Origin of the sequence: Snuella lapsa, assembly GCF_039539345.1 — a bacterium.
Lineage (GTDB): Bacteria > Bacteroidota > Bacteroidia > Flavobacteriales > Flavobacteriaceae > Snuella > Snuella lapsa.
This window is the reverse complement of sequence record NZ_BAABCY010000017.1, coordinates 1-52323: the sequence shown is the minus strand read 5'-3', so window position 1 is coordinate 52323 and position 52323 is coordinate 1. Positions and strand designations below refer to the sequence as shown.

The 52323-nt window shown below is 35.6% G+C and carries 43 protein-coding genes and 1 tRNA gene; 37 read left to right on the top strand and 7 right to left on the bottom strand.

Features of this window, described 5'->3' with window-relative positions; all coding sequences use genetic code 11:
• Window positions 1–28: 28 nt before the first annotated feature.
• Together ABD792_RS03380 and ABD792_RS03375 are read right to left on the bottom strand one after the other, a co-directional pair.
• Window positions 29–292 carry a hypothetical protein gene (locus tag ABD792_RS03380; RefSeq protein WP_345004379.1) on the bottom strand — a complete coding sequence of 88 codons (264 nt, stop codon included), beginning with the start codon at window positions 290–292 and terminating at the stop codon, window positions 29–31.
• Window positions 293–661: 369 nt separating this feature from the next.
• Window positions 662–2251 (bottom strand): cysteine peptidase family C39 domain-containing protein, encoded by a 1590-nt coding sequence (locus ABD792_RS03375; protein ID WP_345004377.1) that lies wholly within the window; start codon window positions 2249–2251, stop codon window positions 662–664.
• Between the two features lie 542 nt (window positions 2252–2793).
• On the opposite strand from ABD792_RS03375, the gene ABD792_RS03370 reads away from it, so the two are divergent.
• The 3 genes from ABD792_RS03370 (at window position 2794) to ABD792_RS03360 (ending at window position 5872) form a co-directional block, all read left to right on the top strand.
• Entirely contained in the window at window positions 2794–4005 is a 1212-nt protein-coding gene (locus tag ABD792_RS03370) for a site-specific integrase (RefSeq protein ID WP_345004376.1), read from the top strand.
• Between the two features lie 210 nt (window positions 4006–4215).
• The gene (locus ABD792_RS03365) at window positions 4216–4935 is read left to right on the top strand and encodes a hypothetical protein (RefSeq protein WP_345004375.1); all 720 of its coding nucleotides are present in this window, start codon (window positions 4216–4218) and stop codon (window positions 4933–4935) included.
• Window positions 4907–5872: a hypothetical protein gene (locus ABD792_RS03360; RefSeq protein WP_345004374.1), complete on the top strand. Its 966-nt coding sequence runs from the start codon at window positions 4907–4909 to the stop codon at window positions 5870–5872. Before ABD792_RS03365 ends, ABD792_RS03360 begins: the two co-directional genes overlap by 29 nt.
• A 290-nt stretch (window positions 5873–6162) precedes the next feature.
• On the opposite strand, the gene ABD792_RS03355 is transcribed toward ABD792_RS03360, so the two are convergent.
• Window positions 6163–7260, bottom strand: coding sequence for a hypothetical protein (locus tag ABD792_RS03355; protein WP_345004373.1), 1098 nt, complete (start codon window positions 7258–7260; stop codon window positions 6163–6165).
• A 2-nt stretch (window positions 7261–7262) separates the two neighbouring features.
• Window positions 7263–8048 (bottom strand): RNA polymerase sigma factor, encoded by a 786-nt coding sequence (locus tag ABD792_RS03350; RefSeq protein WP_345004372.1) that lies wholly within the window; start codon window positions 8046–8048, stop codon window positions 7263–7265.
• 370 nt (window positions 8049–8418) lie between these two features.
• Here ABD792_RS03350 and ABD792_RS03345 point away from each other — a divergent pair, with 370 nt between their 5' ends.
• The 22 genes from ABD792_RS03345 (at window position 8419) to ABD792_RS03240 (ending at window position 35101) form a co-directional block, all read left to right on the top strand.
• Window positions 8419–8667 carry a transcriptional regulator gene (locus ABD792_RS03345; protein WP_199116975.1) on the top strand — a complete coding sequence of 83 codons (249 nt, stop codon included), beginning with the start codon at window positions 8419–8421 and terminating at the stop codon, window positions 8665–8667.
• A 384-nt stretch (window positions 8668–9051) separates the two neighbouring features.
• A complete protein-coding gene (locus ABD792_RS03340; RefSeq protein ID WP_345004371.1) occupies window positions 9052–9456 on the top strand; it encodes a hypothetical protein in 405 nt (134 codons plus the stop codon).
• A 432-nt stretch (window positions 9457–9888) separates the two neighbouring features.
• Window positions 9889–10482 carry a BfmA/BtgA family mobilization protein gene (locus ABD792_RS03335; RefSeq protein ID WP_345004370.1) on the top strand — a complete coding sequence of 198 codons (594 nt, stop codon included), beginning with the start codon at window positions 9889–9891 and terminating at the stop codon, window positions 10480–10482.
• 528 nt (window positions 10483–11010) lie between these two features.
• The gene (locus ABD792_RS03330) at window positions 11011–12780 is read left to right on the top strand and encodes an O-antigen ligase family protein (protein ID WP_345004369.1); all 1770 of its coding nucleotides are present in this window, start codon (window positions 11011–11013) and stop codon (window positions 12778–12780) included.
• 47 nt (window positions 12781–12827) lie between these two features.
• Window positions 12828–13901 (top strand): efflux RND transporter periplasmic adaptor subunit, encoded by a 1074-nt coding sequence (locus tag ABD792_RS03325; protein WP_345004368.1) that lies wholly within the window; start codon window positions 12828–12830, stop codon window positions 13899–13901.
• Between the two features lie 32 nt (window positions 13902–13933).
• The gene (locus ABD792_RS03320) at window positions 13934–17017 is read left to right on the top strand and encodes an efflux RND transporter permease subunit (RefSeq protein WP_345004367.1); all 3084 of its coding nucleotides are present in this window, start codon (window positions 13934–13936) and stop codon (window positions 17015–17017) included.
• Window positions 17004–18602 (top strand): TolC family protein, encoded by a 1599-nt coding sequence (locus ABD792_RS03315; RefSeq protein WP_345004365.1) that lies wholly within the window; start codon window positions 17004–17006, stop codon window positions 18600–18602. Before ABD792_RS03320 ends, ABD792_RS03315 begins: the two co-directional genes overlap by 14 nt.
• Window positions 18603–19265: 663 nt before the next feature.
• A complete protein-coding gene (locus ABD792_RS03310) occupies window positions 19266–19532 on the top strand; it encodes a hypothetical protein (protein WP_345004364.1) in 267 nt (88 codons plus the stop codon).
• A 15-nt stretch (window positions 19533–19547) separates the two neighbouring features.
• Complete coding sequence (locus tag ABD792_RS03305; protein ID WP_345004363.1) at window positions 19548–19811, top strand: hypothetical protein; 264 nt, start codon at window positions 19548–19550, stop codon at window positions 19809–19811.
• A gap of 94 nt (window positions 19812–19905) precedes the next feature.
• Window positions 19906–20979, top strand: a complete 1074-nt coding sequence (locus tag ABD792_RS03300; protein WP_345004362.1) for a BF3164 family lipoprotein — start codon at window positions 19906–19908, stop codon at window positions 20977–20979.
• Window position 20980: 1 nt separating this feature from the next.
• Entirely contained in the window at window positions 20981–21526 is a 546-nt protein-coding gene (locus ABD792_RS03295; protein ID WP_345004361.1) for a hypothetical protein, read from the top strand.
• A 374-nt stretch (window positions 21527–21900) separates the two neighbouring features.
• Window positions 21901–23067, top strand: a complete 1167-nt coding sequence (gene lepB / locus ABD792_RS03290; protein ID WP_345004359.1) for a signal peptidase I — start codon at window positions 21901–21903, stop codon at window positions 23065–23067.
• Between the two features lie 150 nt (window positions 23068–23217).
• Window positions 23218–26352, top strand: coding sequence for an efflux RND transporter permease subunit (locus ABD792_RS03285; protein WP_345004358.1), 3135 nt, complete (start codon window positions 23218–23220; stop codon window positions 26350–26352).
• Between the two features lie 18 nt (window positions 26353–26370).
• Window positions 26371–28317 carry a hypothetical protein gene (locus ABD792_RS03280; protein WP_345004357.1) on the top strand — a complete coding sequence of 649 codons (1947 nt, stop codon included), beginning with the start codon at window positions 26371–26373 and terminating at the stop codon, window positions 28315–28317.
• A gap of 461 nt (window positions 28318–28778) precedes the next feature.
• A tRNA-Arg gene (locus ABD792_RS03275) sits at window positions 28779–28852 on the top strand.
• 231 nt (window positions 28853–29083) lie between these two features.
• Window positions 29084–30310, top strand: coding sequence for a site-specific integrase (locus ABD792_RS03270; protein WP_345004355.1), 1227 nt, complete (start codon window positions 29084–29086; stop codon window positions 30308–30310).
• A gap of 369 nt (window positions 30311–30679) precedes the next feature.
• Window positions 30680–30967 carry a helix-turn-helix domain-containing protein gene (locus ABD792_RS03265; protein ID WP_345004353.1) on the top strand — a complete coding sequence of 96 codons (288 nt, stop codon included), beginning with the start codon at window positions 30680–30682 and terminating at the stop codon, window positions 30965–30967.
• Window positions 30968–30991: 24 nt separating this feature from the next.
• Window positions 30992–32197: a primase-helicase family protein gene (locus ABD792_RS03260; RefSeq protein ID WP_345004351.1), complete on the top strand. Its 1206-nt coding sequence runs from the start codon at window positions 30992–30994 to the stop codon at window positions 32195–32197.
• Window positions 32198–32521: 324 nt separating this feature from the next.
• Window positions 32522–33403: a toprim domain-containing protein gene (locus ABD792_RS03255; protein WP_345004349.1), complete on the top strand. Its 882-nt coding sequence runs from the start codon at window positions 32522–32524 to the stop codon at window positions 33401–33403.
• Window positions 33387–33911: a mobilization protein MbpA gene (gene mbpA, locus ABD792_RS03250; RefSeq protein WP_345004347.1), complete on the top strand. Its 525-nt coding sequence runs from the start codon at window positions 33387–33389 to the stop codon at window positions 33909–33911. Before ABD792_RS03255 ends, mbpA begins: the two co-directional genes overlap by 17 nt.
• Window positions 33908–34774: a relaxase/mobilization nuclease domain-containing protein gene (locus ABD792_RS03245; protein WP_345004346.1), complete on the top strand. Its 867-nt coding sequence runs from the start codon at window positions 33908–33910 to the stop codon at window positions 34772–34774. The genes mbpA and ABD792_RS03245 overlap by 4 nt, the downstream gene beginning before the upstream one ends.
• Window positions 34775–34786: 12 nt before the next feature.
• Window positions 34787–35101 carry a DUF6730 family protein gene (locus tag ABD792_RS03240; RefSeq protein WP_345004344.1) on the top strand — a complete coding sequence of 105 codons (315 nt, stop codon included), beginning with the start codon at window positions 34787–34789 and terminating at the stop codon, window positions 35099–35101.
• 20 nt (window positions 35102–35121) lie between these two features.
• Here ABD792_RS03240 and ABD792_RS03235 read toward each other — a convergent pair whose 3' ends face one another.
• The 3 genes from ABD792_RS03235 to ABD792_RS03225 are packed head-to-tail and all read right to left on the bottom strand — an operon-like array spanning window position 35122 to window position 37010.
• Entirely contained in the window at window positions 35122–35445 is a 324-nt protein-coding gene (locus tag ABD792_RS03235; protein WP_345004343.1) for a hypothetical protein, read from the bottom strand.
• A 16-nt stretch (window positions 35446–35461) separates the two neighbouring features.
• Complete coding sequence (locus ABD792_RS03230; protein ID WP_345004342.1) at window positions 35462–35815, bottom strand: hypothetical protein; 354 nt, start codon at window positions 35813–35815, stop codon at window positions 35462–35464.
• Window positions 35781–37010 (bottom strand): HEPN domain-containing protein, encoded by a 1230-nt coding sequence (locus ABD792_RS03225; protein ID WP_345004341.1) that lies wholly within the window; start codon window positions 37008–37010, stop codon window positions 35781–35783. Before ABD792_RS03225 ends, ABD792_RS03230 begins: the two co-directional genes overlap by 35 nt.
• 145 nt (window positions 37011–37155) lie before the next feature.
• Between ABD792_RS03225 and ABD792_RS03220 the strand changes: the two genes are divergently transcribed.
• From ABD792_RS03220 to ABD792_RS03165, 12 genes are all read left to right on the top strand, one after another.
• Window positions 37156–37377, top strand: coding sequence for a helix-turn-helix domain-containing protein (locus ABD792_RS03220; RefSeq protein ID WP_345004340.1), 222 nt, complete (start codon window positions 37156–37158; stop codon window positions 37375–37377).
• Between the two features lie 190 nt (window positions 37378–37567).
• Window positions 37568–39100, top strand: a complete 1533-nt coding sequence (locus ABD792_RS03215) for a class I SAM-dependent DNA methyltransferase (protein ID WP_345004339.1) — start codon at window positions 37568–37570, stop codon at window positions 39098–39100.
• On the top strand, window positions 39097–39540 hold the full coding sequence (locus ABD792_RS03210) for a restriction endonuclease subunit S (protein WP_345004337.1): 444 nt from the start codon (window positions 39097–39099) through the stop codon (window positions 39538–39540). The genes ABD792_RS03215 and ABD792_RS03210 overlap by 4 nt, the downstream gene beginning before the upstream one ends.
• A 3-nt stretch (window positions 39541–39543) precedes the next feature.
• Entirely contained in the window at window positions 39544–40389 is an 846-nt protein-coding gene (locus ABD792_RS03205; protein WP_345004335.1) for a restriction endonuclease subunit S, read from the top strand.
• Window positions 40382–43474, top strand: a complete 3093-nt coding sequence (locus ABD792_RS03200) for a TrlF family AAA-like ATPase (protein WP_345004334.1) — start codon at window positions 40382–40384, stop codon at window positions 43472–43474. The genes ABD792_RS03205 and ABD792_RS03200 overlap by 8 nt, the downstream gene beginning before the upstream one ends.
• Window positions 43475–43483: 9 nt before the next feature.
• A complete protein-coding gene (locus ABD792_RS03195; protein ID WP_345004333.1) occupies window positions 43484–46702 on the top strand; it encodes an HsdR family type I site-specific deoxyribonuclease in 3219 nt (1072 codons plus the stop codon).
• Between the two features lie 12 nt (window positions 46703–46714).
• On the top strand, window positions 46715–47503 hold the full coding sequence (locus ABD792_RS03190; protein WP_345004332.1) for a hypothetical protein: 789 nt from the start codon (window positions 46715–46717) through the stop codon (window positions 47501–47503).
• The gene (locus tag ABD792_RS03185; protein WP_345004331.1) at window positions 47504–49183 is read left to right on the top strand and encodes a hypothetical protein; all 1680 of its coding nucleotides are present in this window, start codon (window positions 47504–47506) and stop codon (window positions 49181–49183) included. It begins immediately after the preceding gene.
• Complete coding sequence (locus ABD792_RS03180) at window positions 49180–49554, top strand: hypothetical protein (protein ID WP_345004330.1); 375 nt, start codon at window positions 49180–49182, stop codon at window positions 49552–49554. The genes ABD792_RS03185 and ABD792_RS03180 overlap by 4 nt, the downstream gene beginning before the upstream one ends.
• Window positions 49555–50032: 478 nt before the next feature.
• Window positions 50033–50542 carry a HigA family addiction module antitoxin gene (locus ABD792_RS03175; protein WP_345004329.1) on the top strand — a complete coding sequence of 170 codons (510 nt, stop codon included), beginning with the start codon at window positions 50033–50035 and terminating at the stop codon, window positions 50540–50542.
• Window positions 50543–50549: 7 nt separating this feature from the next.
• On the top strand, window positions 50550–51218 hold the full coding sequence (locus ABD792_RS03170; RefSeq protein ID WP_345004328.1) for a nucleotidyl transferase AbiEii/AbiGii toxin family protein: 669 nt from the start codon (window positions 50550–50552) through the stop codon (window positions 51216–51218).
• A complete protein-coding gene (locus tag ABD792_RS03165; RefSeq protein ID WP_345004326.1) occupies window positions 51199–51444 on the top strand; it encodes a Fic family protein in 246 nt (81 codons plus the stop codon). The genes ABD792_RS03170 and ABD792_RS03165 overlap by 20 nt, the downstream gene beginning before the upstream one ends.
• Window positions 51445–52323 lie beyond the last annotated feature (879 nt).

Here is a 52323-nt window from a genome sequence, read left to right as displayed (position 1 = left end):
AGGTAATTACCTTTAACCTGTGTTTTTGTTAATAACCGTAACCACCACCTACTAAAGGCCCTGAACATATCAAACTGGTCCAAGTATGACCAGAAGGAACTTTATTGTCACACCAACTACTTGTACATTGATCACAGCTACTGACGCCTCCCCACCATGCAGCATTAGTATGCTTATTTTTACAGCGGCATTCTAAAGTACCACCATCTCCACCAAACACAGTTTTTAATTGGTTACGTTGAAGCATATCATTAGCATCCAACTTCAAATTCTTTAAACTTAATTTTTTCATTTTTATAAGTTTTAATAATTATTTTTGCCTTGAACAGTTAAAGGCCATCAAGGTTTTGGCCTTGCCTGACCCTATGGGCAGGCTGTCCTTCGCGAAAGGATATTGTTCATGCCCAAAGTTGCTGCTTTGGGCTTTTTAGTGAAACTCAATTTTAAGAAGTCATAGACGCACTTAAAATTGTAAGTTGAACTAATTCCGTTGAAAAACGGAATCTCATTTTTTATTTTGTTATCATCATAGTAATCTTTCTATTTAGAGTTTTATTCATGACATTGCCTTGCTTCACTACTTTCAATTCGCAACGGCAATACTTTCTTTTCAACAAACAGATTACTTCACTCCACTATCGTTTCGTTCGTAATGACTTTGTTACTGCAACACTTCCGTTAAATCTTCAACACTGTACTCCTTGGGTAACTCATAACCATTAATAAAAATTGTAGGTGTATGGGCAATGTGTTCGGCATCACACCAGGTCCGCATAGCTTCTATCTTATTGCCTTGCTTAGCCAATTCACCATTCATGGGATACTTTCTTGCAAAAACTTCATAATCTTTTTGGTCTGCCAAATACCAATCGTCCAATGCCTGTTGCGTGACCCCCTTATCGCCTTTTTCATCAACGGCCAAAAAGTGGCTTACCGGTTTTCCCATATGATCTTCCGCCGATCTTGCCGTAAATAATATCTGTAAATTTATCTTGCCTGCTTTAACCAAATCTTCAAGCACAGGGTGCGCCTTGGCGCAGGGACCACAATAAGGGTTGCATACCTTAACTACATTGTATTTTGCAGTATCATTGGTAACGGAAATCCCCAAACCTTCCGTAGATGTCTCTATTTTTCTGGATTTTACCAAAAGCCCCTCAAGCACATCGGGATTGTTTTTAATTTTTTTAAGCCCTCGTTTGTGCACATTGGTTTCCTTTTCCTGTTCCAGTAATGGTTTTAAAAGTTTCCACCCGAGCATGGGCAACAAAAACAACGCTAACAATAAAGGAATGCTTTCATACGATATTGGTGCATTATAGGAACCGCTAAAAAAAATAATTGCTATTTCTCCTAAAAGCACCCCTTGAATGATGATACAGAACTTACACCATTGTTTAATAACAACAGCTTGGTAATAAACTGAAACAAGGACTATAGGCAAGCTTATAAAACTCAGGATCCCTAACATAGACAATGTTACCAACGAAAACTCTCTAATAAAGAACAAACCAAGGGTTCCAAAAAAATATGAAAAGCTTAACAGGCTTAAACTTAAACGGCCCCCAAACAATTTAGCATATTTTGAACCCAACACAGCATTGCAATTGATTTTTTGACCACCTCCCGTACAAAAGCTTTGTAATGTTGGATTGTACTGATCGATATCAAACCATAGCAGAAACACACCAACAGTCAGTCCAATTACTTTTAAAAGGTTATAGGCAATGGCATAAATTATGGTTGGGAAGCTTGTGGCAACTTCTGAACTTAAAAACCCAAAAACAGCACTTCCAAGTAATAAAATTGTAATGCTAATCATTAAGGTATTTTGGATGCGCTTTGTCACTAACTTTCCCTCAATGCCTTCTTCCTTAGATTGCGGTGTCTTTTCAACTAATAAACAAACACCGGTCCATAGCTTTTCAAAAGCTTCTTTAGTACTTTGCACTAGCTTGTTTTTGTCATTATAATAAACCATATGATCCACAGCTACCTCTTTTAATACGTAAAACAATGGCTGCCTGTTTTTCTCTACTTGGACAATACAGGGCAAGGGCATATCATTAAGTTTATTAGCGTCAATCTTAACTGCTAAAGTTCCCATTTGGTATTTTTCTAAAGTATCAGAGATCGCCAACAAACTAGGATGGTCAGGGTGGGACAAAATGGAGTCCTTAATATATTTTCTTGTAAACCTTATCTTTAATGAGTAAAGTAATTTTTCTGTTGATTGAATACAGTTATCCATAGAAAGGTAGAAGCTTTAAAATATTTTGATTAGATGTTATAAATAATGAATAAAATTAATTTGGGTTAATGTTCGAGAATCAAATATAGGAAAATAAAACAAGTTTGTAGTGTAGTCAAATGTTAAAAATTCTCACTTATGATTATGGAATTGTAAATTGTCTAATAAAGAGTATTCATAAATTATGTATCTTTATGATATCAAAGAGGATCAAATTATATCTTCGATGTTCTTTTATGGTTAGAGTGTGCAATTAGGTGTACATAAACAATTGAAAGTCATTGGATAACAGTGAAAATAGGTGATAGGAGAGGTTTAAGTTAGGCCTGCCACCCCGACTTTTAAAAAAATCAATTAGTAACAAAAACTTGGTAATCATATGATTATCAAGTTTTTGTCGTTTAAAGGCTATCATTTAATTTGAATTGGTTTGGTTAAAAAAGTTACCTATTCGGTTACCTTGTTTTAAAATGACCTAAAAAGGTAACCGAGACTTTGATTTGGCTTTTGTTTTTGATGTTCAATTTTTAAAACAAAAGATTATGGAAATTTCAAACACCTTCAGTGTCCTGTTCTGGTTGAAACTGGCCAGTGCAAAAAACGGGAAAGCACCGCTTTATGTCCGTATCACGGTAAATGGAAAACGCGCAGAACTATCGTTAAAACGTAAACTGGTCATATCCGATTGGGACGCCAGTAAAAACAAGCTCAAAGGGCTAGGCGATGAGGCCAAACGAATTAACGCTTATCTCAAGCAGGTCAATGCCCAACTTTTTGAAGCCTATCAAAAGTTAAAAACGGAGAACAAATTAATAACGGCAAGTCTTATCAAATCCAGTTTTGTGGGAACTGGTGAAAGCCGAAAGACCCTATCGGATATCATAGACTATCACAACGAGCATATGAAGTCCACACTTCGTTGGGGCACGCAAAAGAACTATTTTACTACCCATAAGTATATTTATCTTTTTCTAAAGCAAAAGCATAGGACAACAGATATATTCCTCTGTGAACTTAATTATAAGTTCATTATTGATTTTGAGCGGTTTTTGCGCCATCAAAAGGAAATGGGCAACAATACTGTTATGAAACATATAGAACGTCTAAGGAAGATGGTGAGTTTGGCCTATAAGATGGAATGGCTGGATAAAGACCCGTTTGTAAAGTTTGAGGCCAAGTATGAAAAGAAAGAGCGCTGCTTTTTGACATCGGAAGAACTGGAGCGAATAGAGAACAAGGCTTTTGGAATTGGTAGGCTCCAATTAATTAAGGACCTGTTTGTTTTTAGCTGTTATACCGGGCTTTCCTATGGGGATGTGATGGGATTGATAGCCAATGACCTGTGTAAGGGTATAGACGGCAAGCTTTGGATTCATTCCTACAGGGAAAAGACCAGTATACCAATAAAGGTGCCTCTGCTCTCAAAAGCATTGGAGATTATAGATAAGTATAAAGAACATCCTGATTCCCAAAAAAGGCAAACCCTGTTTCCGACCATTTCTAACCAGAAGCTCAATTCCTATTTAAAGGAGATAGCCGATGTCTGTAGCATAAAGAAAAACTTGACTTTTCATGTGGCACGCCACACCTTTGCAACGACCGTATTGTTATCTAACGGGGTTCCTATTGAGACGGTATCCAAGCTTTTGGGGCATACAAAGCTTTCAACGACCCAAATCTATGCAAGGGTAGTGGAAAGCAAGATCAGTGAGGACATGAACAGTTTGGTGTCAAGGATAGAGAGTAGGAACTGAGAACACTTGACTGGAAGCTAAATTATATGGATCTGTATCATTATGTTTCCGTTATATTGAGAGGAGCGTATAGGAAGGAGATTTTGAGATTGCTAAGTTTTAAAAAGTCTTGTGGTATTGGATAGACCTCAAATCTGAGAAATCATTTAATTGTAATATAATTATTACTTTAGTATTCTAAGTAAACTAATAAATAATATTAAGGTTATAATGAAAGAAGTAGAATCCTTTGTTAAGTTAATTCCACTAGGTTCAATATTTTTAATTTTTTGCAGCTCTTTAAAGCTATTAGTTTATTATAATTTTTTTGGTATAAATATAGAAGAATTTATGGGTATCCATGAGTATATAAATTACTTTATAGATGATTTATTCTATTATATTACAATGTTGGGATTTACGATTCTATTTGTATATCTGAGACAAACCAAATGGGCTAAAAAATTTACTAAGAAATATAAGGGCAAAGGCTTATCAATAGGAATTCTAGGATTTGTATGTGCTTTTATACTAACAATTCTCAAAGCTGTATTTGAAGAAAGAATGTCTTTAAGACTATTGTATCTTGAAGTTGCAATTCATAATCTTTTTGGAATAATTTACGTTACTGCTTTTTATTTTGGAGTAAAACTAAATTTCAATATAGGTCTTGTAATTTTATTTTTGTTATATGTTAGGATAGATGCATCATCAGAAGCTTATGCTAAAACTGAAAATTTTTATGGTTATAAATATATTATTGAATTTAAAGATAAATCTTATGAAACTTCAGATAGTTTAAGGTACTTAGGTAAAACAGAAAAATTTATATTCCTGTATGATAATAAAACTAAGGAATCTAAAATAATTCCAAATAATGACTTAATTGCGATGAAAGTAATTAGGTTAAAAATAAAGAAAAATGAAAATATACCAACAGGTAAAGGTTGAAGTATTAATAGTCTTAAAAGAGATAAAAAGAATAAAATTTTCTTACCTAGTTCTTTATGTTCTATCATTAGCATTACTTTATAAATATGCTTTTTTTAAAGCTTTTAACGTAAACATTACTGCTTTTATATCTATTTCAGATTTATATGTTTTATTTATTGATTTAATACCAGGTTTAGTTCATTTTTTTCTGCTTACCGTTGCTTCAGCCTTTATTTTAGTTATAGTAGGAGAAACTTTTGAAAGAATTAAAGATATATTTAAACCGCTTAAAAAGAATAAAAAAAGAAAAACTCAAAATAGAGAGGAAAAGCAAAGTCTTTTTAATGTAATTCCATTAAATCTTATGGCATTCATAATGTTTAAGATGATGTTGACAGTATATTCATTTCCATTTGTTTTTTATAATCCTAATGATGAATCTATATACAATTTTACAGCTATATTAACTAGATTTTCTTTTGTTTTAGGTTATGCGGGAATATACTTGAGCACTGTGTCATATCTGAATGGAGTTGGGAAGAATAAAAAAATACTTAATCTTAGACCAGAATTACTGAAAACATTATCATTAGCATTGACTTTATTCTATATTACAGGAATTGCAGGTACATTAGAAGCTGGTTTTAGAATGTTGTCTTTCTCAGAAGATGCTATTGAATTTGAATATGATGGAGTAAAAATAGACTCTAGTGATAAGAATACAGTTTATGCAGGAAATACAGGAAGTTATATATTTATATTTAATAAGGATTCTGCAAAAACTAAATCTTACAAGGTTTCAGATATAAAAAGTGTAAGTTTTTATCATGATATCATTTCAGAACAACAAAGTTATATGAGTGAAAGGGATAAAGAAAAGAAAACTCTCAATGAAATTGAATTAAACCAAAATATTGACTTTTTAAAAAATAATTCATCTAATAAGTTAGAATAAAAATAGATTCTGTATAATATTTTTATGAGTATAATGCTAAAAATCATTTAGTTGAATTTAAGTAAAATATCCCGTCCAGACCCCAAGGTTTTAGTGTAATCTTCTTATAACTTAACGGAAGCTTTACAGAAAGTAAATTAAAATAAATGAAACCCTCGATTTTTTGGTCAATAAAAAATAGGGCAGATAAAAATAAGAGAGCCCACGCGTTGTATATGCCGAATGCATTTAGTGAGTGTGATTATCGACCTCACCTTACGGGTGTACAAGCACCCTCATAACCAAATGGGTCAATCTATAATAAGTTCAATTCCCGCTTTCTCGGCCTTGTATTTTATTTTGGTCATAAGTTCGTAATAGCTCCAGTTCCTCAATACAAAGGCTTCTTCTTTTGCTATCCCAACCTTGTCCTCCTGATTCAATAAGATCAATGTTCCAGCCTGGTGCTTGGTGCAAAAATCGATCAACCTCCTACTGTATACATGAAGACGATGGGACACATAATTGCTTTCGGCTTTTTGGAGCCTGTCCACGGCCTTTAGTTTTCGATTTTGCCCTTTACCCGATTTGGTGTAGGTAGTCCCAATCTGTGCTCTTTTAAGGGCGGCCTGTATGGCTAGTCTTCTATACAGGAACTCTTCCCGAGTGCCAATGGTAAGCCTTGCTTTATCGGTTTTCACCACGATGGGATATTCAAGGGATAGGGAAGCCTCTGCAATCTTCTCCGGTCTTAGGCAATGCTTTTCTTTTTCAATTTCAAAAACAGGTAGCCAATAGATCTTGCCGTCCTTTAATTTAATATGGGAAGTACATAACTTGGTTTCTCCTTTGATAACCCGTTCCAATAGAACCCTTTTGTCGGAATGGTCATTGCCCAAATACGTCTTAAAAGGAATTTGGAACAAGCGAAAACAAAAGGCTCGTTTCTCGGCATTATAGGACAGTCCGGTTATGCCCTCCAGACCAAACGGAAAGGCCATATCCCTTCTGAAGTTTTTAAGGGAGCGTTCGCCTTTCCAATACGCAAGGCGATTACTGTTGAAAGAAGTGATTAAGGTATTGTTAAGGTTGGACAATATGTTTGTTGGGATCTCACCTTTAAAGCGATCCGATACCACACGATAGGTTGTATTGATGCGGGAGCGTTGCAGGATACCTTGTTCATCTTTCTTTTCATCAGCCAGTTTATACTTTATCCCTTCTGACAGATAAAAGAAATCCTTAATCATTTCCTGTACATACAAATGGGAAACAATAAGGTTAGCGGCCCTAAAGCATCGGTTTTGCCACTGGTATAGCTTGTCCAGTACCCCCTTCCGTTCTTCTTTAGTGGGCAGGTCTACCAAAAGCTGGATTTTCCGTGTCAGTTTGAGTGTTGGTTTCTCCATGATTAAGCGGATTCTAATTGTTGTTCATGATTCTCTTGCAATAGCTTATAAGCTGTCATAAATTCTTTGTGTACTTCCTTTTGGGAGAGGTTAAGTGCTTTGGCGATAGAAGCAAAGGAATGTTTCTTGTTAAATCTCAGTTCCAATACCCTTTTTTGTTCCTCGGTCATAACACCTTGAACCTTAATGCCGCTGGGAGGTCTTTTTTGGGGTTTAGGAATACTTCCGTGATGCACTATATTTTTGATGTCCTCAATAGCCCGTTTTACCTCGTTAGAGGTTTCAGTAATACTTGATCCCATGACCTCGGCAATCGCTTTATACTGAAAGCCATATTTTAGGCAGAGCTCGATCAAATGCCTTCTCCTAGCGTTCAGTAAGGGCAATACACATTTGATTCGGTTAAAGGCATTTTGTTCCGATTCCTGGTTGTTTAGGTTTTCAGATACATTTACTGGATCATATCCTAGCATATAGTCCTGGTAATTGTCGAAATTCTCTAGGGAATGGACATTCCTAAAGAACTTGTTTTTCGGTCTGCTGTAGTATGATATACATTCCCTTTTCATCACAAACCTTAGGAAACGTACCATATGCTCAGGTGATTCTATGGTGTCCCTATGAACCCATAGTTTTAAGAAAGTATCCTGTACCAGGGATTCTATGACGAAATGGTCACTGATCATGCGTTTGCCAACCCAAAAGATGCTTCTGCTATATTGGGCATGGATATGCTCCAAAGCAGCGGGGTCGCCATTCTTTAATAGTTTAAAATTACGGTGTTGCATAACAGACCTCGTTTAAATATCTTATGCGAGCTCCTGTAATTTATAAAGGGAAGATGGCTTTGAAGAAGGTTGAGAAGAGACATCCTTTTTCTACAAACAAAAAGGTGTGGAGCTCAACCTATCACTTTTGGGGTACTGGTATACCTTGCAACAATAAGAGAGCCCACACCCGGGTTGTGAGCAAATCTGCTTATCGTCTCGTCGCTAAAAATTACCAGTTTTCAAAAGTGAGACTCAAAACAATTGCTTCTAATATTTTTCTATAAGAAGAATCGCAAAAATATGTAATCTAATACAAATATAGTAAAAAAATTAAATATTCGGATTTGAATCCGAAATAAATCATTGAACTCTGATTTTATTTGTAAAAATGACAGATAGAAATCGAAAAATAGTTGAGTTTATTGCTGCTAAATGGGTTAGAGAGGTAGTTAACAATAGTGATTTTGCTAAAAATCATAATTTGGACGAGAAAACAGTTCGCAGGATAAAAGATGATGAATCTTATAGAACGAGTTATGAAACTATTGAAAGCATATGTGAAGGAGAGAATATAAATTTATCAGAATTCTTCAAAGAAGCTGAGGCAATGTTTCCTGAAATAAGAATTAGGAAATAATCATTACAATCCCATTGCAGCCCATTCCCCTTCATTCCGTAATTCTCCATTTCGGGAAAAGCGCTTCATTGTAAAAACCTTGAACACAAGCCCAAAATGCGAAAAAGCATTTTGAACTTAAGTTCGCCAGTGCAGGACTTCGCTACAACATTCAGTTAATATTCATTAAGTTCATTAATGTTATAGAAGTATTGAAGTCAGTATTATATTCATCCAAAATTTATCGAAAAGTAAACGTCGCAAAATATTTGCGTTCAAATTTGTCGGCGTAAAAAATCGGCACCCCCAGGGGTTCCCCCAATTTTTTACTTGAAAATTTGAGACAAAATTTTGCCTTCCGTTTGTGATGTGCTCAAATATTGTTTAACTAAAAATTTCATTATCATGGAAACAAAAACAAAGCAAAACGGAACGGCAAAAAGAATAGTAGCTGTTAAAAAGGACGTCAAGGAACAATTGGCCAAACAGGCCATGGGACAAGATGCCCAAGAGCCAAAACAATCCCTAGTTAGCAAAGCAACGATTGACCTTGCCGACCGCATCCAAAGGTTCGAGAAGCTCAGGGGACTGGCCACCCAACGGGAACGCTTGGTACAGACCCTGAGCGAGCTAACGAAGTTCAACTACAACCAAGGGGATTCGGCATCCTTTTACATCAGGGATTCGCACAATCTGGAGTTCAAGACCACCAACACCAACCTGATCAAGTTGGTAACGACCCATTTGCAGTCCACCTTGGAAGCAAGAAAGGGAGAGATCGAACAGGAGATCATCCAGTTTGAACTGTAAGGACATCTATTCACTCAAAAAGCCTGTTCGATAAGAATAGGTTTTTTTATGGTCTGAACAAACGGGATTGAATACGGACATTTCCATAATTTGACGTTCGTTTTAGCAATATCCACTGAAATCATAAAATTTGATACCAAAACGAGGCATTTGGGATCAATCCGCGTTTCAATATCATCTATTAAATAGATACATTTATAAAGCAGGTTATTTAAAAGTGCAACTGATGGGAAAATCAGTTGTCGGAGAATTTTGCCCCGAGGTTTCGGGGCGGAAATCGTAGAGCAAGAGGGTAGCGTGCTTTCGCAGTGCTACGTATTTCATTTGCTTCGCAAAGCCCCATTATATAAGGGTTTGTTAAGAATTGATTAGAGCATAGGAAATGGTGGTTTGCAGCAAAAACGCTCAAAACCCCAGTAAAAAGGCAAATATTTGCAGCAAATCATGGGAGAATTTTCAAAATACGGGTATTCAGGTATCAACTTCAAGAAAGAAACGGCAGTTAGGTTTCGGGCATTCTCTAAGGAAATTTCAATGTCCAATACCGAGGCCATGGAAGCCATGCTCGATTTTTTTGAAATTCACCAACTGTCCCCAATGGATTCTATTGATGGTAGTCTAAGTGCTTTAGAAATAAGGATCAAAAGAAGAATAAATAATGCCATAGCTATCATAAAGAGTATAGAACAAAGCCAGACCTTGCCAACGGTTGCCATGCTGCAATCCCTGTTTGAGCAACAATTGGAGCATGAAAAGGACAATGATTATTTTGATGATGATGTTGAATTTGTTGAGAAGAAATTTGAGGATATCCAAGCAGGAGAGGAAAAATTGATTGAAGAGACCACCGTTCCCAAAATCAGATATGAACGGTTGGAAGAGAAGATGAACTCCGTAAAAAATGATTTTAACTATGTATTGGATAGAGTTAAGGTAGTAAAGAGCGGTTTTGGGAAGAAACATTTAAGGTTGGAGCTTACAGAGGAGGAATTGGAGAAGTATAAAAGAACATTAAGGAACTCATGAGGGAAGCATAATTACTTAAGAATGTTAAAGAGTTTATTTTATAATGTTCAAATGAGGTAAAAGGTGACGTCAAATTTAGCATCATATGAAGTTAGATATCACTATTGCCAATCAAATATCATATTAAATGTGGATAATGTAAGAATTTGTAATATGATAGGAGGGGTGTTTGTCTTTTGAATAATGTTGTATGTCGTGTTATAAACGTTATTAGTCTAAAAACAGCCTATATTTATAATCCATTACCTATATTTGAGAGGCGAAATATCCTATAAATTGTAAGGAAAAAATAACACAATGAGAGAGTTGAGTGTTAAGTTTATTAGCTCAAATTTTATACATAGTCAGCGACTCTTTTTTTTTACTTGTTAATATTTAGTATATAAAAATTTGAACTTAACCAACGCTTCCAAATGCTTTTTAATTTTAGTGGTAACCTTGTTACTGGTAATATTGTCAATAATAAATGATTCAAATTACGCCCAATCGACTATAACAAGTAAATTCATCTTGTTTTCATATATAGTTATGGTATTGTTAGTAGGTTTAGTCATTAAATTTGCGTTTAATCGGGACGCTTCAATTTCTTTTTCTAAAATAGATATTTCTCTTTTTTTACTGTTATTATATATAACGATTAATAGGTATGAAATTCAATCTATTTATGGGTTTTCATTACGTTATTGTGAATTGTTGGGGTTGGTAATCTTATATGTTGTTTTAAGGACTTTTTCTGTTAAGGTTTACATATGGCTGTTATTAGTTATTGTAATATCTGGAATTATACAAGCGATCTATGGAAACTTGCAATTGTTTGGTATTTACAGTTCCAATCATTCAGGATTTAAATTAACCGGGAGTTTTTTCAATCCGGGGCCCTATGCCGGATTTGTCTCAGCTGTTTTTTCAATAGCACTAGCCATGTATCTGTATAAAGAGAGGATAATAGAATGCTTACTATTGAAAAAAGGGAAGCATTCAAGGTTAATTAACAAAGTAGTGCCATATGTATACGAATACGTTCCTTTAATAGGAATAATAACCATTGCTTCGGTAATCCCTGCATCACAATCGAGAGCAGCTTGGCTAGCAGTTATTGTTGGAAGCATTTTTTTATTTGAATGTCGATATCGGTATGTTGTACAATTCTTAAGGAACCTTGATATAATTAAAAAAAGTGCTTTCTTGTTTTCTATTCTGTTCGTTATTGGTGTCGGGATCTATGGAATTTACCATTTTAAAAAAGGATCTTCAGATGGCCGTTTGTTCGTATGGAAAGTTACTACAGAAATGGTTAAGGACAACCCCGTTTTTGGTCTTGGTTTCGATCGCTTCAAATCCGATTATATGGATTATCAAGCCAACTATTTTGTGCAAAATGGGGAGACCAAAGAAGCTGAAGTTGCAGACAATACCTATTATGCATTTAATGAATATTTACAGTTTATAGCCGAAGAGGGTGTTTTAGGGCTTTTGTTGTTAATAATCTTAGTATTCTTTCTTATGCAAATATCTGTTTCTCCTGAACATCGTTTTATGTTTTTAATTATTTTGGGTTGCTTGATATCTAAAGGACTGTTTGCTTTTTTTTCTTATCCTATGCAAATATTACCTATTAAGCTTATTCTTGTTGTATTACTTGGGTTATTAGTAACCTTAGATAACAATACGTATGAATGGAAAATTAATACTAGATCAAAAAGGTATGCATTTAGTGGCTTTAAAGTATTTGTAATTGGGGTATTTGTATTTGGTGGAATAAAGGGGTTTGGGTTGACCAAAAATCTAGAACAGAGCTTCAAAATCTGGAAAAAAGCCTTAATGGTTTATAATTATGGTGACTATATAGGAGCTATTGATGAATACGAAAAGATTTACCCCGTACTGAATAAGGAAGGCGATTTTTTGATGAACTATGGTAAAGCTCTTGTTATGGGTAAAAAACATCAAGAAGCCATAGAAGTATTAGAACAGGCGAAACAGTATCTTAATACGACCATTATTGAAACGGCATTAGGTGATGCTTATATGAAAAACAAGCAATATAGTAAGGCGGAAGCCGCTTATCAACATGCTGCTAACATGATACCGGTACGTTTTTATCCGCTTTACCTTTTGGCAAAACTCTATGAGGAAAACGGAGAAAAGGATAAGGGCTTGGTTATGGCAAAAGCAATCTTGCTTAAAGATGTAAAAGTACCATCGACAGCCATTAAGGAAATAAGGGCAGAAATGAAAACAATTATAAGTAATTATAAAGATTTAGAAGAAGATAGTAATAACGGAACGGAATATTAAATATGCAAAAAAAAATAGAAACATCCTTTCAATTAAAACTGATATTCATGTTTTTGGTAATAGTGTTGTTTTCTTGCAAACAGGAACAGACCAGAGCAGAAGAAGGTCCCATAGCAAAACAGCAGTACCTCCCCGAGAAGAATGAGGTGGATGCCATGATCTTGAAACAGGAAAATTTTAAAAAGGAGATAGTAAGCAATGGTAGGCTCGTTGCTTTGCAAAAAAACCAGCTAAAGTTCGATGTCAGCGAAAATCTGGAACAGCTCTTCGTAAAGAATGGCGACTATGTAAAACAGGGGCAAACGTTGGCAGCTTTAAAAGTCTTTACCTTTGGGCAAGCCTATACCAAGGCCAAGATCAACCTTAAAAAGGCTGAGTTGGAATTTCAGGACAAACTGGTAGGGCGTGGTTACGATACTTTTAACAAGGACAGTATCCCGACAGAAGAGTATGAGATGCTCGCCATTCGTTCCGGTTATAAGGATGCCCAACATGAGCTTCAGAACGCCGAATTTAAATTAAAGGCCACTAAATTGATTGCTCCTTTTAGTGGTAAGATCGCTAATATTAAAAACAAGCAGCATGAGCATATCAACGCAGGGATAGAGGTCATGACATTGATTGATGACAAAATGTTTGAAGTCGAGTTTTATCTCATAGAATCGGAAGTTTCGGAAATAGCCCTGGGCGGACAGGTACAGATAGTTCCCTTTGCTTTAAATAAATCTTATCTCGGTACTATTACCACTATCAACCCCCAGGTAGAAAAGGACGGTACCATTCTGGTAAAGGCAAAAGTAAAGAACGATGGTCAGCTATTGGAGGGCATGAACGTTAAGGTCTTTATCCAAAAGGAGGTTCCTAACCAATTTGTCGTGCCCAAAGCAGCGGTGGTATTGCGCCAAAATCAGGAAGTATTGTTTACCATAAAATCTGGCAAGACCTATTGGACCTATCTACAGACCACCAACGAGAACAGTAGGCAATACAGTGTCATCCCGCATCCCGATAAGAGCAGTGCTTCCCTAAAAGAAGGCGATACCATTGTGGTTTCCGGGAACCTCAATTTAGCCCATGATACCGAGGTGCTTATCAAGTCCATAAAGTCAGATAAACAATAAACAGTCTTCATGTTTTTAATAACCAATATCATATGGTAAAGTTCCTCATCCACAAACCTATAGCCGTATTGATGACCAGCTTGGGTATCCTGATCCTGGGCCTGTATGCCTTTGGTTTTATCCCTGTGTCGCTAATGCCCGATATAGACATTCCTGAGATTACGGTGCAGGTATCGGTCAATAACATGTCGACAAGGCAATTGGAAGATGCTGTGGTCAAGCCCCTGCGCCGCAACCTGATGCAACTGAGTCACCTAAAGGATATTACCAGTGAATCTACGAACGGTATTGGTACCATACGCCTACAGTTTAACCACGGCACAAAAATAGACTATTCCTTTATAGAAGTCAACGAAAAGATAGACCGGGCCATGGGCGGTTTCCCCAAGGACATGCAGCGTCCCAGGGTCATTAAGGCTAGTGCCACGGACATTCCGGTGTTCTATTTAAGTATGACCCTAAAAGAAGACGCCAAACTACCATCGTCCAATAACGATCTATATCCCGTTTCGCAGGACTTTGTAGATTTTAATCGTTTTGCCGATCAGGTGATCCGCAAGCGCATCGAACAGGTGGGCGAAGTGGCCATGGTAGATCTCAGTGGCCTGGTATCGCCCGAGATACTGATCATCCCCGACCAATATAAGCTGGATGCCCTCGGGATCAGTCTGGACGCCCTGGAATCCGGCATCAAAAAATACGACCTGGAGATAGGGAGTCTGCTTATTAAGGACAGTCAGTACCAGTACGACGTACGCCTGGGAAGTACCTTGGACAACATCCAGGAAATAAAGGACATCTACATCCACAAGAACAACCGGGTATACCAATTAAAAGAACTCGCCCAGGTGCTGGAGCATCCCCAAAAGCGCACAGGATTGGTGCTGTCCAATGGCAAGGAGGCTGTGACCATGGCGATTATCAAACAGAGCGATGCCCGTATGGGGGACCTAAAAGCCTCCCTAAACCAACTTTTAGGCTATTTTGAGAAAGATTACCCTAATATCGATTTTACCATTACCAGGGACCAGACCCAGCTGCTGGACTATGCCATAAACAACCTGCTGCAAAGCTTACTGTGGGGCATGCTATTGGCCTTTGGTATCATGTTCCTGTTTTTAAAGGACGTTAAGTCCCCATTGCTTATCGGGATCAGTATCCCCACTTCCCTTATCGTTTGTTTGTTGTTTTTCCAGTTACTGGATATCTCCATCAATATCATTTCCCTTTCCGGGCTGGTTCTGGGTATTGGGCTGATGATAGACAACTCTATTATTGTTATAGACAACATCACGCAATACCGGGGTATGGGCTATACCTTATCTGAGGCCTGTGTCGCGGGAACCAACGAAGTGATCAAGCCGCTGCTGAGCTCGGCGCTCACTACCTGTGCCGTCTTTGTGCCTTTGGTATTTTTAAGTGGTATTAGTGGCGCCCTGTTCTACGACCAGGCTATGGCCATAAGTATCGGACTGTTTGCCTCCTTTTTTGTGTCCATTACCCTGCTACCCGTACTATACCGTTTGTTCCATTTAAGGAACAGGTATTGGCAAGGACGCCTATCGCGCTTTCTGACCAGGATGAACCGTCTGGACTATGAGTCTCTTTATGAAAAAGGGTTTCGGTGGGTGATGCGCAGGCAAAAGATGGCTTGGGGTATATGTATTGTACTGCTTTTATTGGGGCTTGGCCTCTACCGTATCCTTCCCAAAACCCAGATGCCCGACTTTACCAGGACCGAAGCCCTTTTAAAGATAGATTGGAATGAGCAGATCCATGTCGAAGAGAACAAGATGCGCGTGTTAACCCTTTTGGAGCCCATAAAGACACAGCTAATCAACCAAACGGCATTAGTGGGGAACCAGCAATTTATCCTGGATAAAACCACAGCAGCCAAAACCTCCGAGAGTGCCCTCTACCTGCAATGTAAGGACCCAAATGACTTGGCTGCCATAAAACAAACGCTTCAGCATACCATTCAAAACAGGTATCCTAATGCTTCCTATGAGTATAACGATGTCGATAACATTTTCAGTTTGATATTTTCAAATGATGAAGCACCGCTTACCGCCCGCTTGCGTCCGGTAGATAACCTGGGTAGTAGCCAAAACGACGGTCTTAAGCAGGTGTGGTATCAGCTGCAGCAGCGTTTTGACCATTTGGAACTACAGCCCCTGGTCTGGCAGGACTATATGACCCTAGTGGCCGATCAGGAAAAACTAATGACTTATGGCGTTAATGCCCATACTATTTTCAGCACCTTAAAAAGCGCCTTTAACGAACGGGATATTCTGTCCGTTGTCGATAACCAGAATTTCATTCCCGTTATCCTGGGAGGCCCGTCAAAACAGATCAATGCTATTTTAAATGAAACCACGGTGGTGTCCCGGGACAGTGCTGTGTTCCATATCAAGGACTTTATCAAGGTGGTGTCTGCCAAAGATCTAAAGACCATCCGGGGTGGTGTTGAAGGCGAATATTACCCTATGGACCTTCCGGTTAAAGAAGATCAGATAGATAATACTATGAACAGTATTAAAGAACTTATCGGTAAGAATACATTGTACGACGTCAATTTTTCAGGAAGCTATTTTAGCAATCAAGAGCTGATGAGCGAACTCATTATGGTACTGTTTATTTCTTTACTGTTGCTCTACTTTATCCTGGCGGCCCAGTTTGAGTCATTTACGCTTCCTCTGATCATCTTATTAGAGGTTCCTTTAGACCTGGCAGGGGCCTTCTTATTCCTTAAACTGTTTGGGATGAGCATCAACCTAATGTCCATGATCGGTATTGTGGTGATGAGTGGGATTATTATCAACGATTCCATTTTAAAGATCGATACCATTATCCAGTTGCAACGCCAGGGATATACGCTGATCAAGGCCCTTCTGGTAGCAGGACAACGTCGTTTAAAGCCCATATTAATGACCAGTTTAACCACGATATTGGCCCTGGTTCCCTTATTATTTTCGAGAGGATTAGGTGCCGAACTGCAAGCACCATTAGCTATAGCCTTAATAGGGGGGATGCTGTTGGGAACCCTGGTGAGCCTGTATTTTATCCCACTGTGTTATTATTACCTCTCAAATCTAAAATCGTATGCCAAAAAGTAAAACTTTTAATAAAAATAGAATGTCAGTTCGAGTGTCACACTTTAGTGTGATGTATCGAGAACCGATCCCCTCTCATGTTAGAATTACGTTAACCATACTTACTGCACTTATCTTGTTTAGTTTAAATAATAGGCTTTTAGCCCAACAGGTATCCAATACGGTTAGTCCCCAACAAGGTATCTCTCTAAACGAGGTTTTAAACCTCGCCGGTCAAAATTCTTTAGATGCCTTTAAGACCAAGCGTAAGTACGGGGTCAATTACTGGCAGTTCCGATCCTTTAGGTCGAGCCTGCTGCCCAAGATCGATTTTGAGACCCGTCCCTTTACCTTCAATCGTGCCCTGGTAAAGCGTTACGATTCTGAGCAGAACATTGATGTGTTCCGTCAGCAGCAAAGTCTGAGTTCCTATGCCAATGTATCGATGACACAGAACATCCGGGCTACCGGAACACGATTGTTTATTAACTCCAGTTTCGACAGGATCGTCAATTCGGGCCTCTCAGAGATAGAGAGTTATAGTGCTACCCCGGTCCGCATCGGACTGGTGCAGCCCGTGATGGCCTATAACCGTTTTAAATGGGAAAAACAGACCGAGCCCCTGAAGTACCAAAAGGCTAAACAGGAATTTATCTACGAGCAACAGACCATCAACTTGAAGACCATTGATCTATTCTTTAACTGGGCGCTGGCCCATAAAAAGGTGGAGATCGCCAGGGAGAACAAGACTTCAACCGAAAAACTGTTCAAGATTGGAAAGAGGCGTTATGATCTGGGATCCATAGAACGGGACGATTTGCTCAATCTGGAGATGGACGTTTACAATGCCAATACCAACCTGACCCAAAACCTCCAAATGCTACAGAAGACCGAAGCCTCACTAAAGCTGTTCTTAAGGGATGAATTACCCAACAATGCCCTGCCTGAACTACCGGAATTGGTGCCCGGTCTGCAGATCGATATAACCGAAGCAGCGGAACTAGCTCAGGCCAATAATCCGGATATCCTTAATTTAAAGCTCAGGAAAGTCGAAGCTTTAAGGGATCTGGACCGGGCTGTGAAGGACAACCGGTTTGACCTCTCGGTAACAGCTAGTTACGGACTTAACCAACAGGCCAATACCTTTGTGGATGCCTATGGAAATCTTTTGGACCAACAGATGCTGTCCCTTAATTTTAGTATCCCCATTTTGGATTGGGGCGAACGCCGGGGCAAGATCAAGACCGCAAAGATGAACAAGGACGTAGCCGATATCGAACTGCAGCAGGATGGTGACAGGATACAGCAGGACATTATGCAAAAGGTCATTGACTTTAATCTGCAAAGGGATCTGGTGATCGGAGCCCAAAAGACCAGCGGGATCGCCAGGGAATCTTACCAGATAACCGAAAAACGTTTTCTGTCGGGGCGGGTAGACCTGTTAAACCTGACCAGTTCCAGGAAAGCCTGGCAGACTGCCACGGAACAGTACATTCAGAGCCTGTTAAGCTATTGGAAACTGTATTACCAGGTACAACAGTTAACGCTGTATGATTTTATAAATAACACACCTTTAACCCAGGATTTTGAAATCATTATCAATAATTAAAATAAAATGTGTCATCAGAAGGAGGGCTAGGACCGACTTAAGAATCTCTAATTAAAGTATATTATGACCTACACAGAACGAAAAGAAAAGGAAAAATACTTGCTGTACTTAATTGAACAAGGGCGGCTTTATTCATTGGAGTTAGTAGCAGATGATTTTGGATGCAGTATAAGGACGCTTAAAAGATTCGTATCCCATTTAAGGGAAGAAGGTAATAATATTAAATACTGTAGGAAAAAAAATAAATATTTCATTGAAAATTAGCAAAGTGACAGCATTTGTCCCTTACAGCATTTATCTTTGTGTTTTCGAGCACAATATATTTAAATATAAATAAGTGCTATAAAAACCTCTGGGTAAGACATGGCTAAAAAATATGCACATAATGTTTAACCATAAAATTGAAATCTATAAGAACAGACCACAATAACACCCAGAGGATGGATTCATTCCGTACTTGACACGGAATCTTTTAAATAGAAAGTTTTATTTTCAATTTAAAAAATATCTAGCACAATTGCTCAAAAAAACTTAAGCCCTTGTTATGTTCCACAAAGTAGCATACCTCGACATCTCGAACCCTTAGGATTAGACTTTGTAAAAGTAAAGATAATTTGTTAATCCCGTGTAAATGGGAGTCTAATAATTTAAATTTTTTTAAAAATGAATTTTAAGAAAAAAATAGTAACGTTTATAGGTGCAGCAGCAATGGCTACAGCCATGTTTTTTAGTGTGAATACCTCTAATGCTTTAAAAGGAGATTTGGATTTAGCTAGTTTGCTAGAAGTAAATATGGCTAATGCTGAGTGTACCGTAACATGTCCTGACGGAACATCTACAACTTGTACAACCTTTAATGATACCTGTACAATTTATTTAGATGATACTTATCAAACTTATGTTACATGTCCAAATTCAACGCCGGAGTAATAATACCATAATAATATGAAAAAAATAATTGGAATTTTAGTAGTTGTAATGATCGCGTTTACCGTGTTTTTTAGTACAAATACCATGAACAGTTTAAATTCAGGTTTAAGTTTAGCTAGTCTTATTAATATAAATACAGCTGATGCTGAATGTAGTATTACTATGGAAGGGGCAGGGACCACTTATTGTCTTACATTTAATAACACTTGTGTAATAACAGGAGTAATAGATGATCAACCTTTTAGTGTAACATGTCCAAACTCAACTCTTCTTTATTAAAATTAGAAGATATCAATTATTATATTTAAAGAAAGGTGTAATTAAGAATTGATTGGACTTTTTTCCAATCAATTCTTTTAAATAAATTTATTTTATGAAGTTTTATAAAATGATTATTCTAATAATTCTGTTTGTTGGATGTCAAAAAAGTAAAGTTCAATCTATTAAAATCACTAAAGAAAGTTTTTTGGATATTAAAAAACTTAAAGGTGAACAAATAGAAATTAAAGGTCTTTTAGACCCCTTTCGATATCATTTGATAAGGGATACTCTTGTGATAGTTGAGAATAATCAGACAGATGATAACTATTTTGAATTATTCAATATTAAAACCAAGCAAAAGATTTTGGAATTTGGGCAAAGAGGTAAAGGTCCAAATGAGCTTTTAAGTGCTCAACTGTTAAACAATTCAAGCGATTCTAAAAACAATAATTCTCAGCTTTTTGTTTACGATGTTGTAAAAAGAAGATTGTCAGAATATAATATTGATTCTTTAATGCGCAATGGGAGTCAAAAGAAGATTAAAACAATGGATTTTCCTAGCTCTGTTAAAAGTTTTACATATATGGAAAATAATAAATTTATTTGTTATAATTCCTTTTTTTTAGAATCAGCTGATTTTTATAATGATACAGAGGAAGTATTTTTTTATTCAGAAAAAGATAATTTAAGTGGTCCAGATATATCTAATTGTAAATTTTTTGTATCTAATGTTACTGGAGCGAATATTTTATACTCAGCCGAACATAATAAAATTTTAGTGGCAAATACTCACTTAAATAAATTAGATTTTTACGGTAAAGATTTAGAACTAAAAAAAAGTATTATAGGGCCAGAAACAGCTAAACCTGAATATACATTTTTGGAAAAAAGTAAAATGGTAAAATTCAAAAGAGGACGATCTTTTTATAGTTATGGATCGGGTGTTGTTTCTAATAATTCTATATATATAATATACACTGGTGCTATAAGCTATAGATTTGACAGACCAAATACTTTACCACAAGTAGAAGTATTTAAGTTGGATTGGAATGGAAACTTAATCAAAAGATTTGTTTTAGATAAATTTATTTTTACAATTTCTTTGAGCAATGATGAAAAATATTTATATGGGACATCCATTAATAATAAAGGTGAAATAATATTAATAAAATATAATCTTATTTAAAATGAAAAGCAATTTAATCATTAAAGTTATCGTGATTTGTTTATTCATATCATCTTGTGTTGACCATAAAAAAAGTCAAAATGTATTAGTTTCAGAAACAGCGAATTTTGATGATTTAAAAGGAAATGTCATTGTTTTTCCTGAAAATTTTTTAGTCAATAAATATAATAAAAATCTCTTGCTAATTTATTTTGATGGAAATTGTTCAAGTTGTGTGGCAGAAACTTTAAACTGGATTAAAAAAATAAATGAAGTACAAAATAGAATACAAGATATTCAGTGTTTTTTTGTGTCTAGGTCTAATGATGTTTATTTGATTGAGTATTACATTGACAAATTGCAAGTTGAATTACAAAATAACCAATATTTAAAAGCTGATCCAAATGATTTTTTTATTAAGAATAATTCTTTTTTGGATAGTTATCGTAATATTTTGTTATTAGATAGTAAAAATAGGATTATAACATCTCTTGATCCATTCAAATCAGAATTGGCTATGCAGATTTATGTTGACAAAGGAGTCTTGAGTAAGAAGATACTTAATTAAAATTTTATCTTTGATGGAAAGTTAAATTAGCACTATCCCTTTGATTTATAAGTACAATTTATAATAAACTACTGTTTTGCCTTTTTATTAAAATCAAAAAATGTAAATTATATCCATTGTTGAAGTCATAAATAAATTAATATTCTCTCATTATAACATCTTAAAGATTATTTTGTTCAAATGATTTGAGTTACTGATGTCGGTATTAATCTGGATAAAACGGAAATGTTAAAGTAAAAAGATATCTTTTATAATCTTATTGATTAGTCATATTAAATGGTTAGGTGTTAATACCTATCAAACAAACTAATACATATACTATTTTATTGCTAGCCACAAAATGGTACATATTTTGGTCTGCTGTAATAATACTAATGGCAAAGAATAAATACAGACTAATTATTTACACGGTAGTTTTCATGTTTCTATTTGTGACGTGCACTTATTGGGTGTCCCTGTATACATTATTGCTATTGGTGTTATATCTAACCATTACGAGGTTTTTAGAAAAAATAAGGAATAAGTTAATTAAGAAGACCTTAAAGGGCATATGGACATTTTTTTTTATCTTTCTTATAGTCATTGGCACCAAGCTCTTTATGGTTGATATTTACATAATCCCCAGTGCATCCATGAACAATACTTTATATACCAATGATGTTATTCTAGTCAACAAGTTAAAGTACGGGCCTAAGTTACCTCGTTCACCCTTTGAGATCCCATGGATTAATATTGCTTTTTACTTTAATGACAGAGCTAAACAAAGGATCAATGAAAAATGGTGGATCTATAAACGCCTATCAGGAACAATCAACATAAAGAACGGCGACGTTGTGGTGTTTACCATGTTTAAGGATGATATGGTCATTGTAAAGCGCTGTATGGGCATTGCTGGTGATACCTTAGCTATCAGACGAGGTGATGTGTATATAGGCGAGAATATTTTGAGTCCCTCAAATCAGATCTTAAACACCTATGAATTTAGTGTTAACAATAGAAGGGTATTTTATAATAAACTGGATTCCATTGACCTGAATATTGCTCTTAATAGGACGCGTTCTAACCATTTTAGAACAACCCTGTCCCTTCAGGAAAAAAGTGAATTGGAGCGATTGGGTGATGTCAAGGGTTTAAAAAAAGTGACAGATACATTAACCTCGAAAAGTGAAGTATATCCCAATTCGGAGTATAATTGTTGGAACCGAGATGAGTACGGACCTTTTGTAGTGCCTAAAAAAGGAATGACGATTAGTCTCACCCTTGAAAATTATGCCCTTTACCATAAGGCCATTAACGAGCATGAAAAAGTATCTATAAAAACTAAAGAGGATAAGTACACCGTAAATGGGACTGAAGTGACAACCTACACCTTTAAGCAGAACTATTATTTTATGATGGGGGATAACAGAAATGGTTCTATGGACTCCAGGGTTTGGGGTATTGTTCCGGAAGAGCGTATTATTGGCAAGGTGCAATGTGTACTGTGGTCCAACTATCAGGATACATTTCAATGGAATAGATTTTTTAAGAAAGTAGAGTAATATTCAACTGATAAAAATGAAAAATATTAATAAATGCAAGCGTCAATAGCAAATTAATTTAATAGAAAAGAAAACAAGAATTGTAACGATTTATTAGCTAATTTGGACTTAATTGAATAAAGGATTCCTGCCTACGTAGGAATGACAAAAATGAAACAAAAACTATCCTCATTTACCATATTAACTATTTTTATTTGCCTGTCCATCACCGGGGCTAGCCTTGTCCCCTTGTTGAGTGTCCAGTTGACCCCAACCCGCGCCAATAAATCTCTGAACGTGTCCTTTATTTGGCCCGATGCCTCGGCCAAGGTCATGGAACAGGAGGTTACCTCCAAACTAGAGGGCATGTTCAATACCGTTAAGGGGGTCAAGAATATTCGTTCGACCTCCCGAAAGGGAAGCGGTTCCATTTCCATGGACTTTAAAAAGCACGTTGATATGGACGCGATCCGTTTTGAAGTGGCCAATCTCATCCGTCAAAGCTACTCCGAACTGCCCGAGGGCGTCAGCTATCCGTCTTTATCAAAGAGCAGTACCAACGAGAATACCTCACCCATCATATCCTACAGTGTCAATGCCAGCGAAAGCCCTTATTACATTAAGAAATATACCGAAAGCCATATCCTTCCTAAACTGACCACTTTAAAAGGAGTTAATAAGGTGGATGTCTATGGGGCCGCTCCTTATGAGTGGGTCATCGAGTATGACAGTAAAAAGTTGCTCCAGTTACACCTGTCAGCGGGTGATATCCAAAACGCGGTGAGTACCTATTTAAGAGTACGCGAATTGGGTAATGCTCTGATCCAATTGGATAACAACAGTGCGGATCAGGAGATCGCCGTAGTGTTAAGCTATAAGCCAGAGGGCACTATCGATTGGGAGCATATCCCAGTAAAGAAACTCAACAATCGGATCATCTATTTAAACAACATTGCCAAAGTAAGTTACAGGGAAGGCAAGGTCAGTGCCTATTACCGGGTCAATGGCCTCAATACCGTTAATATGGTGGTCTATGCCGAAAAGGGGGTAAATACCATCGATCTGGCCAAGACCGTAAGGGCTACGGTCGATAATCTAAAAAAAGAGCTCCCGACGGGGTATACCCTAAAAATGACCCAGGACACGACGGAATTCATTGTAGAGGAACTTCAAAAGATACAAAAGCGCACCCTGTTTTCCTTTCTTATCTTGCTGGTCCTGATCGTCCTGATAAACCGGAGCCTTAAGTACTTGACCGTATTGTTTTTGAGTATTGTTACCAACCTGCTCATAGCCGTTATCTTTTATTATGCCCTGGATGTACAGCTGCAGCTCTATTCCTTTGCCGGAATTACCATTTCCTTTGGGATCATTATAGATAACAGCATCATCATGATAGACCATGTCCGTAACAAAGGGGATAAAAAAGCGTTTCTGGCCATATTGGCCGCCACATTGACCACCATTGGGGCGCTCATGGTCATTTTCCTGCTGGAAGAGAACCAGCGCCTGAACCTTTGGGACTTTGCTCTGGTCATAGCCATTAACATAGGCGTTTCCCTGTTCATTTCCCTGTATTATGTACCCGCCCTGTTGGAGAAGACGCACCTGGAGAAAAAGCGGGTTCGCTTTTCAAGAAAGCGCAAACGGCGTGTTGTCTGTTTTACAAGACGCTATGCCCATGCCATAGGTTGGATGCGAAAACCAAAATTTAAGTGGGTCTTTGTGCTGCTGTTTATACTCGGCTTTGGACTACCCGTCCATTTGTTGCCCAAAGAACTAAAAGGTGATGACATGTGGACAACACTGTACAATAATACCTTGGGGAGCGAATGGTACAATACCGAGCTTCGCCCTCATTTGGAAAAAGTTTTGGGTGGTTCCCTACGGTTGTTTACTGAAGAGGTATTTGAGAGCTCCTTTTACAGTGAGCCTGAACGTACCACGTTGCAGGTTACCGGAAGTATGCCCGATGGCTGTACCATAGAACAGCTTAACGCCGTGATCCTGAAAATGGAAAACTACATCGGACAATTTGAGGAGGTGTCCCTGTACGAAACACGAATCAACAGTCCTAAAAGCTCCAATATCACCATTTATTTTAAAGATGAATTTGAATTTGGAGGCTTTCCCTATACCCTCAAAAGTATGTTGGAATCCAAATCGATCAGTCTGGGCGGGCTGGACTGGACCGTTAGTGGTGTGGGACGAGGCTTTTCCAATGCCCTGAGAACGGGGTATAAAAGTAACCGTATTACTCTGGAAGGCTATAATTACGATGAGCTGTTTGGGTATGCCGAAATGTTAAAACAACAATTAGAGGTAAATTCCAACGGACGAGTCAAGGATGTGGAGATTACCAGTGGACACTGGGGAAGTAATGCCCTTAATGAATACGTTTTGGATTTCGATCGCGAACAATTGGCCATGGCCAATGTGTCCCAAAATCAACTTTATGGCTATCTTAAAAATCAGGTACACTCGGGAAACGTAGCCTCTATTGTACAAGATCATGAGCTGCAACAGGTACGATTGGTATCCGATACCTACCAGAAATTCAATGTTTGGGATTTAAAGCATGCGCCCATAACTATTGGAAACAAGCAATATAAGTTGGATCAGTTAGCCTCAATAGAAAAGCAGAAGTCTGGCAATACTATCCAAAAGAATAACCAGCAGTACCAATTGACGGTGGCCTACGATTTTTTGGGAACCTATCCCCTGGCTCAAAAAGTAAGGGAGCGCAACGTTGAGGAACTTCAAAAAAAACTTCCCATAGGCTACCGGGTTTTGGAACAGTCTCACAGAGGTTGGAACAAAAAGGATTCCAAGCAGTATTATTACCTGTTTGTGGTCATCTTTATTATTTTCTTTGTTTGTAGTATCCTCTTGGAATCGTTAAGGCAACCCTTTGCTATAATCAGTATGATTCCACTGTCGTTCATTGGGGTATTCCTGACCTTTTACCTGTTCGATTTTAATTTTGACCAAGGGGGCTATGCATCCTTTATCCTGTTATGTGGCATTAGTGTGAACTCGGCCTTGTTCATTATTAATGATTACAATAATTTAAGAAAGCAATACCCCAATAGAAATACACAACAATTGTATTTCAAAGCCTATAATTATAAGATCATTCCTGTCATTTTAACCATTGTCTCTACCGTGGTGGGGCTGGTTCCTTTTGTATGGCACGGGCAAAACGAGGCCTTTTGGTTTTCCTTTGCCGTGGGCGCTATTGGAGGGCTGGTGTTTTCATTAACCGGAATATATTTTTATTTACCCCTTTTTTCAATAAAAAAATAAATCACATTAAAACGCTTTATGAAAAGACATATCTTATACCTGTTCATTTTAATAATTTCTTCATGTAGCAAATATAGTCCCGAAGTTGAAAAAGCTCTCGATATGGCGGAAGCCAATAGAGGAGAATTAGTTAAGGTTTTGGAGTATTTTAAAAAGGAAAACAATAAAGAAAAAATTCAATCGGCCGAGTTCCTTGTTGCTAATCTGCCTTATAATTATTCGTATGACACATTGAATCTTCATAAATATGATATTATTTATCGAACTTATGATTCATTAAAGGCATTAAAGAAATTAGGCGAAGAGATAAATGTAAATGATTATATGAATAAATTTTGGGACAGTCTTAAAACAGATCAGGATCCATACAGAAATATTTATTACAGGCCTATAAAAGAAGATGTAAAATCAGTTACAGGTGATTTCCTTATTAAGAATATAAACCAAGCTTATGCATCGTGGAAAGATAATCCTTATAGTAGGGATAGTGTTCCTTTTAAAGATTTTTGCGAATATGTTTTGCCTTACCGCCAAATACAGGGTAAGTCCATTGAAGATTGGAGAAGTTTTTTTATACTAAACAGCAAAAACCATTTTTCGGACTCATATCCAATACCATTTACCAAAGCTTGCGACTCTTTTTTTCAACAGTACAAGGACTATCGATTTGATTATTGGTTAATGCAGGGCTTCCCAATTTTGAGGTATAAAGATTTTATGAAAATTAAGCAAGGTAAGTGTACCATAAAGAGTTGGTTTAATACCTATGCTGTTAATGCCGAAGGAATACCAATGGTTGCTGATTTTGTACCGGCCTGGGGGCATAGGGAAGATGACCACCAATGGAATGCACTACTTTATGGTGGAAAAACATTGTATTTTGAATCGTATTGGGAACAAAATCATAGCTGGTTTTATAACCCGAATATCAACAACAATTTGTTTGAAGACGATTGGAGTGGGAAGATAAGACTTCCAAAAGTGTATAGACACACGTTTTCTACCCATTTCGAGGGACCTATTTCTGATGATAGAGTCTCTTTAGAAAACATTCCTCAGTTATTTAGGAACGTGAAAAAGAAAGATGTCTCTAATGAATACTTTAAAGCCAAAGATGTTACGGTTAATATCACCAAAGAAATCCCTAAAGACACCTATTATGTATATTTGTGCGTATTGGGGGTTAATAAGAATTGGGTTCCTGTTCATTGGGGAAAGTTAGAAGGTAAAAAAGCAAGTTTTACTAAGATGGGAACTGATATTGTTTATCAAGTGGCTTTTTACAATAATGGAACTATTGTTCCGTGTGGTGTGCCATTCCACTTAACAGCGGATGGGGAAATTAATGAGTTTAGACCAGGAAAGGGAACTCGAAAAGTTGCAATTAAACGAAAGTATCCTGCAAAAAACGGATGGCTGAAAGGAGCTCATTTGTTGAAAGGAGCGTTGATTCAGGCTTCTAACAGAAAAGATTTTAAGGGATCGATAGCGCTTAGAGAAATAGATTTTTATCCGGAATTAAGGCCGTATGACCTGACAATAAAGAGTAAAAAGAGATATAGATATTATAGGATATTCTCTAAAGACAAGATAACCGTAAGGGAAATAGATTTGTTCGATGAAAACTCAAAAGAACAGGGTGTTCCGTTGGAAGGTGAACATATTTCTGTAGAAACTGATACGGTAACATGGAAAGGAATTGATTTGGGTAAACCCCGGTATGTTTCAACATTTCGATTTACACCTCGAAATAATCTAAATCATGTTTTAGAAGGAAATAAATATGAGCTTTTCTATATAGATGAAGGCAATTTTATTTCTTTAGGAATTAAGAAGGCGGATTCGTCGTACGAATTAAAATTTGATAACGTGCCAGAGAAAGCATTGTTGTATCTAAAATGTTTGGATGGAGGAAGACAGCAAAGAATATTTGAATATGAAGAAGGTAAACAAATATGGTATTAAGAAATTTATTATCTGAAATTTTATTTTAGTTTTAAGAGAAGTCTTATTAAAAGTGGCTTAAAAAAATAATTCTGTACATTCAATATAAAAAGATCAAATCATATCTTTAAAAGGATACTTATTGATTTATGTTTTGTTCCAACTCACATATTGAAAAATGGAATAAAAGTTTGTAAAATAAACACTTAAGAAACTAAGGTTTTAACTAATAATTCAGAGAAGGATCTTTTTATAAAAAATACTAAAATTTATCTTGTATAATAGAAATTGGGCTATTATATTTGCAGCTCCTTAATAAAGAGGTAAAACAAAGCAAAAGTTCTTATCAAATAAGTTACCTATTCGGTTACCAAGTATGGATTGGGATTTGAAACTTATTGATTTTACTATATAATTTGGTGTTGTAGGTCTTCCTGCCACCCCGACTTTATTAACTTTTATCAAGATTTTTGTCCTTGATGGGTCGCGTAGCTCAGCTGGATAGAGCATCTGCCTTCTAAGCAGACGGTCACAGGTTCGAATCCTGTCGCGATCACTACAGCACCTTTCAAAAAGTGTTAAAACCTTGCAAACTATATGATTTGCAAGGTTTTGTAGTTTTAAGGAGCTAATTTAATTTGATTTGATTTGAGATTATATGGTGCTAAATCGGTCAACAGTTTAAAAAAATGAAAAAGTGTTGACCGAATAAGGGGTTAAAATCCTTATATTTAGATAGTTGTATTTGGCTTTCGTCTTGGTAAATGTTTAACTAAAGACGATAATTATGAAAAATCGATCAACTTTTAGCCTTTTATTTTGGGCTAACACCTCACGTATTAAAAACGATCAAGTTCCCGTTTATGCAAGGATAACAGTTAATGGTAAACGAACAAATTTAAGCTTGCAAAGACGTATACCCATTTCTAGTTGGGATGCAAACAAGGGTAAGGCGAGAGGGACTAAACAACAAGCTAGACTTTTTAATAAGTATTTAGAGCAAGTAAGAGCAAAAATTTATGAGTCTTACGAAGACTTGCTGAGTGAAAATAAATTAATCACTGCTCAATTAATTAAATCTAGGTTTTTGGGACTAGATGAATCAGGCAAAACATTATTGGAATTATTTAAATATCACAATGAAGTTTCCAAGGAAAAATTAAATAGCCATACACTTCGTCATTATAAAGTAACTCAAGGGTATTTGGAAAAGTTCTTAAACGAGAAACTGAAAACTACTGATGTTAGTCTACAAAGTTTAAATTATTCATTTATTGTGGATTTCGAATGCTTTATCAAATCCTATCAGCCCAAGGATCATCAACGAAAAATGAGTCATAATACAGCAATGAAACATTTGCAGCGATTACGTAAAATGGTTACTATGGCGTATCATATGGAGTGGATAATTAAAGATCCATTTGTTAGGTTTAAAAGCTCATTTGAAAATAAACGAAGGGAGTTCTTGACAGATGCTGAGCTGGATTCATTAGAAAAATTTCATTCATCCATTGATAGACTTAACATTGTTAAGGATCTGTTTCTTTTTAGCTGTTATACGGGGATATCCTATATAGATATGCACGGTTTAACAGCTAACAACATTATATTAGGTATAGATGGAAATTATTGGATAAAGTCTAAGAGGAAAAAAACAAAATCCTTTTTGGAAATACCATTATTGAATCAGGCTAAAAATTTAATTAAAAAATATGAAGGACATCAAAGAACCATAGTTTCAAATACACTTTTCCCTTGTTTCTCAAATCAAAAGATTAACAGCTATTTAAAAGAAATAGCCGAGTTAAGTGGCATTAAAAAAAACTTAACCTTTCATATGGCTCGTCATACCTTTGCTACGACGGTTACCTTGAGCAATGGTGTCCCCATTGAGACAGTCTCTAAACTTTTGGGGCATACTAAAATAGCAACTACGCAAATTTATGCCAGGGTAATTAATAAAAAGGTGAGTGAGGATATGTTTAAATTGAGTGAAAAGCTACAAGCTAAATAGACTCTACTTTTGAATTAAAAAGCGTGAGTTTACAAAGTTATTATTCAAAAATAGAGGCATGATACCTAATTTTTAATCATAACCCATTTTTATTATTGTTAATAACTTGGAAAATATACAATTACTGGCATTTTTTTGACATTTTCATTAGTATCAATTGATATGAAAAGGATATAAGAAAGATGAAGTTATCGTTTTGGCTGTATAGTTTAATGTGTTTTGATTTAAAGTGTTGTTTGTCAAATATTTGTGAATAAATATTTTAGGTTTTTTCTTCTTTCAACAGCTCTGTTTTATACTTTTATTTCCACACTCCCATAAGGGAAAACAAAGGCCTTTGTTCATTTTATTAATCTAAAAACATTAAAAATGGACAATCTATTAATATTGGAACGGCTTGACCGTTTGGAAAAACTGCTCATTGGCCAAAAAGAGGTCTTGACCTTTGATGAAGCTAGTGATTATACGGGCATATCAAGGAGCTATTTGTATAAGTTAACATCTTCTGGTAAGATACCCCACTCGAAGCCCAATGGCAAAATGCTCTTTTTTGAAAAGAAGAGGCTTGTGGACTGGTTACTCCAAAACAATCGTAATCCACAACAAAATCTAGAATCAGGAACTTTGGTTCATACTGGAAACCAAGGGACACGGTAGGGTAATTCAATAAAAATATTTATCATGAAACAGATACCTTATGTACGTGTAGGCACGTCGTATTACAAGCGTGTCAAAGCTCCAACTATTGCTGGTCATTTTAATGAAATTCTGGTTCACTGGACTCTGGATACTATAAAACATGACCATGGGAAGAACTACTTGAGTAAAATACCAAAGTATGACGGTTTTACCTGCATACCAAGCCATTTAGAATACCAACAGGAATACTTCGGGTTTTATAATACCTACTCGCCATTATCCAGAACTCCAGTAGAAGGAGAAATTGAGACAACCTTTAGGTTTGTTAAGCATATTTTTGGAAACCACTTTGAATTGGGTCTGGATTACCTTCAGATACTGTATATGAGGCCTATTCAGGTTTTGCCCATTTTGTGTCTGGTCTCCAGAGAGCGCTCCACAGGAAAAAGTACCTTTTTGAAATGGCTTAAGGCTATTTTTGAAAATAACCTGACCTATCTGACGAATGACAGCTTTAGTAGCCAGTTCAACGCTGATTGGGCCAATAAATTACTGATATGTATTGATGAAGTACTGTTTAACAAAGAGGAACTTACCGAGCGCATAAAATACCTAAGCACTACTAATATTAATAAACTGGAGGCCAAGGGCAAGGATAAGCGGGAAGTAGAGTTTTTCGGAAAGTTTATTCTATGTAGTAACAATGAGGAAAACTTTATAAAAATTGATGCTAATGAAACCCGGTTTTGGGTGATTAAGGTGCCACATATAGTCCAGGAGGAAACGGATTTCCTAGAAAACCTAATCAAAGAGATCCCTGCCTTTTTACATTTTTTGGTAACTAGGGAATTAAGTTCCAGACATGTGACCCGGATGTGGTTTCAACCGCAACAAATCATGACCAAGGCACTGCTTAGATTGATACGTAACAATCGTAATCGAGCTGAGAAGGAGCTGGCCAGTATTTTATTAAGTGCTATGGAACACCTGGAAGTTGATGAAATTCATTTATGTCCGACAGATGCACTGAATCTACTCAATAAGACCAGAGTTAAAACGGATCTAACACAGCTTCGGAAAATGCTAAAAATGGACTGGGAACTTACCAATCAGACGAATTCAAATAAATATCAAAAACTGGTGATCTGGGGGGATGGTTCGATGAACCTGATAACTGGAAAGGGACGCTACTTTACCGTTAAAAAGGATTTTTTGACTAAAAATTTTGATGACGTGATGACAGAATAGAGAAACCCTTGTATTTATAAGGGCTAAGGCTGTCATCAAACTGTCATCACTTTGTCATCAAATAATAAAATGATGACAGAGATAGTAGAAATAAATTAAAGAATGATGCCGTGATGACAAAACGATGACAAGGGAAACCCTGTAGTGGTAAGGGATGAGAGGATGTTGTCATCAAATCATCAAAAAATTACCTAAAAGTATATTGGCTTATGAAATGAGCCATGACTATTCTAGATATGAATTGAAAATTCTTAATGGCGAATTACATTCCTGCACTGAGCTTGGTCGAAGTGTGACCGATAAAAAGCAATAAAATTTAAGCAGATGAAAAGAAAAATAAATTGTGAAACAGCCCGTAATTTTCCAGTGGAAAAGGCACTGGAAAAATTAGGGCACTTTCCCAATAGGGAAACGGAACAAGAAGCTTGGTTTCTGAGTCCTTTCAGGTCAGAAACACAAGCCTCTTTGAAAGTATCTAAAAGAAAGAACAGATGGTACGATCATGGTTTGGGCATTGGTGGCAATGTAATTGATCTGGTAATCCTTGTTTTAAACTGTCCTGTAAAAGAAGCCCTGGTGTTTTTAAATGATAAACCAACCTCTTTTTCTTTTCAGCAGCAACAAATACCATTTAGGGAGAATGTGTCAATTGTAGACGTGATAAAGATCCAGGAAATTACACACCCAGCATTGGTTCAGTACTTATGTTCAAGATCGGTACCGTTGTCAGTAGCGAAAGTTTACTGTAAGCAAGTTTGGTACAAATACCATGGCAACCTATTTTTTGCTATTGGATTGGAGAACATAAAAGGAGGGTGGGAACTTCGCAATAGGATTATCAAAAATTGCAGTAGTCCCAAATCCTATAGCCTTATTAAAAGAGACAGCAAGCAATTGGTTATTGTGGAAGGTATGTTCGATCTATTGTCACTGGCGGTATTAGAGGAGGAGCTAACCAATACTTCGGATATTATCGTGCTCAATTCACTTGCTTTTATAAGGGATGTGAAGGATTATGTTAATCGTTATGTTAATCATTATGTTAATTGTTATGATAGGATCTTGCTCTATCTGGATAATGATACAACAGGGGATAATGGCACCCAATATTTAAAAGAAAATTATCCCTTTGTAACTGACCAAAGGGAAACTTATAAGAACCATAAAGATTTAAACGAATACCTGTGCCATGTTGGAGGAAGCTGATTTTGAATATATACCCCCGGAAATTCAGGAACAGGATAAACGGACGCTTGAGATTCCTACCGATGTCATTAACGATTCGGATAGTATTGTATTGGATCTGGAAACAGGTGCAACGGAAGGGAAGGTCGTTTTGGGTAGGAATTCGAGATGTGTGTCTGTGGACACATTCTCGTCTGCTCCCGAAGGTCGCAGAGAAAAAAGAGTGTTTAAGGGGAAGGAAGAACTCGTTAAGTTTCGATGTTCCGTCTACGAAAAGAAACTATTAAAGGTAAAGGCAAAAAGCACGGGATTGACCCTTAGTGAATACATCAGGCGCTCTGTTTTTGAAAAAGAGATCACCGAACGGTTTAGTGAAGAGCATATCAATATCTATAAAATGCTTATTAAATACCATAACAACTTTAAGTCGATCGGTAATATGTTTAAAAAGCGAGACCCAAAACTCACGCAAAAAGTGCATGAACTGGCCAATGAGATTAAGAGACATCTAAACAATTTTCAAAAATGATAGGTAAGGGCAAGAGCATAGCACATACACGGGCATCGATGTCCTATGGTTGGAACCAGGAAAAGGATGCGGAGGTCATCCTAAAGGAACATTTACATGGTGAGACACCAAACGAAATCACCAAAGAATTTGAAATGTTCCAGGACCTGAACGATAACTGCAAAAAGAACACCCTATCCTTTGTTATCAGTCCAACCATTGAAGATGGCAAGCTACTGGAAAAGGAACGGCTGGAGGCTATTGCCAGGCAGTTTATCCAAGAAATGAAACTACAGGAGCGGCAGGCCATTGCCTTCGTACATCGGGACAGGGAGCATGCCCACATCCATCTGTATGTCAACCGTATTGATTTTAACGGGCAGGCCTATAACGATAGCTTTATTGGAAAACGGAGCCAACAAGCCGCCGAGCGTGTGGCAGAGCGCATGCATTTAACAACGGTAAGACAGGTGCAGTTTGAAAAGGAATTCAACCTTAGGGAGATAAGGGCAGAGATAAAGCGCAGGCATGACCTGGCCATGAGTCAACTCAAGCCCAGGGGTATGGATGATTATATAAAGGCTATGAAGGCCAATAGTGTGGACGTGATACCGGTCATCAATAAGCAGAACAAGCTCCAGGGGTTTCGGTTTGGGTTTGATGGCCATAACCTTAAAGGGAGTGAAGTACACCGTAACATGTCCGTTGGCAATATTGCCCAACAAATAGCCGGTAGGTCTACAGCTGAAATCCAGTTGAGCTCAAAAACAAAAACGGCAACAGTAAAGCTAATGGGCAAGGCCGTTGACCTGACACCCAGCGTTAGCCTGAAAATTGCCAGGTTCATACTTAAAAAAGCGATACAAAAAGGAATAGGTTATTAAAAACATCATATTATGACAAGAATAGAGGAGCTTTCGAAATTATTGGTTGAAGAACTTAACGACTTTGATAAGGGGATTGAAAGGCTAGAAAAGATCAATGAGGAACTTAAAACCACCAAGCTTAAAATGGATTTAATGGAATATAAATCCATTATTGAAGCACATCAAAATAAAATGAATGAACACCAAAATGCCATAGAGCAGTTTGAAGAACGGTTCAATAAAAAAATTAGGGAGGCCAAAATTTATCCTAATTGGGTGGTGGTAATCTTTATAATCTGCGTTATTATATCCGTAGTGTTGGTTGCTTATGTAATTATGAAATAAACGATTGTTGTAGTATTGGTTTATTCGGAATGTTTAATAATTGAATTTACATCATCCAAAAACTCTCCTTCATCAAACGGTAAAAGCTTTTGAGCCAACTCTAGGGTTTTACGGATATCCTTGCCATGATCCTTTATGTGGGGCGGACAATAGGAATCACCCTGCGTAGCTAAAATGCTAACATTCATTAAAGCTTCAATAGTTGTGAACAGGTCTAAATAACCATCAAATTCTAAGTAAGTGGCTTTAAATTTATCGTTTCGGATATCTGATGGCTGTAACGTATCGAATTGATGCTTTGCAGCTTTTATTAATCTTTTGAAGTCCTTCTTTTTGGGTTTCATGGCTTTAGGTTTTAGATTAATTTGTTTTAGTGTCCATTTCAGAAAACTTTTCGGTTATTTTATCCAGATAATGCATTTGGGCGTCTGGTAAGAGGTCTAATACCATCTCCAGTACCCGGCAGACGCTATCTTCCATTGATACGTTTTGATTACTTGGTGACAATAACATACCGTTTCCATCCAAAGCAAAGACGCAGACTTCCAAGAGGCTTGCTATTTGCAGAATTAGAGTTTCATTGCTTTTAACCAAAAAGCTTGCTTTATAATGAAGCTTCCCTTTGTAGATTTCTGGTTGAAGCATGCCGTGAAGGTTTTGGTGTAGTTGATGGATTTCCTTAAGTAGTTTTACTTGTTGTTTCTTGGTTTTCATAGTCTGTTTTATTTTGATTAACGGTTTCTGTTTCAGATAATACATTCTGTACTTTATCAAGGAACTCCATTTCTTCATAGGGTATGAGTTTTAAAGCGCATTGAAGTACTTGTTGAACCGCATAGTCCGCACCGGCTACAAATTCACTCTGATCCTCTATTGATTCCAAGGCCATGATACTGACTTTTAAGAAGTTTGCTAGCAAGAAAGAAGTGTCCAAATAACCTTTGGTTTCAATATGGATGTTGCGGGTTTCTTTACGGTGGGGATTGTGTTTTAGTAAATAGAAATGCTCGTTGGCGTAGCCCTTTATTTTAGCCAATGTGTCATTTGCAATAGTTTCGGATGCGATATCAGGTTTGGTGGCTGTGTCAAGGCTTTCTTTTTCGGTTTTATTGTGTTCTTCAGTAAATTTCCTGGCATCATTGAGTTTGTTTTTAAATAAGTAGGTTACGGTGTTATGAATGGTGTCTGCTTTTGCTTGAATTTTTAATAGTTGCTCTTTATTGATATGATAATTGTTTTCATAACGTGTGCTTATATAGGCGTTATCAAGAAGTCTTAAAAGGTGTTGCTCTTCCTCTATTTCAGTATTGAAGAGGTTGCCCAGTTCAGGAGCAAAGCCTCTAACATATGTTTGAAGCTCCTTAATACTATGACTTTTACGTTCTTTGCCCATGATAAAAAGCGCCGCATATCGAAACCATAATTCGATATATTGGTGCAACATAAAGCCGGCTTGGGAGTAATTTTCTTTTTCTATAAAGAAAGTAGCCCCGTCCATAAAAGCTGCCATTTTATTACACTCTTTTTGAAAGTTGGCTTCTATGATTATCAATGTTTTTTTATCTGCATAGTATTCTTGAAAAATGTCTAAGCCTGAATCCGAATTTTGGAATATCATGTTTTCCCGGGAACACCCATGAACGAAGAATAGATTACCATGGTTTAATTGTTCCTGAGCATAATCAAATGAAAATATTCTATAAAGATAGTCCGTTTCATGCTCAAATATTTTGGCAACCATTGAGGAGAGCTCTTGGGTAAGCGACGAACAATTTCCTTTCAAAATCACAATTAATACAAAACGATTATTTTCTGAGTTATCTATAATTGATTTAAATACATGTTTAACTTCAAGAAGTGTATTAAGTTTGGTTAAGATCCCTTGTTTATTATTAGTTATAGAGTTCATAATTTAAAATATTTTATTTCTTAATAATTCTTTAGATTATCTAAACAAAACTATATATAATCTATTGAAATTCAAAATATAATTTTAGGAATTCTACATTTTTATATATTCAAAGTATATTTATCTATAGAAAATCGAAATATTTATGACGACATTAGGCTTATATCTTACCAAAAAATCAGTTAATAGAGCAATGGTTTCGAGGCGTACAGGAATTAGTCAAGCAAGACTTTCTCAATTGAGTTCCAATGAATCTACGAAACTGCGAGCAGATGAGTTGTATTTTATAGCCTTGGCTATAGATGTAGACCCGGGTGACTTATTAAAAGAAGTTTGTAAAGACCTAAAATTGCCAGGAGCGAAATAATTAACTAAAATATATTACGGTTAGCCGTTATTTCTTTTAAATAAGTAATGGTTTATTTGTATTTATAGAAATACAATAAATTCTTACTTTTTTATTCTGTATTGAAAAACTTTAAAGTAATTTAGTGATCGGTTTTGTTGACTTTAGGTTACACCCAAATCGACTAACAATTAATAACCAAAAATTATAAATGGCCAAAAAGAAGCAGGAACAAGAAGAAGCACTAGAGAAAAAACTCTGGAAAACAGCCGACAAACTCCGTAAAAACATTGATGCAGCCGAATACAAACATGTGGTATTGGGCTTAATTTTTTTAAAATACATATCAGATGCCTTTGATGAATTGCATCAAAAACTGGTAGCTGGCGAAGGCGAATATGCCAGAGCAGATCCCGAAGATAAAGACGAGTACGGTGCAGAAAACGTATTCTTTGTACCGGAAAAGGCACGTTGGTCTTATGTGCAGTCACAAGCTAAATTACCTAACATAGGAAAGCTTATTGACGATGCTATGGACCTTATAGAAGCTGAAAACGCAACCCTTAAAGGCGTATTGCCTAAAACATACGGACGTACCAATTTAGATCCTCAAACTCTGGGGGGCTTAATCGATACCATTGGAACCATTTCATTAGGTGACGAAAAAGCAAAATCACAGGATGTACTGGGCCGTGTATACGAGTATTTCTTAGGTCAGTTTGCCTTAAATGAAGGTAAAAAGGGAGGGCAGTTCTACACCCCGGAAAGTATTGTAAAACTACTGGTCGAAATGCTGGAACCTTATAAAGGCCGCGTTTACGACCCCTGTTGTGGTTCGGGAGGTATGTTCGTGCAGTCCGAAAAATTTATCGAAAGCCATCAGGGGCGTTTAGACGATATTTCGGTATATGGGCAAGAAAGTAACCAGACCACATATCGTTTATGTCGTATGAATTTAGCCATTCGTGGTATCGACGGCTCAAACATCAAATGGAATACCGAAGGCTCCTTCTTAAATAATGCGCATAAAGATTTAAAAGCGGACTATATCATTGCTAATCCACCTTTTAATGTAAGCGACTGGAGTGGGGAGTTATTACGCGACGATGCACGTTGGCAGTACGGAACACCACCTACAGGAAATGCAAATTTTGGTTGGGTACAACACTTTTTATACCACTTAAAGCCAGATGGAGGTCATGCTGGTTTTGTACTGGCTAATGGTTCTTTAAGTTCTAATACGGGGGGAGAAGGCGATATACGCCAAAAACTGGTAGAAAACGATTTGGTAGAATGTATCGTTATGCTACCAAAAGCCTTATTCTTTAATACCGGTATTCCGGCGTGTTTATGGTTTTTACGTCGTGGTAAAAAGCAACGCAATGGCGAAGTCTTGTTTATCGATGCCTCAGAGTTAGGCTATATGATAGACCGTAAAAATAGAACCTTTGCTGAAGAAGATATTGCCAATGTAGCTGACACCTACCACAATTGGCTAAAACAAAATGATTATGACGATGTAAAAGGCTTCTGTAAGTCTGCCACGATTGAAGACATACAAAAACACAAGTTTGTATTAACGCCGGGGCGTTATGTAGGCATTCCAGATGAAGAAGACGATGGTATCCCATTCCAGGAAAAGATAGATAGGCTTACAGAAAAGCTAAGAACCCAGATGCAAACGGCTCAAGACCTGGACAAGGAAATTAAAACACAATTGGCTAAAATAGGAATTGAGTTATGAGTGAGTGGGATAGCGTTGAATTAAAAGAACTCACTACTAAAATTGGTAGCGGAGCAACACCAAGGGGTGGTCAGGAGGCTTATAAAAGCGAAGGAATCTCACTTATTAGAAGCCAAAATATATTAGACTTTTCTTTTTCATACAATGGTCTGGCTTTTATTGATGAAGATCAAGCTTATGCATTACGAAATGTAGAAGTACAGGAAAATGATATACTTATTAATATTACAGGTGATTCTGTTGCAAGAGTAGCCAAAGTACCGTCTGAAGTATTGCCTGCAAGAGTTAATCAACATGTTTCTATTTTGAGGTCAAATCAAAATAAACTCGATCAGGACTATCTCCTCTATTATCTCCTTAATCCAATAATTAAAAAGCATCTGTTGAGAATTGCATCAGACGGAGCAACACGAAATGCACTAACAAAATCGGATTTATAAGACTTGATAATTCAAGCTCCAAAAGATGTCAAGGATCAAAGGGAAATAGCCAAAACAATTAGCGTGTATGACCAAAAAATCACCCTATTAAGAGAGCAAAACCAAACCTTAGAAGAATTAGCGCAAACCCTATTTAAGCGTTGGTTTGTAGAGTTTGAATTTCCCAATGAAAACGGACAGCCATACAAATCCTCCGGAGGCAACATGGTCGATAGCGAATTAGGTGAAATTCCAGAAGGGTGGCGAATAGGTGTATTGGGTGAATTATCTAATTTAAAATCAGGTTATGCCTTTAAGAGTAAAGATTTTGTAGATAGTAGTTGTATTAAGGCAATTAAAATTAAAGACTTAAAAGGAAAGGGGGTAGTTGAAATTTCAGATGTATCTAGTGTTTCTGAGCAAGTTACAATAATTGAAAGGGTCAAATATTTTAAGTTAGATAAAGGTGATATTGTTTTAGCTATGTCAGGTAATACTACAGGTAAAATTGGTGTAATACCTCCCCATGATAATGAGTTGTATTTAAATCAACGTGTTGGCAAATTCTTTTTAAAAGACCCCTCTTATAAGAGTTTTGTATACAACTTTCTTATGTCAGGCAATTATGAAGAAAGAATTCTTTCTATGGGATATGGTTCTGCGCAACCAAATATCAATCCAAGCCAAATTGAGTCTATCGAAGTGCTAATTCCTAGAGACGAAATATTAACGGATTATATTGGAACCTCAGAACCAATTTACAACAAAGTTTTAATAAATAATGCAGAAATACAATCCCTAATCCAATTAAGAGATACGCTGTTACCAAAGTTAATGAGTGGGGAGTTAAAAATAAAGTTTAATGAGTAATTCTTATAATAATTATCCAAAAGGGTCGGAATGGAGAAAATGGGATATCCACATTCACAGTCCTTATTCAGAACTCAATAATGGCTTTGGTGAAGACTTTGATAAATATGTACAAATAGTATTTAAAAAGGCAATTGAAGATGGTATTGCGGTTATTGGTATAACCGATTATTTTACAATTGAGGGATATAAAAAGGTTAAGAATGATTATTTAGGAAATCAGGATAAGCTTGAGGAGCTGTTCTCGAAAGAGGAAATTTCTGAAATCAATAAAATACTAGTTCTACCTAATATTGAGTTTAGACTTAATACATTAGTTGATCAAAACCGAGTAAACTATCATGTTATTTTTTCAGATAAAGTACCAATAGATGATATTGAAGAAGATTTTTTGCATGAGTTAGAATTTGTGTCCGAAGGAAATCCTCAGGATGAGGATGAAAGGTGGAAGCTAAAACCAAGAAACTTAAAGGAACTGGGGAAACGGTTAAAATTAGAACATCAAAATTTTGAGAGAGATTCTGATTTGTACGTTGGAATGAAGTGTGCGGTAGTTGATGATAAAAAAATAACCGAATTATTACGATCCAAAAAGAGTAAGTTTTCTGGAAAATATATCTTAGTAGTTCCATCAGATGAAGATTTAAGCGAATTAAGTTGGGATGGTCAAGGGCATAATGTGCGGAAAGTGCTTATTCAAAAATCTGATGCACTTTTTGCATCCAATCAAAGAACTATTAATTGGGCATTAGGTGGCAATGATGAAGAAGCTTATGTAAAAGAGTTTAAATCTATCAAAGGAACTTTTTGGGGATCAGATGCTCATGAGTTTGATAAACTTTTTAAACCTGATTTAGACCGGTTTTGTTGGGTTAAAGCAGATCCAACATTTGAAGGAATGAAACAAGCCTTAATTGAACCTAAATCAAGAATTTTTATAGGCGAAAAGCCTCAATCCATTATTCGGGTTACTAACAATCCTACAAAATATATTCATTCGCTTGCGGTTGAAAAAAAATCAGAATCAACTTTAGATGAAACTTGGTTTGCAAATTCACCTCAAATCCCAATAAATTCTGGCTTGGTAGCTGTAATTGGTAATAAAGGTAATGGCAAAAGTGCTTTGGCTGATATTATTGGTCTTTTGGGAAACTCGCATAACGAAGAGTCTTTTTCTTTTCTACATATGGATAAATTTAGGAAATCCCGTCCAAATCGTTCAGAAAGCTTTTCAGGTGGTTTAACATGGATTAATGGTTATGTAGATGAACTTGGTTTATCTGAATCTATTGATGTCTCAAAACCTGAAAAAGTAAAATATTTACCTCAGAACTATCTCGAAAAACTCTGTACTACAACAGATGAAACGGAATTTGAGAAAGAATTAAAAAAGGTGATTTTTTCTCATATTGACGAATCTGAAAGATTAAATAAAGATACATTAGAAGAGCTGCTAGATTATAAAGGTGAAGAAATAAACCAACGGATTGATCAGATTAAAATTGATTTAAACACTCTTAATAAGAAAATAACTTCTCTTGAAGACAAAAATCATCCTGATTATTTAGCAAAACTAAAGGAAAACCTAAAAGCAAAAGAAGAAGAAATAAAGGCTCACAATGAAATCAAACCGAAAGAAGTAAAGGAACCAGAAAAAGATGAAAATCTTAAGCAAGAAGTTTCCCAAATAGCGGAACAAATCAAATCCTTGACTTTAGAACAAGAGAGATATGAAACAGAGATTGATAAATTTAAACAACAAAAAGCTTCTTCACTTCTTGTTAAAACCGAATTGATAAAGTTAAAAGATTCATTTTCCAACTTTATAGAAACCTTTGAAAAATTAAAGCAAACTTCAGAGTCGGTTGTTCAAAAATACAATTTGCAATTTGATTCAATTTTAAGTTTAAGCTATGATTTTTCGGTCATTGAACAAAAAATATCTGATTCAGAGACACAACTTTCTGAAATAGATAACCAATTAAATCCGGAGATTAAAACATCTACAGCTTCTAAAAAATCGGAATGTGAAGTAAAGCTGGCGGATTTAAAAAACAAACTCGATGCACCGTCAAAAAGGTATCAAGAATACCTTGATGCTTTAAAGGTTTGGGAAAACCAGTTGAGAATTCTTATCGGTAATAAAGACGCCCCAAATACCAAAGTATTCTTTGAAGATTCAATTTCATACATCGAAACAAGTCTTGCGACCGATTTAGATACAATTAAAAATGAAAGAATTGAAAAGGTCAAAAAAATAATCCAAGAGAAAAAGAAACTTAAAGACCTTTATAAATCCATTTATAGTCCGATCACTAAATTTATACAGCAGTACGGGGAAATAGAAGACGATTATCAAATCAACCTTGATGTTTCTTTAAGGTTAACTAATTTTTCAGATAAGTTTTTCAATTTCATAAGCCAAGGATCCAAAGGAACTTTTATAGGCAAAGAGGATGGGAATAAAAAGCTTCGTGAGATTCTTAGTGAAAATGGTTTTGAATCGGAAGAAAGTATTATCCAATTTTTGAATGTGATAATGGGTGCATTGGAAAATGACCTAAGAACAGATAATGATTCACTTAGATACTTAAAAAATCAACTTAGACAAGGATTTGAACCGGAAGAGTTTTACGCCTTTCTTTTTGGTTTAGACTACCTAGAACCCACGTATAAACTAAAATTAAGTGATAAAGAAGTGTCGCAGCTTTCTCCTGGAGAGAGAGGAGCATTATTGCTTATTTTTTACTTACTACTAGATAATCAAGATATTCCTTTAATTATTGATCAACCGGAAGAAAATCTTGATAACCAAAGTGTTTACAAAATTCTTGTTCGTTTCATAAAGGAAGCCAAGAAAAATAGACAAATAATTATTGTAACACACAACCCGAACTTAGCTGTTGTTTGCGATGCAGATCAGGTAATCCATGTTAAAATTGATAAAGCAGATAAGAATACGGTTTCAGTAATTACCGGAAGTCTTGAAAATGAAGCTATAAATGAGAAAGTAATTGAAATTTTAGAAGGTACTTTTCCTGCATTCAATAATAGGACTTTAAAGTATAAACTACATAATAGATAACCTAATCCCATGACCAAATTAACTGAAAACGACATAGAATTATGGGCTATTCAAGAATTAGCTAACCTAGGGTGGAAGTACATACACGGTTCAGAAATAGCACCAGATGGAGAAAATCCAGAACGTAACACTTTCGCCGATGTTATTCTAAAAGCCCGTTTGCAGGAAGCCATAGCGCGTAATAATCCTAATATCCCTTTCGAAGCTCAACAGGAAGCCTTAAAAGTGGTAGAGCGTATAGCCTCACCAGAACTAATGGTAAATAACCAGGCATTCCACGAATTACTAACCGAAGGTGTGCCGGTTGAGTATCGAAAAGATGGTGTGCAAAGAGGCGATCGCGTTCAGTTAGTTAATTTTAATAATCCAATACAAAACGATTTTCTAGTGGTAAACCAGTTTACCATTATTGAAAACAATAATAATAAGCGTCCAGATCTTATTCTGTTTATTAATGGTCTACCCTTAGTCTTGTTTGAACTAAAAAATGCGATAGATGAAAATGCTACCTTACTGTCAGCATACAAACAAATACAAACCTATAAGAATACCATTCCAAGTTTATTCACATGCAATACCTTTTGCGTGTTATCAGATGGGGTGGATGCTAAAGCAGGGTCACTTTCTGCGGGGTATTCACGTTATCTGGCCTGGAAAACAAGTGATGGATTAAAAGAAGCCTCAGCTTTAACCAGTCAGTTAGAGGTCTTAATAAAAGGGTTAATGAATCCGGAAACCTTACTGGATTACATTCGCCATTTTATTGTGTTCGAAGAAAGTAAAAAGGTCGACGAAAAAGGAATAGCCACAGTACAAACCATTAAAAAAGTAGCGGCCTACCACCAATATTATGCTGTTAATAAAGCAATAGATTCTGTAAAAAAAGCCTCAGCATCAAACGGAGACCGTAAAGGAGGGGTTGTTTGGCATACGCAGGGAAGTGGTAAATCACTCTCAATGGTGTTTTTTAGCGGTAAGCTGGTACTTCAATTAGACAACCCTACAATCTTAGTAATCACTGATAGAAACGATTTGGACGACCAGTTGTTCGATACATTTGCATCCTCTAAACAGTTATTAAGACAAGTACCGGTACAGGCTAATAGTAGAGAACATTTAAAAGAGTTACTAAAGGTAGCATCCGGTGGTATTGTATTTGCAACCATTCAAAAATTTCAACCAGAGGATGGCTCTAATGTGTATGAAGAATTATCTGCTCGAACTAATATTGTTGTTGTAGCAGACGAAGCGCACCGTACCCAGTATGGTTTTAAACCAAAGTCCATCGATGTAAAAGATGATGAAGGTAATGTAGTAGGGCAACGTTTGGTATATGGCTTTGCTAAGTATATGCGTGATGCTTTACCTAATGCAACGTATTTAGGGTTTACGGGTACGCCAGTAGAGTCAACCGATAATAATACACCGGCAGTATTTGGTAATTATGTCGATATCTACGACATCGCTCAGGCTGTAGAAGATGGAGCAACCGTACCAATTTATTACGAAAGCCGATTGGTTAAAATCAATTTATCAGAAGAAGGAAAACAGCTTATTGCCGAATTAGATGAAGAATTACAGGGTGATGAGCTAACCGATACCCAGAAAGCAAAGGCCAAATGGACAAAAGTAGAGGCGATAATTGGTAGTCCGCAACGTCTTAAAAAAGTGGCTGAAGATCTCGTGTTCCACTACGAAGAACGAACCAATAGTGGTTTAGAAGGTAAGGCCATGATAGTGGCTATGAGCCGTCAAATAGCTGTCGATTTATATAAAGAAATTATAAACCTTCGTCCTCATTGGCACAGCGACGATTTAGATAAAGGAGTGATAAAAGTAGTCATGACGGCAGCATCATCTGATGGTCCGGATTTAATGAAACACCATACATCTAAAGAACAACGTCGTAATTTAGCCGATAGAATGAAGGATACTAACGATCCTTTAAAACTGGTGATTGTACGCGATATGTGGTTAACAGGTTTTGATGCGCCTAGTATGCATACACTGTATATCGATAAACCTATGAAAGGGCATAACCTCATGCAGGCCATTGCAAGGGTGAATCGCGTGTATAAAGATAAGCCAGGAGGTTTGGTAGTAGATTATTTCGGTATTGCTTCAGATCTAAAGAAAGCGCTTTCTTTTTATTCAGATAGTGGGGGTAAAGGAGATCCTGCTGAAGCTCAGGAAAAAGCAGTGCAACTTATGCTCGAAAAATTAGAGGTAGTTTCTCAGTTTTTTAGTGAAAAAGGACCTTCTGCGAATGTAAATTATCAAATGGCGGCCGAAGAGCAGGTATTATATGGTAAACCCTTTGCTTATGAAGATTATTTTGATGCTACTGTAAAGCAAAAACTCGAAATCATATTATCTGCAGTAGAGCATGTATTGAGTTTAGACGATGGTAAAAACCGTTATGTTAGAGAAGTCACAGCTTTATCAAAAGCATTTGCCATTGCCTTGCCACATGAGGAAGCTATGGATGCTAAAGATGAGATCGCCTTTTTTCAGGCAGTAAAAGCTCGTATTCAAAAATTTGATGTTGGGGCTCAAACAGGTGGTAAATCTGATTACGAAATAGAAACGGCCATTAAGCAAGTGATAGACCAAGCTATTGTATCGGAACAGGTCATTGATATTTTTGATGCCGCAGGGATTAAAAAACCAGAGCTATCCGTTTTGGATGATGATTTCTTGGAAGAAATGCGAGATATGAAACATAAAAATCTGGCATTGGAGGTTTTGAAGAAGTTATTGAATGATGAGATAAAAATTAGAGCTAAACATAACTTGGTTCAAAGTAGAAGTCTTATGGAAATGTTGGAGTCTTCTATAAAACGCTATCAGAATAATTTGATAACCGCAGCCGAAATCATTCAGGAGATGATAGACTTGGCTAAGGAAATTAAAGAAGCCGATAAACGCGGTGAAAAAATGGGTTTATCAAAAGATGAACTAGCTTTTTATGATGCAGTTGCCAATAATAAAAGTGCCAAAGACTTATTAGGTGATGAGGTACTGTTAAAGCTAGCCAGAGTATTGGTAGAAAGAGTAAAAGATAACGTGAGTATCGATTGGACCGTTAAAGAGTCTTTAAAGAAAAAGCTAAAAGTGATTGTAAAACGAACATTGCGTCAATACGGCTACCCACCTGATTTACAGAAATTAGCCACCGATACCGTGCTACAACAAGCCGAAGCACTAGCAGAGTTTTGGAGTAATTAATCTAGTTATTATATGTTATATAATCGAAATACATTACTAGAACAAAACTCTGAGGAAGTTTTAGAAAGTTCAGATTCTGAATCTGTTAAAATTAAAGCTGATATAAAGGATAAGTATTTGCAATTCAATAAATTATTTAATTCTTACCAGAGAAACCTAAGAACTAATCAAAGCTATATAAAATATGAAGCCTTTAGGGATATGAAATTTATTTTTGAGCTATATTCTCAGATATATCAGTTTCGCGGTTATGATTACTATGATATACCATTGAGTAAATTTCAGGCATTAACATCTGAGTTCGACTGTAGAAGAGAGAAAGAGTTATATGAATATTTAGTTAGAAGCCTTATAAGGGAGGGTAATGAAACAAAATCTAAGGAGTTTACTGTTTATGTAAATAAATTGGAAATTAAGTGTTTGTGGTTAGAGATTATTACATTCAAATGCTTTTTTGTTAATCTCATAAAACTTTTTTTAAAAGTAAGCTCTTATAATATCCTCGCTTTAATTTTAACTGGAATAACATATATTTCGATCCTTTCCTTAATTTTTAGTGCTGCACCATTTTCATGGATGAGTGTTTTAGATGTTGAGTACATTAAAATAACCACTAATACATGGCTAAATCAATTTTTTAATGTATTGTCATTCGTGTTTGATTTGGATGCTAAACCTACCATTAAGGCTAAAAATATTTTGGGTGTATTGCTTCTTACTATAGAAAAGTCAATTTTCTTTGTAGTTATAATTAATTTCATTTTAAAGGAAATAATGAATAAAATTAAATTATATAAATAGATGATAACCGCTGATTTAGACTATAATATTAGAAAGATTAACTCTTTTATTTTGAGAGGAGTTTTAATAAGCTTACTTCTATTTAATTACTTGGATTCAAGTTTTAACTATTTTCAACCCCGTTTATATACAATTTTTATAGTAGTTTATGTTTTTGGAATGTTATTTCAGCTTTATGGTTTACCTATTAAGTATAGAGGTATATTTAGATATTTATTAGATATTTCTTTAATAACATTATTTCTTTATGAAAAAGATTTAGGAAACACTTTATTTTTCTTGCCCTATATTCTGCTGTTATTCAATTCAATAAACTATTCAAATTCTAAGAGTAGGACTTTAGTGTTTATATTAGGAATACACCTATCTATTCTAATAGTTGATGGTTTTTCATTAGTATTTCGCCATCAATTAATTCCTGTTATATTTTATGTCTTTATGCTTATCTATTATACTCGTAAGATTTTCAATCAATTTAATTCTGATTTAATTAAATTGATCGGAGATCTTTTTGCCCAAAATATTAGTGAATCTAGTAGTTATAAAATTCTTCATGAAGTAAAGAAGCGGATATCTAGAAGTTCTATTGGATACTTTTTTAAGTTAGATCAGATTTTTTTGTTTAGATTAATCAATAATAGGTTGGTATTAATTAAAGGCACCCAGTTTATTAGGGAATTACCTGATTTTTCAGACGAGATAATAGGAAAGATAAAAGAGTCAAAAGAAAAGCCAATAAAGGGAGCCAGTGTAATTATAAATACAATTGAATATAGTAATATTTACTGGCAAAGAACAGATTTTGAAAACTCAACCTATGTTTACTTAATATGTCTCAAGCCGGCTACTTTTATGTTACAAGAAAATATAATTATTGGGCTGAAACCTGTGTTTAGTCAAGTTAGTAAAGTATTTCATTTAATGAATTCTTTAGATTATATAAAGAAGAATTCTGCTAAAACAATTAAAGAAAAGGTTGCTTATGTTTTAGATGCAAAAAATGCAATGCATTTTGTTAAAAATAAGCTAACCCCAATAACTAATATTCTTGATTTGGTAGATCGTTATTTTAAAAAACCAGAGAATTTAGATGAAAGAAAAGAGAAGTATATCAAAGAAAAACTTAAAAACAACCGAGGAAATGTACAAATTAAAGAAGTAATATCTAAGGCTGAATTGATGATTAAAGGTGTAGATAATTTAATAGCAAAAGATGATGTTAAAGTATCAGAAAGAGTAATAATTGATTCTGTACGTAGACATTGGTTTTATCATTTTGAGAATTTGGATGATGTTAGATTAAATTTTAATAAGGAATCAAATTTCAATATTAGTTTTAATCATGAACTTTTTGATTTTGTGTTTACGGATATAATTGAAAATATTTCAAAATATAGTACAGGAATTAAAATGGTTGAGTTTATTGAAGATTCTCCAGGCACTTTAACAGTACTTTTTAAGAATGAAATTAAAGACTATAATAGAAAAATTCAAGAATTACAGGAGTTAGTTACACAATATAATCAACCAGACAACGATGAGATTTATAGTAGAAAAACCCATGGTTTGAGCTTTATAAGAGGTTTAATGAAAAGAAAGAAAATTAAAAATGTGATATCAATAGAAAGGGAAACAAAAATGTTTATATTTAAAATAACTTTCATTTCTATAAAATCATGAAAATATTAATTTTTGAAAATCAAGTTCAAGATAATTTAGATGTATTTAATGATGTTAATTTCCTTGATTTCGATAATAGACTAAGATTTGAATGGATTACCAAGTCTCAAGATTTTAATAATTATGATGCATTAGATAATTTTGATGTTGTATTTGTTGATATAGATTTATCAACAAAAAGTGAAAAGGATGGATATGGGGTGATTGAAGAATTCTTGAATGATTACGATTATGATAGGTTAGTAGTCATGACAGGGCATAATGTTAAAGATGAATTAGCCAGTAGAGGTTGGGAGAATTTAAAGGTTTTAAATAAGCCAATAATATTAGATGAATTAAAGAGTATTATTGAGTCGTTTGAACCTGAATAAAGATGGTTTTGTGTTCTAACTTATTTTTATCTTTTTTTTGAATTTGAGGAAAAAAATTTGAATTGGGGATAATTTGAAAAATCATTAAGTACAAGAATTGTATAAGTGAATTTATGATACTATCAAATGATACTATTATAAATTGGTTACGTTAACACTTGATCTAAGTGAAGTATACTGCACTTTCCTGTGATTTACTAAATAATATTTGGGCGATATCTATAAAAATGGGATAGGCTACAATTCTATTAAAAATCCATTGCAATGGGCAAAGGATAAAGCTGATTGGTATGATCCTCTTGTTAAAAAAGAAGATGAATTGCTGAAAAATGTAAATAGGAATCTATTAAATTCCAATGCGCTGTTTTTTATAATTGATTAACAAATAGAGTGTTATGTCAATATATAGTTGTTAAAAAAAGTAAACACTTTTGTTTACTATTATATTTATGCATACATTTGTATAACAAAAGAAGCTATGTTACCCAAAATAACTAAAATAAAAGGTATACATCCAGGGCTTATATTAGGGCGTGAAATAAAACGTAATAATATTAAAAGCTCTCAATTAGCTATGTCTATTGGTGAGCATAAGCAAACCATCAGTGCTATTATAAATCAAAAGAGGGGTATCAATCCAGAGTTGTCAATTAAATTGGCTAATTACTTTCATACGGAAGAAGATTATTTTATGATGTTGCAAGCTGGTTATGAAGTAAAAAGGAAATTGATTGAAAATAGTAATAGAATGCCAAATCTAGACAACATCAGGAGAGTCCTGTTTTGGGATACTTCTTTTGATAAAATTGATTGGAATAAAAACAAACGTGCCATTATCCAAAGGATTTTAGAAAGGGGTAATGATAAGGAAATCAACGAAATTATAAAGTTCTACGGTAAAGCAACGGTTTCTAAAATAGCAAAATCTATTAACCTTTCTCGTTTTTCTACATTTCAAAAGAATGCAGAAACTTACGACCTTATTTAAGTTTTAAATGCCTTTACACCTCAATACTGTTTCCGATCTTCTATGGGAATCCTTAACGACACTAATGGCTATTGAAGAATTTAACAGTTTTCGATTAATAGGGGGTACGTCATTAAGTTTGCAACTAGGGCACAGGGAATCCATAGATATTGATTTATTTACTGATGTTGAGTATGGTAGTTTGGACTTTGATCGCCTTGAAGGGATTCTAAAGGAAGTGTTTCCTTATGTCGATAATTCAAGTATAGGCGACGTGGTTTTTGGAAGGTCCTATTTTGTTGGAAATGATGCTCATAACGCTTTTAAGTTGGATATTTACTATAGTAATGAACCCTTTGTTTTTCCTTTGTTGGAGATAGATAACATAAGATTAGCATCAAAGGAAGAAATTGCGGCAATGAAGTTTGAGGTTATTGCTAATGGTGGACGTAAAAAAGATTTTTGGGATATTCACGAACTTTTGGATGTTTATACTTTAGAAGAAATGTTAGGGTTTTATGAACAACGAAATCCGTATGGTTCGACAAGAGAAGAGCTATTGGAAAGGTGTTTGGATTTTTCTTTGGCGGAAGATGATTTAACACCCAACTGTTTTAGGAACAAAGATTGGGGACTTATAAAAATTGATATTGAAGAAGAGGTACAAAAAGTAATAAATGACTTTTCCGGTTTCTGAAAAAGTCACCCCGCAAGTCACCCCGCAAGTTAAGCGCCCATTGAATGTCATAATACTGGAGCATGGCAGACAGGAGTTACAAGAGTTACTTGGTTTAACGGACAGAGAAAACTTCAGAAAAAATTATTTACAACCTGCACTTGATGCAGAATTAATTGAAATGACCATTCCAGACAAACTTAAAAGCAGTAAGCAAAAGTATAGATTAACGGAAAAGGAAAGCTAGTTAAATAACATTGGTGAGATTTAATTAATTTTGGCTCTAGGATGATTTACCAGCCAAAAAATAAAAAAGATATTAACAGCCCTAAAAAACAGTTTGATAATTTGTCTCTCATTTGTACCTCATGTATTGTGAAATCCTATTAAATAAGGAAAGTTACATATTGCATCGGCAAATAGACAGTAATTTTATTTGATTTCATTTGGTTTTGTTAGATTGTAAATCAAATTATTACAAATACTACTTTTTCATATAATTTCCTTTTGTAGTTTAATTATTTCAGTTTTTGCACCTCATTTACACCTCAAAGGCTTACGTTCCTTAATTAACTAATATCATCTAATAGGGAGTTAAAAGGTTTGAAGATAGACTTAAATAGACTCTTTGTTGAAGGATCCTAAAAGTCGGACAAAAGAAATCAATCATTAAATGACTATTAAGATTCACTTAATCTAGTTGAAGTCGAAAGAATATATTTAAATTCTTTCAAGCAAGAAAACAAAAAAGATGCTGTGAAATATTTATTGAGTTTGGGTGATAATGAGAAACATATTATACTTACGAACTTAGAAAAATTGATTAGAGATGCAACTAATTATTTATTTTATTAATATTGGTAAAAACCAACATTAAGATTGTTTTATGAAGTTAATGAGGTAAAAAAACAATTATATACCCTTCATAAGCAGCGTATAAAAAATTTTTGTAACTAAGTTGAGCCAACAAAACTTTTATCACCTAACAGACGGAGCATTTTAATATGATCTTTAATAGCTACCATAAAGGTCTTTTTTGTATGATATGGGAGTCCGTGGCTAATTCAGTTCGATTTGTGCCACCGATTTCGGAGTCATTGTGCCATTGATTTCGGTTTAAACCGTG

What these genes read in the sequence shown, in the direction of transcription:
- ABD792_RS03170 (WP_345004328.1), top strand. Translation starts at nt 50,550, where the DNA reads ATGCCTTTACACCTCAATACTGTTTCCGATCTTCTATGGGAATCCTTA.
- ABD792_RS03185 (WP_345004331.1), top strand. Translation starts at nt 47,504, where the DNA reads ATGATAACCGCTGATTTAGACTATAATATTAGAAAGATTAACTCTTTT.
- ABD792_RS03230 (WP_345004342.1), bottom strand. Translation starts at nt 35,815, where the DNA reads ATGAAAACCAAGAAACAACAAGTAAAACTACTTAAGGAAATCCATCAA.
- ABD792_RS03285 (WP_345004358.1), top strand. Translation starts at nt 23,218, where the DNA reads ATGAAACAAAAACTATCCTCATTTACCATATTAACTATTTTTATTTGC.
- ABD792_RS03195 (WP_345004333.1), top strand. Translation starts at nt 43,484, where the DNA reads ATGACCAAATTAACTGAAAACGACATAGAATTATGGGCTATTCAAGAA.
- ABD792_RS03240 (WP_345004344.1), top strand. Translation starts at nt 34,787, where the DNA reads ATGACAAGAATAGAGGAGCTTTCGAAATTATTGGTTGAAGAACTTAAC.
- ABD792_RS03235 (WP_345004343.1), bottom strand. Translation starts at nt 35,445, where the DNA reads ATGAAACCCAAAAAGAAGGACTTCAAAAGATTAATAAAAGCTGCAAAG.
- ABD792_RS03180 (WP_345004330.1), top strand. Translation starts at nt 49,180, where the DNA reads ATGAAAATATTAATTTTTGAAAATCAAGTTCAAGATAATTTAGATGTA.
- ABD792_RS03325 (WP_345004368.1), top strand. Translation starts at nt 12,828, where the DNA reads ATGTTTTTGGTAATAGTGTTGTTTTCTTGCAAACAGGAACAGACCAGA.
- ABD792_RS03260 (WP_345004351.1), top strand. Translation starts at nt 30,992, where the DNA reads ATGAAACAGATACCTTATGTACGTGTAGGCACGTCGTATTACAAGCGT.
- ABD792_RS03225 (WP_345004341.1), bottom strand. Translation starts at nt 37,010, where the DNA reads ATGAACTCTATAACTAATAATAAACAAGGGATCTTAACCAAACTTAAT.
- ABD792_RS03215 (WP_345004339.1), top strand. Translation starts at nt 37,568, where the DNA reads ATGGCCAAAAAGAAGCAGGAACAAGAAGAAGCACTAGAGAAAAAACTC.
- ABD792_RS03345 (WP_199116975.1), top strand. Translation starts at nt 8,419, where the DNA reads ATGACAGATAGAAATCGAAAAATAGTTGAGTTTATTGCTGCTAAATGG.
- ABD792_RS03310 (WP_345004364.1), top strand. Translation starts at nt 19,266, where the DNA reads ATGAATTTTAAGAAAAAAATAGTAACGTTTATAGGTGCAGCAGCAATG.
- ABD792_RS03305 (WP_345004363.1), top strand. Translation starts at nt 19,548, where the DNA reads ATGAAAAAAATAATTGGAATTTTAGTAGTTGTAATGATCGCGTTTACC.
- ABD792_RS03220 (WP_345004340.1), top strand. Translation starts at nt 37,156, where the DNA reads ATGACGACATTAGGCTTATATCTTACCAAAAAATCAGTTAATAGAGCA.
- ABD792_RS03320 (WP_345004367.1), top strand. Translation starts at nt 13,934, where the DNA reads ATGGTAAAGTTCCTCATCCACAAACCTATAGCCGTATTGATGACCAGC.
- ABD792_RS03300 (WP_345004362.1), top strand. Translation starts at nt 19,906, where the DNA reads ATGAAGTTTTATAAAATGATTATTCTAATAATTCTGTTTGTTGGATGT.
- ABD792_RS03375 (WP_345004377.1), bottom strand. Translation starts at nt 2,251, where the DNA reads ATGGATAACTGTATTCAATCAACAGAAAAATTACTTTACTCATTAAAG.
- ABD792_RS03210 (WP_345004337.1), top strand. Translation starts at nt 39,097, where the DNA reads ATGAGTGAGTGGGATAGCGTTGAATTAAAAGAACTCACTACTAAAATT.
- ABD792_RS03270 (WP_345004355.1), top strand. Translation starts at nt 29,084, where the DNA reads ATGAAAAATCGATCAACTTTTAGCCTTTTATTTTGGGCTAACACCTCA.
- ABD792_RS03370 (WP_345004376.1), top strand. Translation starts at nt 2,794, where the DNA reads ATGGAAATTTCAAACACCTTCAGTGTCCTGTTCTGGTTGAAACTGGCC.
- ABD792_RS03355 (WP_345004373.1), bottom strand. Translation starts at nt 7,260, where the DNA reads ATGGAGAAACCAACACTCAAACTGACACGGAAAATCCAGCTTTTGGTA.
- ABD792_RS03175 (WP_345004329.1), top strand. Translation starts at nt 50,033, where the DNA reads ATGTTACCCAAAATAACTAAAATAAAAGGTATACATCCAGGGCTTATA.
- ABD792_RS03365 (WP_345004375.1), top strand. Translation starts at nt 4,216, where the DNA reads ATGAAAGAAGTAGAATCCTTTGTTAAGTTAATTCCACTAGGTTCAATA.
- ABD792_RS03295 (WP_345004361.1), top strand. Translation starts at nt 20,981, where the DNA reads ATGAAAAGCAATTTAATCATTAAAGTTATCGTGATTTGTTTATTCATA.
- ABD792_RS03360 (WP_345004374.1), top strand. Translation starts at nt 4,907, where the DNA reads ATGAAAATATACCAACAGGTAAAGGTTGAAGTATTAATAGTCTTAAAA.
- ABD792_RS03315 (WP_345004365.1), top strand. Translation starts at nt 17,004, where the DNA reads ATGCCAAAAAGTAAAACTTTTAATAAAAATAGAATGTCAGTTCGAGTG.
- ABD792_RS03200 (WP_345004334.1), top strand. Translation starts at nt 40,382, where the DNA reads ATGAGTAATTCTTATAATAATTATCCAAAAGGGTCGGAATGGAGAAAA.
- ABD792_RS03280 (WP_345004357.1), top strand. Translation starts at nt 26,371, where the DNA reads ATGAAAAGACATATCTTATACCTGTTCATTTTAATAATTTCTTCATGT.
- ABD792_RS03330 (WP_345004369.1), top strand. Translation starts at nt 11,011, where the DNA reads ATGGTATTGTTAGTAGGTTTAGTCATTAAATTTGCGTTTAATCGGGAC.
- ABD792_RS03380 (WP_345004379.1), bottom strand. Translation starts at nt 292, where the DNA reads ATGAAAAAATTAAGTTTAAAGAATTTGAAGTTGGATGCTAATGATATG.
- ABD792_RS03340 (WP_345004371.1), top strand. Translation starts at nt 9,052, where the DNA reads ATGGAAACAAAAACAAAGCAAAACGGAACGGCAAAAAGAATAGTAGCT.
- ABD792_RS03245 (WP_345004346.1), top strand. Translation starts at nt 33,908, where the DNA reads ATGATAGGTAAGGGCAAGAGCATAGCACATACACGGGCATCGATGTCC.
- ABD792_RS03165 (WP_345004326.1), top strand. Translation starts at nt 51,199, where the DNA reads ATGACTTTTCCGGTTTCTGAAAAAGTCACCCCGCAAGTCACCCCGCAA.
- mbpA (WP_345004347.1), top strand. Translation starts at nt 33,387, where the DNA reads ATGTTGGAGGAAGCTGATTTTGAATATATACCCCCGGAAATTCAGGAA.
- ABD792_RS03350 (WP_345004372.1), bottom strand. Translation starts at nt 8,048, where the DNA reads ATGCAACACCGTAATTTTAAACTATTAAAGAATGGCGACCCCGCTGCT.
- lepB (WP_345004359.1), top strand. Translation starts at nt 21,901, where the DNA reads ATGGCAAAGAATAAATACAGACTAATTATTTACACGGTAGTTTTCATG.
- ABD792_RS03265 (WP_345004353.1), top strand. Translation starts at nt 30,680, where the DNA reads ATGGACAATCTATTAATATTGGAACGGCTTGACCGTTTGGAAAAACTG.
- ABD792_RS03255 (WP_345004349.1), top strand. Translation starts at nt 32,522, where the DNA reads ATGAAAAGAAAAATAAATTGTGAAACAGCCCGTAATTTTCCAGTGGAA.
- ABD792_RS03190 (WP_345004332.1), top strand. Translation starts at nt 46,715, where the DNA reads ATGTTATATAATCGAAATACATTACTAGAACAAAACTCTGAGGAAGTT.